Source organism: Pseudoalteromonas sp. GutCa3 (assembly GCF_002836155.1).
Lineage (GTDB): Bacteria > Pseudomonadota > Gammaproteobacteria > Enterobacterales > Alteromonadaceae > Pseudoalteromonas > Pseudoalteromonas arctica.
Genome location: NZ_PJBK01000015.1, coordinates 1 through 53,209, shown reverse-complemented (window position 1 = coordinate 53,209; position 53,209 = coordinate 1). Strand labels below are relative to the sequence as shown.

Genomic DNA, 53,209 nt, shown 5'->3' with positions numbered 1-53,209 from the left:
GGATTCATTAAAGCAGCTAATAAATTGCCGAGCACACTTAAAAATGATACTAAGAATAAAAATAAAAGGACAAAACCAATAATTTTTTCAATCATTTAATTACCATGTATAGATCCTTGGTTGTTTAATAGCTGCTTCAATAATTAAAATAGACTGTCACGTTATTTGGACTAACAAAACTGTGCTACTAAATTTACTTTTTAAACTTAGAGTTCATCTTTTTCCTTTCCATTTTCCCCTAAGAAATAAGGGGAGGTGTCAGTGTTATTTAGCATTTGAAAATAGCAGCAATTGCATTGGCAGAAAATAAAAAACTAATAAATACTCTAAATAACATTTTATTTAATATCCTTATTAAAAATAAACCTCAGCACCTAAAAACAAAAAGACCTGACTCTATTTATTTACTTTTTCTTGAAGCTGTAAATAAAATAAAAGTTATCACTTTTCTTATGTAAGCATAGGCCCTCTTTAGAAATAGGGTTACAAGTGTTTGTGAAGGTATTTTTATCTATATTATCCTTACTCTTGCTTGCTATAGCATAGGTAAACTTAAAGTCTTTAGTATCTTTTCTAATAACCTCTAAACCATAAATCCCATATGAGTTTCTTTTTCCAGATAAAACCCCAATTTCGCTTGCTATCTTAGTGATCTCATATAGCTCCACATCGATTTTTTTAAATCACTACTGACTAAAGGAAAGTTACTTCCTGCTATATATTCATTTGGGTTTTCTTTTAAATATTTCAATATTGCAATTAATTCTTTATGATTATTAGAAACTATTTTAGAAGCTATATTTTCACTTTCTAAAATTAAACTCTCTCTTATAGGTTCGTAATTTTCATCCGCTCCACACGACACTAATAGAAAAAAACTGAATAATATGTAAAGTCTAAAAATCAACATGACTTACCCCTCCCATTTTTTCATATTCTGCCCATATTGGAATAAATTAAGATGACACCCATCCTAATTCTTAGTTCGTCAAAGTGTAAATTTAGGATAGGTGATGAAATGGACGCTTGCTAAGACGCGTCAATTGCCAAACTGCTTAAGTAAATTAAGTACGATAAAGCACTTTAATTACATGCCAGCCAAATTTTGTTTTAACTAGGTGGGGCTCTAAAATTGCGCCTTTAAATGCAATTTTGTCAAACTGTGGGACCATTTGTCCGCGTCTAAATTCACCTAAGTCACCGCCTTTTTTACCCGATGGGCATGACGAATACTTTTTAGCTAAGGTCTGAAACTTTGCACCTTTACCTAATTGCTTAATAATATCTTCTGCAATTTCTTTGTGCTTTACCAAAATGTGAAGTGCATGTGCTGTGTTTGCCATGAAAAAAGCCTTTTATACCGTTAGCTAAAATTAAACGCGGCGATTTTAACACAACCTCATAAGCCTATCATCTACTTATGCTGCAGTGTATTAACCACTAATTTATAAATAATGTTTGGCATCATCTGGGTTGGGAAATCTGCAATACTGATATTTACCAAATAAGGTATAGCGGTTTAAAGCAACCCTATCGTATAACCAATCATTAAACCTATTTGGCAAAATACTAAATACGTTTGCTAGCTTGTATGGGTAACCTAGCTGCTTAACAACATTAAAAAAAGCATGACTTTGTGTATACGCTTTACTGTTTTCTAGGTAAACCATTGAGGCATATTCAATTGTTGAAAAACCAAAGTGTGTTAACAACAGTCCTCCTTTTGGAGATTGCACGCTGCATAATTTAAAAATGGTATTAGTGTCGTGAGCAATAATAAAGTTACACCACGCGCTGCAAAGCTTACATTGCGCATCAAATAATATAATTTTTTGATTTTGCATTAATATAGCTACATCATCGCTCATAACACTTTCCTCAAATTAAGTACTAAACTACTGCTGCACCGGCTTTTTTTGTAACTTGCGCTGCAAAGTACGTCTATGCATATTAAGTTGCCTTGCGGTAACCGACACATTGCCATTATTACTGTGTAATACTTGTTGAATATGCTCCCACTCTAAACGCTCTGGCGACATAACCGCATCATCAATAACACTCGATGCCGATGCCACAGGCTCGGTGTTAAGCGCTTTTAATAATGTTGCCATATCAACCGGCTTGGTAAGGTAGTCGTTTGCGCCTAAACGCATTGCCTCTACTGCGGTTGCTATACTTGCAAACCCGGTTAGTAAAACAATATGAGTTTGGGGGAGCAAACTACGCAGCGGCTTTATTAGTGTAAGTCCGTTATCGTCACCTAGTTTCATGTCTAATAAAACAAAGTCGGGCAATAGTTTACGCGCGGTAAGTAACGCATCACTTTGATTATGCGCCACCTCGCAGGTAAAGCCTTGTTTAGTTAAGCGCCTTGCTAGTGTGCAGGCTAAATTAATGTCGTCTTCAATTATAAGTAACTTCATGAGGCGTTATTCTCAGTGTTTATAATAGCGAGTTTAACTTTGGCAACAGCGCCGCCATCGGTATGGTTAAACAAGGTAAGTGAGCCATTTAAACGTTCAAAAGTAACATTTGATAAAAGCACAGCAATCCCCATCCCTTGATCGCTTGGCATAAGTTGCCCGCCCAGCTCTGCTAATTGCGATGATGAAAAGCCAGGGCCAAAATCGCGAATTAACAAGTAAACGTATTCACTATGTAAGTTATCTTGCTGCCAACTCAGCTCTAATTGAGCTTGACCTTGTTTTTGATTAGCGAGCGCGGCGTTTTGCAATAAATTTAAAATAGCAGGCAATAACATCGCATCACTCAATAGCGTTGCCGCAATAGGTGGCGTAATCCATTTAATTTGTTGATAAGGGTATTGCAGTAAAAGTGTATCTGTAATTTGTGTTTGCAGTTGCTTTACGGTGGTATGCTCTTGTGAGTTTTTAAGGCGTAATTGCTCTGAGAGTTTTCTAAAGTCGTTAAGTTGTGTACTGCACTGAGTAAGCGGCGCTTGCATGTGCTTAATAATAGGATTGTTTGGTTGCTCTTCTAATAGCTCTTCAAACAAGAACTGTAAGTTTGCAATTGGGGTCGCTAGTTGATGGGTGATTTGTGCAGCGGCCCCATCAAGGGTAACAAGCTGTTCATTACGTAATTGTTTTTCACGCACGTTTGCAATAATTCGCTCTCGCTCTTTAAGTGCCCTGCTCATTGCGCCAATCACTAATGCGATTACGCTGGCACTTAAAACAAAATTGACCCACATGCCAATAAAGTGACCACTCATATTCATTTGATGCATACTGTGATCGGGCATCTTAATCAGTAGCAAACTGTATGCGGCGATGGCTAATACCGCAATATAAGCTAATCCTTTTTCTCGCAGCGTAACAGCAGCTATCATTATCGGGAGCAATAACAGTGATACAAATGCATTAGTTGCACCACCGCTTAGCGATAGCAAAACCGTTAAAAATAGTACGTCGGCAGTTAGCTGCATCAACATACCCAAAGGTTTAGCACGGCTTACATTTCGATAAGCAAATAGGCTAATAAGCTGAAACACAGCCTCAACGGCAATAACAATAAGTAAAGGCAGTAATGCAATTTGATGTTCTAATAAAAAATAAACGCTAAGCACCGCAATTAATTGCACTGCAATTGCGCCACTTCGCAGCATTAATAGTCGACTAATGGTGGGGTCGGTACGCATTAACAAGAGGTAATTGCCCAATCAAATGTTTAATAAGGTTATTTTAACGGTTATATGGTTTTTAATCATCATCCATCGAAATTGAAAACGGAGCACAAGGCGTTCCTTGATGAAACACCATCTTCCATTGCCCATTAGTTTGGCGCCAAAGCGACATACGCAATGAATAATTAAATTCACTGCGAGCAGAGCGCCTATAAGCTGCTTGATAACTAAGTTGCACTACATCATCGCTCAGCATTCGGCCCTTAAAATGCTGATTATAAAACTGTGGCACAACCTCGGTAGGTAAGCGGGTAAGTACTTGGTATTTATTAAATGTAGTGCCATTGGCAGCAATTTCGATAAATTCATCATCGAGTAAAGCATCTAATGCGCGCTCAGATTGGCGAACTTCTGGGTCAAGTAACTGGCGCTCAGCGTCAATTAAATGATTAAATAACGACACTTTTATTTTGCTGCTCATAACCTTCCCTATTGTTTATAAACTTGCCCGGCTTTCATAACAAATTGCACGTTTTTAAGTACGTCGATATTTTTAAGCGGTGAGCCATTCACACTGATAATATCTGCTTGTTTACCAACACTCAAGTCGCCAATGAATGCGCTTTGCCCCAGCAGTTTAGCTGCATGTATGGTTGCTGATTTAATAGCTTGGGCTTCGCTCATACCATTGTTTACCATTAAACTAAATTCGTTAGCATTGAGCCCATGACGCGACACCCCAGAGTCTGTTCCAAAAGCTATATTAACCTTGTTTTTCAGTGCAAGTTTAAACGAAGCCTGCATCTTTGGAGTCACTTCACGCACTTTGTCGGCTATTGCCGGTGGCATATTTGGATTTGTAAACACCTCTTCACTTACCGTTGCACCCGCTAAAAGCGTCGGTACTAAATAAGCTCCCGTTTTTTTAAATAACTTTATTGCCTCTTTATCTAAATAAGAGCCATGCTCAATAGAATCTACACCGGCTTTTAAGGCCGCTTTTATACCTTGTGTACCGTGTGCATGCGCTGTAACTTTACGACCCAAGTGATGAGCAGTATCAACAATTGCAATCAGCTCTGCATCTGTAAGTTGTTGGTTAACTCCAGCAGCGGTATTACTTAGTACTCCACCCGTGGCAGTAATTTTAATTACATCAGCGCCACTTTTAATTACCTCGCGTACCGCACGGCTACAATCATCCGCGCCATTACATATACCAATCCCGCCTGTAACCGCATCTGTAATATCTTTTCGATAACCGTGCATATCTGCGTGTCCACCGGTAGGCGATATTGTATTACCCGCTGCAAAAATGCGAGGGCCGTTAATATCATTTCGGTCAATAGCACGTTTTAGCGGAAATATAACTTTGTGATCGCTACCTAAATCTCGCACTGATGTAAAACCCGCATCGAGCGTACGTTGTAAATATTTAATTGAACGCAAAGCATAATCGGCGTCATATTCTGTTGCCCAGCGGTGAGGGTTTGCTTTAGCATCTCGCTCAAACGTAACGTGAACATGCATATCAATAAGACCAGGCATTACAAATTGATTTTTAAGATTGATAATATCGGCATCAGGTAGGTTAAGTTCTGCTTTTGTGAGGTAGCCGTTTTTAATAGCTGTTATTGTATTATCTGTTATGACTAACGTTTGCTCTGTTTTTACTTTTTGATCTTCGGATGCAAGTAAACTGCCCGCATAAATAATTTTATGCTGTTGAGCAAAAGCCCCAGTTGTTATTAATGCCAGTGTTATTGCAGTGAATGTTGTTATTAGTGTTGTTTTCATACTTGCTCCTTTTTTATACTAGCATTACCTTAAATAACCTGTAATTGCGAATATTTACGACACAAAGCATGCTATAAACTAGTCTTGAAAGCCGTTTTTTGGTATAACTCCCCCATTAGTAATACATGTCAGACCACCTTAAGAGAATATACTATGCCTTACGCACATATCACTGGTTGGGGTAAATGCATTCCACCAGCAAGCATTAGCAACGATGAAATTAGTGAAATAGTTGATACCACCGACGAGTGGATAACCACGCGTACAGGCATTAAATCTCGCCGAGTGAGCCATGTAAGTACCGCCGAGCTGGCAACCGTTGCAGCTAAGCATGCTATTGCGTGCGCAGGCGTTGACCCTAAAGATATTGATTTAGTAATATTAGCCACTTGTACACCTTCTACTGTTGTAGCAAATACCGCCTCACAAGTGCAAAAAAATATTGGTGCAACCGGCGCTGCCGCAATGGATACAAACGCGGCATGTTCGGGCTTTTTATATGCATTGCAAGCTGCTACAGCACAAATTCAAGCCGGTATGATCAAAAAAGCAGTGGTGATCGCCGCTGAACGTATGACCTGGTACGTAAACTGGGCGCGTCGCGACAGCGCTGTTTTATTTGGCGATGGCGCAGGTGCAGTAATACTTGAAGCTGCCGATACGCCTGCTGGTTTACTTGGTACCAAAACCGGTTGTGACAGCGAAGACCGCGATATTTTACACATCACCAACTTTGGTAGCGATTTAAATAAGTATGAGCCAATTGGCCCTTCTGATTTATTATTTGAAGGTCGTGAAATATTTAAACGTGCTGTAAAAGGTATGAGTGAAGCCTGCGACGATGTACTTAAACAAGCCGATTTGAGCCTTGACGACATTAATGTACTCGTTCCACACCAAGCTAACTTACGTATTATTCAGGCTATTCAGCATCGCTTAAAAGTACCTGACGAAAAAGTAATGGTTAACATTGGTGAGTATGGTAATACCTCTGCTGCTACGATTGCTATTGCGTTATGTGAAGCGGTTGAGCAAGGGTTAATTAAACCGCATTCAAATATTATGTCTGCTGCATTTGGTGCAGGTCTTACGTGGGCTGCAAGTTACATAAAATGGGGCGAACGTGTAACGCCTATTAGTGTAAGTGATGCCGCTTTACCGCCATGTGATAAAACTGGTTTAGAGCTTGTAGCACCAGCTGTTAAAGCATGTAAAGAAGCCGAGCAAAGCTAACACAGCATATAATAAGCCACATATAAAACGCACTTATTTAAGTGCGTTTTTTGCTTTTTAAGGAATTAAACTTGAAACTTTTAGGTATTCATCACGCAGCTATAATTTGTAGTGACTATGCACTTTCTAAACACTTTTATAGCAATGTACTTAAACTTGATGTTATTAATGAGCACTTTAGAGCTGATCGTAATTCATATAAATTAGATTTAGCCATGCCCGATGGTAGTCAAATAGAGCTATTTTCGTTTGATGGAGCGCCCGCAAGACCCAGCTATCCCGAAGCACAAGGCTTAAGACATTTAGCTTTTAAGGTAGCGGATGTACAGATTGCAAAAACGTATTTAGAGTCGTGCGATGTAAACGTTGAGGATATTAGAGTGGATGAAATAACCGGCAAAAAGTTTACCTTTTTTGCCGATCCAGATAACTTGCCACTTGAGCTTTATGAGGTTTAAAACTCATAAGCTCAAGTTCTTACTATTGAATCAAAAACTTACTTATTAAAACGATTTTGCAAGTAGTTAAACACTGCACGAATACCTAACGCTTCACCACCCGTTGGGCGACCAGGTAAGGCACGTAAATTCCATGCCATTACATCAAAGTGTACCCACGGTGTTGTTGGTTCAACAAATTCTTTTAGATAAAGCGCTGCAGTAATAGCACCACCAAATGGTGTGCTTGCACAGTTTGCCATATCAGCTACATCGCTCTTTAAGAAGCTTTTGTACTGATCAAATAAAGGCAATTGCCAAACCGGATCGCTTACGTCCATTCCTGCATCAATAATACCATTTGCTACATCGCGCTCTGTTGAGAAAAAGCCCGGAAGCTCTGTGCCCAATGCAACACGACATGCGCCTGTAAGGGTAGCAAAATCAATAATTAGCTCAGGGTTATCGTTTTGTGCTTCGCTTAGTGCATCACATAATACTAAGCGGCCTTCTGCGTCGGTATTATCAATTTCGACCATAATACCTTTGCGTGTTTTAACAACATCGCCAGGGCGAAATGCATTTCGCGATACCGCATTTTCAACCGCTGGTACAAGTACACGTAGTCTAATTGGTAAGTTAGCTGCCATAATAAGCTGCGCTAGTGCAATTACATGCGCGGCACCGCCCATGTCTTTTTTCATGTTACGCATGCCAGAGCTTGGTTTTAAATCAAGTCCGCCTGAGTCAAAACAAACGCCCTTACCGACTAGTGTAATTAATGGAGCATCTGTCGCGCCCCATTTTAAATCAAGTAAACGCGGTTTATTTTCGCTTGCACGACCCACCATATGAATAGTCGGGTAGTTTTGCTCTAGTAATTCATCGCCAATCCATTGTGAAAATTCACCATTGTAAGTTGCAGCTAAATCTTCCATTACTTGTGATAAATGTTGCGGCATCATATCTACCGCTGGAGTATTAACTAAATCACGTGCAAGTGTAATGGCATCAGCTTGTTGGCTAATACGTTCATATAACGCTTTATCGCTAATGGCTAATTGCGCTTTTGCTGTTGGTTTTTCTTTATATTCACTAAATTCGTAACCACCAAGTACAAACCCTAAAGCAACTTGCTCTACAAAAGCGCTGTCGCCTTGAATTTGATAAGTACCAGTAGGCAGTGTGTTTGCTAAATTACCCGCAGCCCAAAAATCGTCGCTGCTTTGCATTAAACAAAATACCTGGCTTAACTCGCCTGTTTTAGCATCAGGAATTAAAGCAATGCCTTGCTTTTCAAAACCTGTATTAGTTAACCAATTTTGTATAAATGCAGGCTGCTGTGCGTGCCAGTCAGATAATTCGTTTTTAAAAATAAAAGATAAAGGAATACCAGAAGATGTATGACGTAGTAATGCACTCATTAAAAAGCTCATATAATATAAAAATGGTACTTAAGAGCATATCAATAAGCCCACCTAAAAGGTATCGCTAATTTGAAGGGGATTTAGCTACTTTTTTAAGCTACTTTTAGATTCTTGCTTTTGATTTTCTTGATCTATTTTAGCATCAAGTTCTTTAATAGATTTGCTTATATTAAACGAACTTGGCAGTACATCAACTCCCACCAAACTCCCTAATTTAACAACTAAAGGAATTGTAAGCGGGGCAAAAGGTAATACAGCAAACACACCAAGCCCTAACCCTTTTAAAATATCAACAAATTGCTCATTTGCGCGTTTTAACTCCTCTTTACTTGTTTGACCTTGAGTGTAGCGCCTATAAATAGAGAGCATTTCTTTGGTTTCTTGTTTTTCTTGCGCAAGTGCAATTTTAAGCGCCACCATAGCACGGCGAAAACGCAGCTGTTGGCGTTTTTTACTAATTTTAACTACCCGCCAAGGTGCACGGTGAATAACTTTATATAATCGCATAACTTTTATTTTCACACAGCAGCACGGGTTCACAAAGAATAATTTACTTACAACATCCTTTAACTTATCCTTTGCACCAAATTAGTATTAAATACATACAACAACACTGAATATGACAAACCAACTACCGCAAAAACCTGAAAAACCAAAATCTGATGAATGTTGTGGTGGTGGCAGTTGCTGCCCCTGCGTGTGGGATGAATATAAAGAAAAATTAGCAACTTGGCGATGCGCACAAAACATTGAAAACCCCACCAAAAAGAAACAAATAAATAACATTTAAATACTGATAACGCATTAATTTTCCTCTCAACAACCCTATTTGCACTTATTTAGTTCATTTTAGCTTTACTTTGCACCATTGTTGCATTTTTTCTTAAATTGAATCTTTTTGTTATCAAATGGTTAATTAGTAATTGCCCTTCCCGTTTTTTACCTATAGTCTGTAAATAGGACTTCACAAAAAGTAAGCTTAATTGATTAGGCTTTTGAGCTAAACCCTCAAACTTATGTGAAACAAAAAATTAAGTTAAAAATAAATGATGTGAAATTAGCATCAAAAATAAGAATTATTCTAACTGGGGAAAATTAGAATGAAATTAAAAAATAATGCGCTAAACCAAGCAATCAAATTTGCTTTAGCTACAACCACTGCAGGGTTGTTTTTTTCGGGTTCTGCTATTGCAGCAGACGAGCAACAGCAAACTAAAGTAAATAAAAACGTAGAGAAAATTGCCGTAGTAGGTACGCGCTCAGCTCCACGTTCAATCGGTGACTCACCAGTTCCAATCGATATTATTGGCGGCGAAGAATTAGAAAGATCAGGCAATACCGACATGCTTGAGCTTTTAAAAGGTGCCGTGCCATCTTTTAACGTACATCAAAATCCTATTAGTGATGCGGCCTCTCTTGTTCGTCCAGCTAACTTACGTGGTTTACCATCAGACAGCACATTGGTTCTTTTAAACGGCAAACGTCGTCATCGTGCTTCTGTAATTGCATTTTTAGGCGGTGGTATTAACGATGGCGCGCAAGGCGCAGATATTTCAGTTATTCCAAGCATTGCTATTAAACAAGTAGAAGTACTTCGTGATGGCGCAGCTGCACAATATGGTTCTGATGCAATCGCGGGTGTAATGAACTTCCAACTAAAAGACGCTTCTGAAGGTGGTAAATTAGAAATCCGCCATGGTCAATTTTATGAAGGTGATGGCGATACAACACAAGTGTCGGGTAACGTGGGTTTACCGTTTACCGACAATGGCTTTGCTAATTTAAGCTTTCAATATAAAACAGCTGATGCAACAAGCCGCTCAGTTCAACGTGCCGATGCCGCAGCACTTTCAGCTGCCGGTGTTCCTGATGTATCTTCTCTTGCACAAGTATGGGGCGCACCAGAAGTAAACGACGATATTACAATTTTTGGTAACGTAGGTTTAGAGCTAACAAACGATTCTGAATTTTACATGTTTGGTAATTACTCTGAACGTGATGTACGTGGTGGCTTTTACTACCGTAACCCGCAAACACGTTCTGGCGTTTACTCAAATGATGGTGGCGAAACACTACTTGTTGCAGATTTAACACCTGATATGAGCGCTAACTGTCCTACTATTGCAATAACAGATGGCAACGTATTAGATGATCCTGCTTATATAAATGGTGTAGCGAACAACCCAGATTGTTTTGCCTTTAACGAAACGCTTCCAGGTGGCTTTACACCTAACTTTGGCGGCAACATTACTGATACTTCTTTAACTATTGGTACTAAAGGGCGATTCACTGGTGGTTTCTTAAAAGATACTTACTATGACTTAAGCGGTACTGTGGGTTTAAATGAATCACGTTACTTCATCTATGACACGGTTAATGCTTCTTTAGGTGCAGATACGCCACGTGACTTCAGTCCGGGTAAATATGAACAGCTAGAAAAAAACTTTAACTTTGATTTATCAAAGGGTGTCGACTTTGGTTTAGCTTATGATGTAAACATTGCCGGTGGTTTTGAATGGCATGAAGAAACATTCACTATCATTTCTGGTGATGAAGAATCTTACACAGCAGGCCCTTTAACAGCACAAGGTTTTGGTATTGGCTCTAACGGCTTCCCTGGTTTTAAACCATCACAAGCAGGTGAGTTTTCTCGTCGTAACTATGCAGCGTATGTTGATGTTGAAGCACCATTTACTGAAGATTTCTTAATGGGCGTAGCGCTTCGCTTTGAAGACTACGACAGCTTTGGTACTACAACTAACTACAAAGTAATGGCTCAATACCATTTAACTGAAGATTTAAATATTCGAGGTTCTGTAAGTAGCGGTTTCCGTGCACCTACAGTTGGTCAAGCTAACGTAAGTAACGTACAAACAAGCTTAGACAGCGGTGTATTACAAGATTCAGCGCTTCTTCCACCAACAAACCCTATTGCAGTGCAATTAGGTGGTACAGAGCTTGAGCCGGAAGAATCACAAAGCTATACACTTGGTGCTGTATACACAATCGGCGAGTTATTTTTAACGCTTGATTACTACAACATTCAAGTAGATGACCGTATTAGCCAATCAGATAAAATCAACTTAAGCCAAGCAGATAAAGATACACTTACAGCCGCTGGAGTTCCTAATGTACAAGGTCTTGCTCAGGTAAGCTTTTTTACAAATGACTTTGATACAACAACTCAAGGTATCGATTTAGTTGCAAACTATACTGCTGAACTAATGGGCGGTAGCTCTACATTTAGTCTTGCTTATAACTGGAATGATACTGAAGTAACTCAATTTAGTGAGATTACAGGTGCGTTTAAAGTTAAACGCTTAGAAGAAGATTTACCTAACCATCGTGCAACGTTCACATTGTCTCAACAATGGGAATCAGTTTCTGCATTTGCTCGTGCAAACTACTACGGCGAATACCAAGGTGTTCACGTTGATTATGATGCAACAGCTAAAACAGCAGATGCTGCAGTCACTATTGATGCTGAAGTAACTTACTTCTTAAATGAATCAGTTAGCTTCTCTGTAGGCGCTCAAAACTTATTCGACCAAGATGCTGAAAAACTTGATTTTGCAGATGCAACGGGTATCCCTAATAACAACTGGGGTGGTCAGTTCTACGAAACATCTCCGTTTGGTATTAACGGTGGCTTTTACTACGCTAAAGCAACATATACTTTTTAAACTATTTTCATGAAGAACCAAAGGCGAAATGTTAAAGACATTTCGCCTTTTTAATTTTATAGTTAATAAAAATAATAATGAACAATACCAATTGCATTGAATAAGTGTTCTATTATAGCGCTCAGAAAATAGCGTAATAACAAGGCGAAAACTATGATATATAGTTGCTCTATATGAATAATTTTTAACGCAGTGAGTGCGCTATTTAATGCGATAGAATGATTATTTTTTTAATAAAATTGGTATAACTATGCTACTTAATAAAGCCAACCAACTACTGCAACAAAATAAACTCAAAGAAGCTGAGTTTCATTTTAAAACGCTATTAAATAGTAATCCCGAAAATGGTGAAGCTTTATTTGGCTTAGGCAGAATTGCCCTACGACTAGAGCGTTATGACGCTGCCGTATACTTACTCCAAAAAGCGTGTGAGCGCATGCCTCATATGCTTGAACCATTACATGCCCTTGCTGATGCATTTAACGGTGTTAATTCGCCAAACGATGCGTTAACGGTGCTCGAATACGCAAAAAAATTAGCAAGTCATAACCCAGAGCCTCATTATTACTTAGCGCAGCACTATTTAACACATGGCGAGTTAGATAAAGCTCATACAACCTTTGCTCATGCACTCAGTATTGGGGTATACCCTGTAACAGCTTATATTTTATTTGAACTTGTGCAGTTAGGCCGGTTTGATAATGAGCATAATTATGTAAGTAATTTGCACCACTTACTAACTCAAACGAGCAATTTACGTTTAAAAATGGTGTGTTACTACGCATTAGCAAACAGTTACGATGCACTTGAAAATACCGAGCAAGCATTTAATTATTTTATATTGGCGAATAAATTACAAAGAAAATTAAGTGAATTTAACACTAAAGATTTAATCCCTTTTTACGATGAAATAATAAAATACAACACCGAGGAATTTATTGCCTCTGCCGATAAAAAATTTACAGGTAATATTACGCCTGTCTTTATTATTGGTATGCCTCGTAGTGGCTCTACCCTCCTGGAGCAAATATTGGCAAGCCATAGTCAGTTTTCGAGCCTAGGAGAAAGTACGAGTATTAGTAATAACGCGGTTGCTTTTATCGAACAAAAAACGGGAGTTGCTTACCCGCAATGCTTAGCGCATTTAACGCCTGACTTAATCAAAAAAGCCCGCGAGCTGTATATCACAACATTAAAAACAGCATCGCCCATCAGACCTTTTATAATAAATAAACTGCCGAGTAATTATCAGTCGCTCGGACTAATATATATCCTATTTCCAAATGCCAAATTTATAAATTTAAGTCGTAATTTTAATGCTACTGCGTTTTCTATTTTCACTAATTACTTTGCCGAGAACGAGCCTTATTTTTGCTCACTACCTGAGTTTAAGCTTTACCATAGTGTGTATGAAAAACTGATGAGCCATTGGCACTCCTTTAAAGGTATGCCAATTTATGATGTCAGTTACGAAGATTTAGTGAGTAACCCAAAAGAGCAGCTAACGCAGTTACTTGGTTTTTTAAACTGTCATTTTGAAGAGCGTTGCTTAGCGTTTTATAAACAAAAAACACCGGTAACCACGTTGAGTAAACATGCTATTCGCCAACCTATTAATAACGCCGCAATCGCTAAGTGGGAGCGTTACAAAACACCTCTTTTAAAGTTACTTGATGAGAATTAATTAGGGCCTGTTTATCTTTCGAGGTTAAATTTGCAGTAGGCTGTTTGGTTTTTAGACAAGGCAGAGCCTATGAAGTGTGGTCATTCCCCATAAATAGGCGATAACGCAGCATAAAGACCAAACATGCGCTGCCTTTTGGGTTCAACCCTGAAAGGTCAACAGGTCCTACAGACGTGCTTTAAACCAATTAAGTAAATCTTTAAATTGATCATCACGCGCACTTGGGTTGGTAAGCATATTAATATGATCGTAATCAAAATTATGCCCGTGTTTACGACCGTAAATTCGCATTTGTTGAATGCCAGGCCCTGATTCGTCCATAAACTTTTGAATATCGATTGGTTGCGCTAATGCTTTATCTTTTACCGCAGCAATATGAAGCGTTGGCGGTAAATGCAGGTTGTTTAAAGCTTTTGCATAATCAAAATTATCATCAGAATCTATCCATGGCTTCTTTTTAGCCCATTGCATACTTTGATAATGCGACTTTTGAGTTTCGTTATCGCTTCCCCACTTATAACCTTTAGCATTTAAATAGCCGTGTTTTTTAGCAAGTAAAGGTGCCATAAAATACCAAATTAAATTGGCTTGTAATAATTTTTGAGGATGGTTATTAAATAAAGAACGCTTAGAGCCAAAATACACACACGCTTTTACATCATTAATATATTCTGGAAAACGTGCAAACGCGCTGTTCATCAATACCCCGCCCCAAGAGTGAGCGACCCAGTAGTCAGGCTTCTTGCCTTCAATCAACTCTATTTGCTTAATAAAGGCAGGGATGTCTTCTAGGATAGACTCAGTTTGTCCATATTCTGACTCGCTCGAAATAATTGGTTTACTATCACCTCGGCCACGTAAATCAGCCACATAGCATCGGTACCCATGCTCAGCCAAAAAAGGGGCAAGCCCTTTATTAGAATGGGTGTAAAAAATTTTACCGTTTTCTACAGCTCCATGCATAAAAAATACGACAGGCCCTTGCTGATTATCATCGCTGATTCGACGTAAATGAAGTGTTTGGTGAGCGTCTAAATTGATAATTATTGATTGCTGAGAAATCGCCACAGTTATTCCTTTTTATTATTTTCAACTCATCCTACCAGCAATATTAAATATACCAAAGGAAATGTCTGCACTTTACTCATCAGCATTTGTTACAATCACCACATCATATCTGTTGTTAAAATGAAGCCATGAAAGAAAATAAAGCACGTTCAAAATTACACCCTCGTAACCTACATAAAAATGGGTACGACTTCGATTTATTAACAACAGAGCACCCTGCTCTACTGCCTTTTGTTATAATCACACCTGCAGGTACTAAAAGTATTGATTTTAGTGATAACAAAGCCGTTAAAACACTCAATCAAGCCCTTTTGAAAGCACATTATAATATTGATTTTTGGGATATTCCCGAGCACAACTTATGTCCACCTATACCTGGGCGTGTTGACTACATTCATTACTTAGCCGACTTATTAAGTGATGATAACCAACAACAAATACCTTTAGGTAAGCAAATTAAAGTGCTTGATATTGGCACTGGCGCTAACTTAGTTTATCCGCTTACTGGTACAAGTGAATATAAGTGGCATTTTACAGGGACTGATATTGATGCAGCTTCGGTAAAAATAGCAAAGCAAATTGCTCAGTTTAATGGTTTAAAAATAACCCTAAAACAACAAAAAAACGCATCACATATTTTTAAAGGCGTTGTAAATCAAAAAGATTTATACCACTTAACGCTCTGCAACCCTCCGTTTCATGGAAGCGAAGAAGAGGCAAGTAAAGGCAGTGAACGTAAGTGGAAAAACCTAGGAAAAACACCCAGTAGCACACTTAACTTTGGTGGCCATAATAATGAATTATGGTGTGAAGGCGGTGAAGTACAGTTTATCTCTAACATGATTAAAGAAAGCGAAGACTTTGCAGAGCAAGTACTGTGGTTTACGTCGTTAGTCTCTAAAAAAGATAATATTGCAGCCCTTGAAGAGGTATTAAAAGCCCACCCAATAGCACAATATAAAATAGTTGATATGGCACAAGGTCAAAAAATTAGCCGCTTTATTGCATGGAGCTACTTTGATAAAGACACTCGTGAACAAATATGTAGCGAGCTGGCTTAGTACCAATTTTATTAAAAACAATAAAAAGGATAAGGCAATCATGATAGATTTTCGCTCTGATACAGTTACAAAACCAACAAAAGAAATGCGCGATATTATGCACAACGCACCGGTTGGTGACGATGTATATGGCGATGATGAAAGCGTTAACCAGCTAGAAGCTTATGCGTGTGAGCGTTTTAATTTTGAAGCCGCACTTTATTGTAGCTCAGGTACACAAGCCAACTTACTTGCAATAATGGCGCATTGTGAGCGAGGTGACGAATACATTTGTGGCCAAAATGCTCACAATTATAAGTTTGAGGGTGGCGGAGCAGCTGTTTTAGGGTCTGTGCAACCACAGCCTATTGAAAATGAAGCCGATGGTAGCATCCCCTTCAGTAAAATAGCTGCAGCAATAAAACCAGACGATTGCCATTTTGCAAACACGCGATTACTTAGCTTAGAAAATACCATAGGCGGAAAAGTGCTCCCGCTTGAGTACTTAGCCCAAGCTCGTGACTTTGTTAATACGCATAATTTAGCGCTGCACTTAGACGGCGCACGTGCTTTTAATGCCGCTGTTGAGCTAAATGTTGATATCACTGAAATCACAAAGCACTTTGACTCAATTTCTATTTGTTTATCTAAAGGTTTGGGGGCGCCCGTAGGCTCTTTATTATTAGGCTCACCAGCACTTATTAATAAAGCAAGACGATGGAGAAAAGTACTTGGTGGCGGTATGCGCCAAGCCGGAATGCTTGCAGCTGCCGGGCAGTTTGCACTTGAGCACAATGTAGAGCGCTTAAAAGACGATCATGCAAATGCACGTTATTTGGCTCAACAATTAAGTGAAATCAGTGGCTTTACTGTAGATATGAGTAACACCACTAATATGGTTTACGCAACATACACTAGCAGTATAAACATTGAAGAGATTGCTGAGGCACTTAAACAACAAGGTATACTATTTAGCCCAAGCAAGCAGCTTAGGCTAGTAACGCATTTAGATATTACGCGCGAAGATATTGATACATTTTTAAATGCTTTGTCGGCCCATATTTAACGCGGCTTTATAATGTTTGCGGCATACCGAAACGTATCGGTCATTGCCGCCAATTTCTACTTGGTTACCATCGGCTATTGCTTCACCATTTTCATCGGTACGCAGTACATGGTTTGCTTTACGTCCACAGTGGCATACAGTTTTAAGCTCAACTAACTTATCAGCCCACGCAAGCAAATATTGCGACCCTATAAATAGCTCGCCTCTAAAGTCGTTACGCAAGCCATAACACAATACCGGTATACCTAATTCATCAACCACATCGGTTAATTGCATTACTTGTTCTTTTGATAAAAATTGGCACTCGTCAACTAACACACAATGGCGTTTTTTTTCATTATTGAGTGATTGAATAAGATCAAAAACATCTTTGCTAGCATCAAATACATGCGCATCTGCTTGCAAGCCAATACGAGACGATACTTTACCCACGCCTTGTCTATCATCAATGGCAGCAGTAAGGATCACAGGTTCCATGCCACGTTCTTTATAATTAAATGCAGATTGTAATAACGTGGTTGATTTACCTGCATTCATTGCAGAGTAGTAAAAGTATAATTGAGCCATTGTGGTGCCATTTTATAAAAAGTGCGCTTATGCTACCTTAATATTAAATTAATACCAATTTACAAACGCGAATTTAATGAGGTTATTTAGGTGTTTGTAAGTATTTAATATACACAGGTGCACTTTCAAATTTTGATAGCCAATGCCATATTCCCCAACTTAGAGTGTTATTTTCTTCGTAGAATTTTTTTGAAAAAACAAGGTAACCATGGCTGGTTTCGTAAGGGGGATAAATAGGTTTGACATTATTACCCTCATACGGATAACTCGACACTTTTAAGCCATCAACTTGGCATAGATCAACGCTCGCCTGCACCACGCCCTTATCTAGCAACTCAAAAGCTTTGCTTTTAGAAAACGTATTATGAATAAAAAATGGCTCTTCTTTTAACGCGCTATTTAGTCCATAGCCATTAGGAATAGCTATCGTAAATGCTTTATTTTGAAATACTTCGCGAGTCTCCCATTCTTTATGAAATTTATAACGCCCTATAAGGCAGCTACTAAATTCACTTACTGCATAGTCATCTTGTAACTTACCTTGCTGATCAACAGGGTAAACAGCAACGTTTTCTCGTCCTTTGCGGTAACTGGCAATAACAGCATTAACTCGATTAAATTCTAAATCGCTTAAGCATCTACGCCATGGTTTTCTAACAAACTTAATCTCAACACCATCAATCGCTTTATCTAATAAACTTAAAACCTCAACTGAGGCATCAGGTTGATCAATAGGTATAGCCTTATCAACACCTAAAAATAGTGGTGCTGCGTTTTTATCTTCATAACAAAAAAGTAATTCTTTGGCCGTAACGCCATCGCAAAAAACAATACACTTCAAAACAAAAATATAAAGCAACGTTCTAATTTTCATAGTGATTTTTATTTATAAACTAAATCTACAGTGTAGTATGTAGAACTAAACATACAAAATATTCGTTAAATTAATTTACATTAATCCTTCGTGTTTCAGCAACCAAAGTTTCCTATCAAGCCCACCAGCATAGCCCGTTAACTTTGCATTTGCGCCAATAATTCGGTGGCAAGGCACTATAATACTAATCGGATTTTTACCATTCGCAGCACCTACTGCCCTCACTGCTTTTGGATTATTGAGTTGGTTTGCAATATAGCCGTATGTTTGCGACTTTCCAAAAGGTACCGTTAATAGTGCTTGCCATACGCTTTGTTGAAATACTGTACCGTTTGTATCAAGTGGTACATCAAAAGTAGTGCGTTTTTTTTCAAAGTACTCATTTAACTGCGCAGCACAAATAAGCACCGCCTTGTTAGCGACTTGCTCAAATGGCGTATGAGGGTGCTCAACTGGAGGATAAAACCCAACGTAACTCACGCCTTTATCAGTCGCTTGAATAATTATGTCGTCTATAGGGCTCGAAATTGATGTTTGAATGATCATTATAATTGCTGCCAAAGTTGAAACGTTAAGTAAGAGCGAAAAGGAGCGCTGTTAGCAGATACGAAAGGGTTTGCCGCCGCTTGAGCTTTTTTAACACCTAAGTCGCCATCAAGTAATATATCGGGCTGGCTTTGCCCTCGCAACTTTGCATAATTTACCGTCCAAGGACCAATTCCCTTTAAATTAAGCCATTCGTCTAAATCGTCATTTTCAGGATTTAGTGCACAAAACTGGGCTAAGTTGTGTAGTGCATTTTTGCGTGCTTGTGGCATTTTAAAAAATGCAAAATCACTATTAGCAACAATTTTAGCTGTAGGAAAATAAACGGCATCGCCCTCTTTTTCGCCTAATTCGTCAACTAACTTTGTTACTAAATTATGCGCCGCAGTAACACTCACTTGTTGTCCGAGTACCGCCCTTATACCGGCTTCAAAACTTGACCAAATCCCTGGAAGTCTGAGCCCTTCACACACTGTAAACGCATTGTTTATATTGGCGCTTAAATGCGTTTGAATTAAATTAATATCGGCATCTAAATCAAGCACACGGCGTATATTATTTATAACAGGTTGTAAGTACACCGTATTGTCTATATTGATAGATACACTAAAGTGGTTTTTACTCGCTATAAATTCAGCGGTAAAGCTTCCTTTATATTCCTCACTTGCAAAAGTACGTCCGTAGCTCGTTTGTGTTATCCACTCCATTGGTTTTATCAAGCGCCTTTGTAAAAAACCCTGCAAAGCAGGCCAATTATAAGGCGGCCTAAATGGCAGGGTTAAAGTGAGTGTTGACGTTGGTTTTTTATCGCCACTGCGCAGCTTCGAGGGAGCTATATTTAACTGCTGTAAAAATGCATCATTAAAGCGCCTAATGCTTTTAAAGCCTGCGGAAAACGCTATTTCAGTAAGGGGTAAATGTGTTTCTTGAATCAGCTTTTTAGCAAAGTGACATTGGTTAAATAATCGATATTGCGTAATCGACACGCCAAAATACTGCTTAAACAACTGTCTTAAATAACGACTACTTACACCTAAACGAGCTGCTAATTTTTCGCAGTCGTGCTCGTCATTTTGATCTATTAACTGTTTTGCTCTAAGTGCAGTCGTTTTTGTACCCTGCCATGCTGCGCTGCCAGGGGCACTATCGGGCCTGCAACGAATGCAGGGTCTAAAACCATCTTGCGCCGCGTTATGGGCAAACTGATAATAAGCAACGTTTTTTTCGTGAGCCGTTCGTGCAGGGCAAATAGGTCTGCAATAAATACCGGTACTTTTTACCGCTACGTAAAAAAGCCCGTCAAAACGAGGATCGCGACTCTGACGTGCTTTTTGCCAATGTGAAGTGTCCATAAACGGCTCTATAAATTAAACCTTATAGAGCCTAGCTTATACAAAAAAACTCACATTACTAGCCATATTCGGCACTCAACCAATAGCCAATAAATAACGCCTTTGTACTTCTTGCCAATTAATTACATTATAAAATGCAGCAATATATTCAGGGCGTTTGTTTTGATACTTCAAGTAATAAGCATGTTCCCATACATCGAGCCCCAAAATAGGTGTATTTCCCTGCATTAATGGGCAATCTTGATTAGCACTATTTTCTACAATCAACTTTTCATCTGGCGTTACACATAACCACGCCCAACCACTACCAAATTGGCTAATTGCCGCAGCTGTAAATTGGTCTTTAAATTTATCAAAACTGCCTAGTTGCTCATTTATAACCTGAGCCACAATACCTTCAGGTTGACCTCCTCCTTGTGGGCTCATTATTTGCCAAAATAAGCTGTGATTAAAATGCCCTCCTACATGCTCTTGTACTGCTTTTTGCAAATTACTAGGCAGGCTGTTTATTCCCTTAAGTAATTTTTCAGCATTTGCGGTTGCATATACAGTATTTGCTAAAGCAGCATTGGCTTTATTGATATACGTTTGATGATGCAATGTGTGGTGAATATGCATCGTTTTACTGTCTAAATGAGGCTCAAGCGCATCATATTCATAATCAAGTGCTGGCAATGTAAACGCCATAAATTACTCCTTTATTTTAATGTAGCAGGCTGTTTGTTGAGTCTTTAGAGCATAAGCAAAAATTCACTTGCTCTATTAGCTCAGGTAAAAAATGATAACGTCTTGCAAATGATACAAGTTCAGAGGAAGTTTTAATGTAATGATGCTTACTCACTTTTTGTATATCGTAATGAGTATGCTTAATTAATGAAGAGAGTGTTAAGTGTACTTCGCATAGCCATTTGCATGCATTTTCAGGCTGTTGCATAGCTATATAGGTATCAGCTAAATTATGTGACGCAACAACAAGTGCGGGTATACAGTGCTCAATAGCATGAATGACAGTGTTATTAATCTGAGCATATAAAAATTGCTGAAGAAGATGATCTGCAAGTGTTTTAGCTAATAAGTATTTATCGCGGGCTTCGAGAAGTGCACCTTGTTCAAATGCATAATTACCTTGCATTATATTCGACTGCCAAGGGCTTAATGCTTGATCAAGATAAAGTAAATCTGAGTGGGGTTGTTTTTGACTTGAGATCATATAATCATCTGCACGTTTATTTATGAGTGTGTATTTAACTTACACACCCACAAAACTAAATGCAAATGATTTTCATTAACTATTTAGCGAAGTCTAATAATTCCTGCCCTGTTAAGCGATATATAATCCATTCGTTTTGAGGCTTTGCACCAATGCTATTGTAAAAATCGATAGCGGGTTTATTCCAATCAAGCACTACCCATTCAAAACGACCACAGTCATTACTAATGGCCTTATTAGCTAAGTGTTTCATAATGGCTTTACCTGCACCATTGCCACGGCTATCTGGGCTTACGTATAAATCTTCAAGGTATAGGCCATTTTTACCTAACCAGGTAGAGTAATTATAAAAATATACCGCAAAACCAATTGGCTCATCACCTTCTAAACAAATTATGCTGTGCGCAGTTGCACCTTCACTAAACAGAGTATCTAAAATTGCCTGCTCGTCTGTTTTTACTGCATCAGGTTCTTTTTCATATATGGCAAGTTCGGTAATAAAGTGCAAAATTGTTTTTGCGTCACTTGGTTTTGCATCACGTATTATAACGGGTTGGCTCATTGTATTTTTACCTTAAATATACTGCTCTAATTTATCTTTTAAAATATCTAATTGAATAGGTTTACTCAAGTAGTCATCCATTCCAGCTGTTATACAACGCTCTTTATCTGAGTTCATTGCATTTGCGGTGATAGCGATTATTTTAATGTTTTTATGCTGTATGCCCGCCACGCCTTTACGAATAGCAGCGGTTGCTGCAAAACCATCCATAACAGGCATTTGGCAATCCATAAGTACGAGCTTAAAGTATCCTGAATCATGCGCTTCTAATATATCAATCGCTAATTGGCCATTCCCAGCAATAGTAACGTCACAATTAAGCTTTTTGAGCATTAATTTAGCCACCTGTTGGTTAATTGGATTATCTTCCACCAGTAGTATTTGGGAAGACTCCTGCATTTTTTCTTTTTTAAGTGACGAAATATAGCCTGACGTAACAAGTGGGAGCGCCTCGCCTGCATCATTACTCGTTATAACCGACAGTGCAGAAATTAAATCGGCAGTGGTTACTGGTTTAGGAAAATATGCCTGAAAGCCAGCATCAGAATAACGCTGCGCGCCTTCCATACCTGCAATACTAGTCATCATTACAAGTGGCATTGATTTATAATGTTCATGTGCTTTTAGTGCTTTACACAGCTCTATGCCATCCATTCCTGGCATTTGCATATCAAGCACTGCAATATCATACATGCAATTTTTATCTTTATAGTGCTGCGCGCACATATCAAGTGCTTCATGTGCATCACATGCGAGTGCAACCTTAGCGCCCCAATGTTCAAGCTGTTGTGAAATTACAATTCGATTTGTCTCGTTATCGTCAACAACTAAAACTGTTAGCTCTTCCATATTAATATTAGGAATATAACGCTCTTTTTGATCTCCCGGAGTTAGCATTATAGTGGCGGTAAAGGTACTCCCTTTACCTGCTTCACTTGTAAGAGAAATTGCTCCTCCCATTAACTCACAAAGCTGCTTACAAATAGCCAGCCCTAAGCCACTGCCCCCGTATTCACGCGTTGTTGATGCATCTACCTGAGAAAAAGGGGTAAATAACTGCTGTTGCTTTTCTTCACTTATTCCTATGCCTGAATCTTTTATACTTGCAACAAATTCTAAACCTTGAACCACTTTATTAATTTTAGCGCTTACCACAACCTCGCCCTTACTCGTAAACTTAACGGCGTTACTCAGCAAATTAGTAAGTACTTGTCGAATCCGCCCAGGATCTCCGCATAACTGCGAAGGCTCTAGCGCTACCAAATCTAAAATTATTTCTATACCTTTTTCTTGAGCAGTCAATGCTTGTGCGGCAGCAACTTCGCCAATTAAATCACGTCCATTAAAGTTAATCTCTTCAAGTTCAATTTTACCCGCTTCGGCTTTAGAGAAATCTAAAATATCGTTAATTACACCCAATAAAGAGTGCGCACTTGTTTTGGCTATACCTACTTTTGTTTCTATTGGTTTAGGGAGTGACTCTAATTGAACAAGTTCTAGCATACCGAGTACACCATTCATTGGCGTTCTTATTTCATGGCTCATGGTTGCTAAAAATTGGCTCTTCGCAATGGCTGCATCTTCTGCTTTTACAAGGGCTACTTTTAACTCCTCACTGATTACTTTTCGTTGCTGAGAAATTAAAGTACTTCCCACTAAAGTAGCCAATGATCGAAGATACGTTTCTTCACTTTGCGTCCAATTGTGATGTTCGCCTACCGTTTCAGCGCACAAAATACCTAAATTACCATCACCAGTTGCTATTACTGCATCAAGCATCGATTTAATATTTAATGGCTTTGTATACGCTTCTATAAAATCAACAGTTGCTGGGTGCGTATAAACATCATCAATGGCTACTAAGTTTTGCTTATAAATGGCGCTATAATATGCAGGGTAGTCTTTAGCAGTTAAAACAGCATCTGTATCTACAAACCCTTGTCCATCTATGTATAAACTATGACATGTCATTACATCTCGTTGATCGTTAAAAATCCATACCGACGCACGTGCAACATTTAGCACTTCGCACATAGATTTAACGGCTAGCTTTTTAACTTGCTCTACATCACTATTTTGCACTTCAGGTGCGACTGTAAGCGCGGCTAAATTTTTGTTATAGCGGTTTGCTTTTTCGCTTTCGAGTTCAAGGCGCTTATGTGCATCAATACTTTGAAATGAGCCAAAAACACGTACGCATTTACCATCTTTAAGCTCTGCTTGGCCCATCGATTTAACCCAACGCTCTTGCCCCGAATAGGTCAAAATAATAAGCTCTACACTCCAGCTTTCACCTAAAGTCACAGCGCATTCAAATAAGGTACTTATAGTGTCTCGGTGTATTCCTGGTTTATAAAAATCAATAGCAGTATCTATCCTCGGCTCAAATCCCTCTGGTACTTCGTGGATAACTTTAACTTCATCAGACCAATAAAGAGTATGCGCATCTAGGTCCATCTCCCATGCACCAATCTGTCCTTGCTTACTCATTGATTCAAGCAGGCTTTGCTGACGGCTTATTTTTAATTGTGTATTGTAACGTTCTGTAATATCTAAAATAAATCCATCTAAATACAATATATTGCCATCATCTGCGTAAATCGCTTGGCCTTTTTCGTTTACCCAATGCAAAGAGCCATCGCGGGCTTTAATTCTATACTCAACAGACCATGACTGCTTAGCGCTAACACAACGGATAATTTCATCTTTTATTTTTTGAGAATCGTCTTCACATATTAAATCAAAGAAGCAAAGGTCTTCATTGTGTATCAACTCATCGGGTGAATAACCGGTAATTTCACTCGCTTGCTCGCTCATGTAAAGCATGCTTAATTTGTCATCAAACTTACATCTATAAATAATGCCAGGGATATTTGATACCAAAGATGCAAATCTGTCTCGGCTTCCTTGTAGCTCAAGCTCTGTAGATTTTCGATCTGATATATCTAAATGCGTACCGATCATGCGTTTTGGAGAGCCATCGGTATTCCACTCAACTATTTTTGCAGTATCGAGAACCCAAATCCAATGCCCATTTTTATGCTTCATGCGGGCTTCACTAACATAATAGTCAGTCTCGCCGGAAAAATACACTTGAAGTTTTTTCTCCGACATAGCTAAATCATCAGGGTGAGCGTAGGTATACCAAGTATCTATAGTACAAGGTTCAATATCACTGAGCTTGTAACCTATAATCTCGGCCCAGCGGTTATTAAATGTCACATTTTTAGTATCAATGTACCAATCCCAAATACCCACTGCTGTTGAGTCAATCACTAGTTGTAGCTGTGTTTTGTGCTGTTCAAGCTCTAGCTCTTGTAACTTAAGCGCTGTAATGTCGGTACGAATAGCAATATAGTTTTGTGGTATACCGTTTTCATCTAAAAATGGTGCAATGGTGGTATCTACCCAATAAAAACCACCATTTTTAGCTTTATTACAGATTTGCCCGTTCCATACATCACCGCGTTTAAGCGTTTTGTACATATTTTTAAAGAATTTTTTTTCGTGTTTACCTGAATTTAATAAGCGATGATTTTCGCCTATTAATTCATGTTCGTCGAAACCACTGATCTCACAAAACTTCTTATTTACAAAAGTAATAGTGCCATGTAAGTCAGTTACCGCAACAATGGCATGTTCATCTAATGCACTTTTTTGTTCTGCTAATTGTTTTAATGCAATTTGAAGTGCCGAACGTTGTTTTTGTAATATACTTTGTTGTTCTTCTTTTACGGCTACTAACTTACGTAAGCCCAATGAAAGCTGATTAAATTCAATGCTATCGTTTATTATTGGAACTTTAACTAAATCGCCTTTTGTAATATTTTCGACAATTTTAGCTAAGTTAATTAAAGGCTGAGACAGCCGGCGACCAAACCACCACGACAACGTTAATATCAGCAGTAAGGCACCTGAATTAGTTAATACAGCGAGCTGCTTATAATAATTAGCACCTTGTAGTGCAACTTCTTTTGGTTTTGATACAAGTAGCTGCCAGCCAGACTCATTTAAAAACTCTAATGAATTAATATACCCATATAAAGTGACTTCATTTTTATCAATATAAGAAAAAACACGTTGTGTTGGTGAGCCATTTGGAGAGAAAAATGATGGTTGGGTATCGTCTGAAATATTACTTTTTTGAATTTTATTATTGTGCATAACATAAAATGTTATGTCTTTATTAGCAGCGTGTATTTTACTTAGATTATTTAATAAGCCATTTAAATTTATATCTGCAAGCAATATTGCTTGTAGCTTATTTTCATCATTTAATATCGGTAAGCCAATAATATGATATTCACGCCCTGAGGCAGTCATTGACTGGAATTGGATTTTACCTGTATTTATAATCCCAGAACGTATGTTATTAAAGCGCGGCTCTTTAATAACATTTAAAAAAGGTGATGAAGGTAGTGAATTAACGAGGTTTACATCAATAAGCTCTACATGATTAACAAAATCATACTGCTCAATAAATTGATTAATTAATTTTTGCTTTTTATTGGGGCTGATATCAAATTGTGATCTAAGCAAATATAAATCTTTAACATGGTCTGTAAACCAAATATCAGCAAATTGCTTACCTATATTATTAAGCTCGTTAAGTTCAGTGTCTGCATTTTGTTTAAGCGTGCTATTTACATGTTCAAGACTAAACCACGTAAGTATACAAAGTGGCCCTAAGGCTATAATTATAAAGGTTATAATTAACTTACTTCGAACAGACTGTCCTTTACCTGTTAATTCACCAAAGTTTAAACCTTTGTCCATGCTTAATATCCAGCAACTTATAATCATTTAATATTACTTACATTAATGCACTAAATATATAAAGACGCAAGTTTTGAGCGGTAAACTCCTTAAAAACTGGGTATTTAGCGTTACAATCTTAAATTCACATTTTTTAAAAAATACGCCTTTATTACTAACTTATAATTACACTTGCTTACGCTACAACTTCTGTAGCTGTTTTAAACTCCTCGTGATATAAGCAGTATTTAATCAATGCGTTTGAGGGCATTATGGCGCACGATCACTCACATAGTCATGTAGACGAAAACCAAAGCAATAAACAGCTCACCGTCGCTGTGGTTATTAATGTATTGCTAACCGTAGCCCAAGTTATTGGCGGGATATTTTCGGGCAGCTTGTCACTTATAGCCGATGCCCTTCATAATTTAAGTGATGCTGCCGCTATATTTATAGCCTTGGTTGCACGTAAAGTTGGTAATAAGCCTGCTGACGGCACTCATCATTTTGGCTATAAACGCGCTGAAATACTTGCCACACTTTTTAATAGCAGTACATTAATATTAATTGGCGTGTATTTAATTTTTGAAGCCATTTCGAGCTATTTAAACCCTCAACCAATTAATGGCTGGATAGTTGTGTGGGTGGCAGCAATAGCGTTGGTAATTGATTTAGCAACAGCGTATTTAACCTACCGAGCTGGAGCAAATCACAGTATAAATATAAAAGCGGCCTTTATTCATAACGTATCAGATGCAATGGCATCTATTGTTGTTATTATTGCAGGCACCTTAATTATTTTATACCAATGGTATATTGTTGATTTAATTGCCACTGTGCTTATTTCTGTGTATGTAATTTATCATGGCATTTTACTATTAAAGCAAAGCTGCAAAATTTTAATGCAAGCAGCGCCTAGCAACATTGATACACACGCAATATCACATGCTATTAGCAATGAATTTAATATCGAATCGGTAGTTAGCATTAAGCTTTGGCAACTAGATGATAAAGAAAATTATTGTGAGCTTGTTATTAGCACTCAGCACTTAATTAATTTGCCAACAATAAAAAGCTTTTTACACGACAATTTTAATATCGAAAATTGCATAATAGAAATCCGACCAATCGCAAATTAAAGCCCAATTTAATGTTCTTAATAACAAGCTAAACCAAATACATAACTATTTAATTGAAAACAGCTCGTATTATCATTTACAATATTGCCATTAACTCATAATGAGATACCGTTTTTGAAACTTTGGTTACGTAGAATTCATTTAGGCCTTGCCCTTATTAGCGGACTATTTTTATTAATAGTGAGCTTAACCGGTGCTGTTATGATTTATGCAAAAGATATACAGCACTTAATAGAGCCTGCAAAATGGCAAGTAACACCACAAGAAAATTTAATGCCTTACGATGAACTTATACAAAATGTACGAGCTCAAACTAAGCAAAAAATCACTTTTTTTATGCCCGAACAAGCGCCAAACGCCGCATGGCAATTTAGGTTAGCCAATAAATATTACGCCAGTGTTAATCCCTACTCTGGGAGTGTACTAAACGTCTATGAATCAACAGATACTATTTATGGGTTTGCGATGGGATTGCATCGCTGGCTGTTGTTTGAAAACAGTAAGGGTGAAAAAACCTTTCGAAATTGGATGTCGGTGTGTGCATTGCTACTTTTAATAAATGTATTACTCGGCTTTTATTTATGGGTAAAGCCCAAAAACAGAGTTAAACGTTTAGCTATAAAACCAAAAGCCAAATTTAGAGTGCTCATGTATCAATTACATACAGTGCTTGGTGTTTACTTTTTTATACCCCTTATGCTTATTGCCTTTACTGGTATGGCATTTAACTGGAAAACACAAACTCAATCTGTATTAGAATTTGTAACGTTTAATAAAGTAGAACAAAGACCTGAAGCGCCAAAAATAATAGCCGCTTCTCAAGCTGCGTTAAACTACAATGAAGCAATTAAAAATGCAGAGAACGTATTTCCGGATGGTAAAGTATATAGAATTTACTTACCTAAAAATGATGACGAAGTAATTGCACTGAGAATGCAAAACCCTGGCGAAAGCCACGCTTACAGCTGGGTTTGGACTAACCCATTTACTGGTAAAGTATTAAACTCATTTGACGCCAGTAAAACCAACTTCACAACACAAGCATGGAACTTTAAGTATAAGTTTCACATTGGTGATTTTGCAGGTCCTATTGTGCAGTTTTTATGGTTATTAATAGCCCTTTCACTCGCATTTTTTATTGTAAGCGGTGTATATTTTTGGTTAAAACGCCATAAATGGAAATAAATCTCATTAACACTTGCGTCATTAGTTGATAATAATTACCATTACGTAAATTGTTATCAACTAAGACACCCCATGTTAAAAACTTCGCTTTGCCTTATTGCTGTTGCAATAAGTACTAACACGTTAGCAAATGAAAATAATAAAAATGAATACACTTCTGATCAGTTAGAGCATGTCATTGTATCTGGCAGCCGCATATCAGAGAACATTGACGAAGTACCTGCCTCGATTACCGTTATAAATCAGCAACAAATACAACAGCATTTAAAAGTAAGCTCAGAATTGGGGAGCTTACTCGCGCAAATGGTTCCAGGGCTTGCCCCAGATACAGGCAGTTCAAGTAATTCAGGACAAACACTACGCGGTCGTGCGCCATTAATAATGATTGATGGTGTACCGCAATCAACCCCTCTTCGTAATGGTTCTTTAGGCGTAAAAACGTTAGACGCCAGCGCAATAGCGCGCATTGAAGTCATAAAAGGCGCAACGTCTATTTATGGTAATGGTGCCTCAGGTGGCATTATTAACTACATAACAAAACAGGCTCGCAGTGATGGTAAACCTGAAGGTGAAATAAGTATTTCAAGCCGCTTTAGCGCTGTTAAATTAGCAGAAAGTGGCGGCGGTAGAATAGCGGCTGCAGTAAACGGAAAGCTCGATAAACTAAGCTACCTGTTAACGGCAAGCTATGAAGAAAACGGCGTACAACGCGATGCAGAGGGCGATATTTTAGGCTTGCAATATGGTTTATCAGACTCTGAAACTCAAAACTATTTTACCAAACTAACTTATGATTTTGACGACGAAAAGCAACTGCAGTTTAGCTATAACTTTTACAGCTCACAGCAAAAAACTGATTTAGGCGATGTTACTGGCGATGGCAATATAGGGGAAAAAACATACGCTATACACGTCCCCTTAGAGCTTCAAAAACAAGGTAAACCGCAAGGCCCAGAAGGCAACGAAAATATAACCCTAAAATATGTTGATTACGCGTTGTTTGAAAACACACAAATGACCCTCGATCTGTATAAACAAAATATAGAAAACGTATTCTTTTTCTCAACCGCTTTAGCCAATCTTGATGAAGGTTATAGCGGTGGTCAATCGGTTATTAAATCAGACAAGCAAGGTGCCAGAGCTACATTTAATAGTCAGTTTGATTTTGAAAACGTAACAGCCACCCTAATCTACGGTATTGATGCCTTAAACGATAAAACATCGCAACCTTTAGTAGATGGCCGTGTGTGGGTGCCAGAAATGGACATGGAAAGTGTGGCAGGCTTTTTACAAACAAAATGGGTAATAAACGACGACATTATTGTAAAAGCGGGTGTAAGAAACGAAAGCATTGATTTGAGCGTAAGTGACTACCAAACGCTAAAACTTTGCAAAACCGCATCGCAATGTTCAGTACCATTAAATGTGCGTGGCGACACCATTAATTACGATGCAACAACCTATAATGCCGGTATTAAATATAACTTAACCGATGTCTTTAGCCCGTTTTTTAGTTACTCACAGGGCTCTGATATTTCTGATATAGGTCGCTTACTTCGCGCTGCAACCGTTGACGACATTGCACTTATTCAAACACAAGCCTCAATAATCGACAATTACGAAGTTGGTTTTACCTCACAGTTTGAAAACGTACGTTTTGAATTTGCTCTTTACAGAAGTACCTCAGAGCTTGGTACAAGTAATGAGTATAATGAAGTAACAGGAGTTTACGAACCTGTGCGTGCGCCACAAGAAATATGGGGTTACGAAGGGTTAGTTAATTACACTATTACCCAAGATCTTAAATTAAGCGCAACGTACAGCTATGTTGAAGGTAAAAATACCGAGGCCGATGACTATTTAGGGGCAAGCCAAATTAGCCCACCTAAAGCAACAGCGAATGTAACGTGGCAAACAAATGACGAGCTATCGCTTGCAATGAGCTTTTTATATGTAGGCGACAGAAAGCGCTTTGATAAAAATGCACAGGGCCAATACTCCGGCGATCAGGGCCCTGTTAGTAGCTACAACACATTTAACTTAAGTGGCCAATACAATGTTAACGCCAAGTGGAGTGGGTATTTTGGAATAGAAAACCTATTCAATAGTGATTACTACCCTGCCCGCGCACAGGCTTACACCTACGGTGGATATAACATTAAAGGATTAGGAACAACGGCTACCCTAGGTGCTAAATACCAGTTTTAATTAGTGATAGACTCAATAAATAGGCATCAGCATGCCTATTTATTTAAAAAGATAATATGAAAAGCAGTATCTCTACTTATTATTTATAAATACCTCTAGTAATCATTCTCAGATACTAATACAAATAAAAAACTGTCCATAAACCAAGCAGTAACGCAAACTTAAATAAGAATCAAAACCAATAGTAACGCAATGATTTTTATAGAGAAAACTTGCAATATAGGCTATTTGTACTACACTGCATACAATTGAAATAGTTAAGGCGATTTATCATGAAAGGTAATCAAAAAGTAATCGATGCGTTTAATACATTGTTAGCTAACGAGTTAGCAGCAATCGATCAGTATTTTATACACTCGCGCATGTATGACGACTGGGGTTTAAATAAGCTATACGAGCGCCTTAACCACGAGATGGAAGAAGAAAAAGATCACGCAGACTGGCTTATTAAGCGCATCTTGTTTTTAGAAGGTGTACCAAATATGACTAAGCGCCGTGATTTACTTATCGGTAACGATGTAAAAAGCATGATGCAAAACGATTTAACACTAGAGCTTGAAGTAGTTGCGTGTGTTAAAGACGTCATCGCAATATGTGAAGAACAACAAGATTATCAATCTCGTAGCATTTTAGAAAAACTGTTATTTGATACCGAAGAAGACCATGTTTACTGGTTAGAGCAGCAACTTGGCTTAATTGATAAGATTGGTTCTGAAAATTATCATCAAGCACAAATGGCTTAGTAGGAGCATATTATGAAAGGCGATAAAGACGTTATTGCAGCGCTTAATAAAGTACTCGCTAATGAGCTTGTTGGTATTAACCAATACTTTTTACATGCACGCATGTTTAAAGATTTTGGTTTCACTCAACTAGACAAAGCAGATTACAAAGTATCAATTCAAAAGATGAAAAACGCCGATCGTTTAATCGAACGTATTTTGTTTTTAGAAGGCTTACCAAATCTTCAAGACCTAGGCCGATTACGTATTGGTGAAAACAGCGAAGAAATGATTGCAGCTAACATGAGTTTTGAACTTGATACTATTGGCGAGTTGCAAAGCGCAGTAAAACTGGCTGAAAGCAAAAAAGATTACATTACCCGTGAAGCCCTTGACCACATTTTAAATGAGCAAGAAGAGCAAATTGATTGGTTAGAAACCCAACAATTGCTTATTAAAAATACGGGTATTAAAAACTACTTGCAGTCTCAACTGTAAATAGTAACAAGCATAAAAAAAGCAGCTAAAAAGCTGCTTTTTTTATATCTAAGTTTTTATATGTAATTAAGCAACTTGATCCGTTACATCCGCAATTTGAATAAGTCTGCGATTAAGGATCTTTTTAGTACAACCACAACACTTACCGCATTGGCTGCCTACTTTAAGCTCTTTAGTTAATTCACGCATGGTCGTTGCACCATCGTCAATTGTTTGCTCAATTTTTTTATCAGTCACACCGTGACAAAGACAAATATACATGAATACAAACCACTCTCAATTTCATTTAGTGCGTACATACTAATCTAAACGAAAATGGTTATCAATTGTTATTTAACTAATATGTATTATTTTAAACTTTTTTTGGCCAGTGCCACTTAAATTGAGAATTCGCGACAGCTTTAAAAAACTAAACTAAATTCAGCTAAAGTATAGTGCATAAATTGAGCATTGTTAATTAGAGCCTACCTTAAATGTAAGTAAAATTAGGTTTAGCTAAATATTTGAATGGTTGAAAATTAATTACATTAAGGCTTAAAAACCTTAATGTATAAATACGGAATTTATGGAGGGGTGATTTCCGGTTTGTGCCATGAGCGGATATTGGTAACGCTTTGAATATGGGGATTTTACAAGCGCTTTGGCCGAAGGCCAGCGAGTAAAATTCCCTCCATAATGTTTTTGTTAGCCTTCATTTTTAGAATTTCTGAGTTCTTTTAATATTGGTAAAGCTGTCTGCTCAGTGTGTTTGATAATGGAGGCTTTTGTCTTCCCACCAGTTACAACTAGAGCGCCAGCAGGAATTACATAAAAATCCTCTAGTTCATGGGTCCATTCATAATAGTAAATTTCACCAGACTTAAAATCTTGCTCAACTGAAGTTTCATTCGCCCAATCTGTTTCAGTTACTTTTGGTAATTTAATAACTCGCTTACCTGGAGGAGTTTCCACTCTCAAAAAGCCCGCATTCTTGATACACCCAATATCAGAATTGTTTACTAATACAGTTCGACATCCAGCAGCACCAAGAAATTTATCCTGCCTCATAAAATATATAGTGGCAGTCTTTTTGTTGATCAGAGTCGGTTCAACAAATTTTACGCCGGTAGCTGAACAGCCACTTATTAAAATAGCTAATATAATTCCATATAGTTTCAAAGTTTTCTCATCCCTATCCTATGAAGGCTAACGAGCCTGTAGATTAACTCGTTTTTAAATTTGTTTTTATTGATAAACAAACCATAGCTGAGTTCCTATTTTGGTTCAATTGATTACTGTATTTTTACGCAGAATATAGAAGTGTTTGATATTGTTTTAATTGGCGTTTTGGAAGGGATTACGGGTGTTTGAGTGGCTTTTATTTAGAGTAAGAGGGCTTACCCTTCTTAATGCATCGTGTTTTGCAGCTTTTCTGTATTATGAACAAGGTAATACATTTGCCATTGCGCATTCACTTTCGTTTGTCCTCGCAAGGTCAGTTTATTCATGCCTTTGTTCACTGTAATGTTCCGCTTTTTTATTTAAAGGACAGCCGGTTCGATACAGCCGAGTCGTTTGCTATATTGTCGTCGACCTATCGGACTGTCTATTTTTACTTTCATCTTATCAACATAGCTCAGTTTTTTGCGTAACTAATTATTTATAAAAATGCACTCTTCATACTGTTTTTGTTGGCTTTTTTCATAATAATTAGGATGGGTGTCATCCTAATTACTAATTAATTTATTAAGCGGACGGGCGTAACCTTAGATTCTTGTAATATTTACGTTTAAACAGCACTGTTTTTTAAAAGTAAATGTGACAAAAGTAGTGACAGTAAACTATTAATTAATTGAGAATTGCTTTCGCTAGTTTTATTGAGTGAAACCCAGCCATCAGTTCCCATAACTTCGATTGATTTAATTTTGATATTTTCAACTTCAGGTTTTTCTGAACACCAATCACCTGATACACGAGAAATCCCAAAGTCTGTATTTAAACGGCCAATGTTGAAAAACTGTATTTCATCATTTTTTAACAGCTTGTTATGCATATTTGAACACCACATGTTTAGCTAGTGTTGGTATTTTAAGATACTCATATGCAGCATTAACTTTTTTAATAAAATGCTCATCATTGGATAAAAGGAAATTACAAAATGATGCTATAGATGCGTGACTATTATCACTTGCTGCTGCAATAAATCGTCTTTCTTTGTGTACTTTTGAATCTGGATAATACCCCAGAGTGTTTAACATATTATAAATCCCCGTCACTTTTTGGTGTTTAAAATATGGCTGTTCTGGGTAAATAGGATTCTTCTTTAGTTGAAACAAGTCATCAATATCCATGTTTGCTTGGCTATAGGTTGGGAGACTTTTTAGTTTATCCCAAATTTTGACAAGTACATTTGGTGGTTCAATATTATTGAGTTGCTTGGGGCCAATTCCGACCTGTGAACGGAAATCTTTAATTCCATCCCAATTTTTATCATCTTCAATATTCTCAATCATCATGTTTTCAGTTCTTTCTAATGTTGCTTTGTACTGAGAAATCATTTCCTGAGTGTAGCTTTGCAATTGTCTTTGAGTCTCTACGGGAAACTCGTCAGAGTTATCCATTACTGATTCCATTAGCTCGGAGAATGCAGAGATTTGTTCATTATGAATATCATTTATGCTATCGCCTTTTCTGCCACCAGAGAATTTGAACAACCATTGTTGCATTGCATTTTCTATGTCGACACCATCGTCAATATTTTCACAGTATTCTTTATAGACAACAAAAGGATCACGTTCACTTATTGTGGCGTTGTCAGTGATGGTAAAGCTAGGTGGCTCAACAATTAATTTTAAATAGTTAGCTTTAAGATCTTTAAGCACGTTAAGGAAAATCTCTTCAAAACCTTTAGAACGCCGAATTTCCTTAAGCGTTTCATCTGAATAAACTACTTGATAATCTTTTATAAGCATTTGGCCGAATTCACCTAATCCTTGTGTCGTGAAAAAATCTAAAACATTCTGATCAAGGTAAACCGTTGGCTTTCCTTCGTATGGTGGAATTGACTCCATTACTTAATCCTTTATGCATAACTGCTTATTGAACAGCATTTTAGTGGTTTATAGCATATCAAAACGGGGGATTACATACCCTGATAATTTCACCAACAATTACTTTTGTAAACAAGTAATTAAACAGCTAGGAATTAAGGATCTTATTTTGCCCCAAAGCGGCGTTTAATAATGTTATTGGACAAAATTAGATTTCTACTCGAAACACAGGAATAAATTTAACTTTTTCAGTGTCCGGTTATCGCTCCAAGCCGAACTTCCTCAAAGTGCCATGAGCAGACATTGAAGATTCTTAATGTGTGAAGTCAAGATTTGACCCCATTCGTTCTTCATTCGTTTCATTCGTTTTATCACGCAATTTAAAATGTTATTAAAGGGCATTGAAAAGCTCGATAAAGCAATAACATCGGCTTATAAAGCCCTGCAGGATAAAAGATATTTGATAGCTTACCCGGTGCAGGTCCACAACTCGCCCCACGTTTACTTTTTGCTTTTGGGAGTAATCGTGCGCGTTATAATTATGCTGCAGAGCTTCAAAAGTAAGCTGGTATAGCGCCTGTTATTGAGCGCAGTGGTCAAAAGATGTGGGCTCATTGGCGTTATAGTTGCCCCACTTTTTTAAGGCAAACATTTGTGGAATGGGCAGACTTTTCTATTCGTTATTCATTTTGGGCTAAAGCGTATTATGAGCAACAAAAAGCCAAGGGTAAGCCGCATAACAGCATAATTAGCTCACTGGCATTCAAATGGATAAGGATTGTATCTAAATGTTGGAAAACGAATACACCCTACGATGAATCGACGTATTTAGCGGCCTTAAAACGCAGAGACTCACCACTTTTTTAATAGCTGAATTTTGCTAGTCGTCCACCTCAGGGCGTGTTGTTAGCTTTTCTTAAACAAATTAGGTACAGCTTTAATTAACGTCTGAGTCATTTGCGTGTCTGATTTCGCTTTCTCTAACTCGACAGTTGTTTGATTTTTCTCTAATACGAAATTTCGCTCTGTTACGGATAATGATTCAATAACTTTATTCATTGCACCTTCATTGCCTGTTACATATGAAAACTCTAATGCAACAAGCTTTGATTCAACATTAGTCAATTCGTTTTGAAAGTACTTAATTTCACTTAAACCTTCTTTATATAATCGAAGAAAGAAATAAGCGAACACTTCTACAAAAATAACCAACATAACTCTAGGCACTAGAGGTAAAAGAAGGTTTTTCAGGAACTTACCGTTAGACTCAGTACCTTCTGATGCAAGTTCTTTCAAAAGTTTTGAGGTATCAACCATAGACACAGTTGTCCATAGCAAATAAAGCCCTCCTGCCGTAATCACCATACCTAATAGTAAGTTTATATTAGCTCGTAGCCGTAGATCTGTTATTTCTCTTTGAAGTCGGTATTTTATCTCTTGAACAGATTCTTTTAGTTTGTCATAACCAAGTTTCTTTTCTAGTACCTCTTTGTAGTTTGAAGCTTCAGATTTAAATATGTTCTTAATTGACTCTTCACTAATATTATTAATGGTTTCATTAATTACATTTTTCCTATCATCTTCTGATAATCCTTTATCTGTTTGTAGCAATTCAATTTGTCTTTTTAATTTTTCAATTTCTACAAAATGATTTTCAAGACCTTTACGTTGGTTTATAAACTCACGATCAAGTTTGAATTTAAGGTTTTCATCATAATCTTTATTTCCTTTTACTCCTCCTGATTGAAGGTAGAGTAGGGCAAATGAAAACAAAGCGATTAATAAAGCAACTAATGAAAAACCACTTTCTCTCAATTCAATATTTAGCAATTTACTTAAGTCATATAGAAATGCACTAGAGAAAAAAGACAGTATTGCTACAGTGCCACTAAAAAACCCTATAACAACAAACAAACGTTTATTTTGAAGTGCTTGGCTAGTGCTTTTAATATACCAGTTTAAAAAATTGTCCATTTTATATTATTATGTTCCAGGTTAATGCTCAATTACGATGAAAAGCTAACGCCGTTTTAATCGGCAAATTGCAGTTGGCTAAAATAAGTGAGAAACGAACAAAAAGCCAACTGTAATTTGTCCGACTTGAAAACCCTTGTTAGGTTTTTACCGCCAAAGCTGTCTAGTACTTTTGTAACCAATATTTTAGGTCATTAAAATCTCTCAGATCTAAATGGTTCTCAGCCATTTTGGCCTCTTTAACAGCATCTTTTGAGAAAAAACCTGTTGTAATTATGATGCTTTTTGTCGCTTGCCTCAATTGATGGACTCCCATAACCTCACGGATAATTCCCACGCCAACTTTATTTTCCGGGGCATACCTTTTACATTCAATGTGAGTCAGGTAACTACATACAGAATTTTTAATGTATGCAATGATATCTCGGCCTCCATCCCTAGTTGCTTTTGTTAATTCAACATCGAATCCCATATCCTTTAAAATAGCAGCCACCAATTCTTCAAATTTTCTTGGGGATAGATCATACATTTTTTCAGGGTGCTTCTTAAGGTAGGTCTTTATTTGGTTATCAATTGTGGTTATAACAACCTTTTCTTCCTTATCTGGGACCTCTGTTAACTCAGAATATAGTTCTTCTTTAAAGGTACCTTGTTCGTTTAACCCCATCATAGTTGAAACAATCTTGCTTTCTGCTTCATCTTGAGAAGTAAGGCTTACTTCACCTTTGATATATCGATAAATATCATCTTCATCTTTTGCAAGAACAACATAAGACCAATCTTTATCTATAGGGTCTTTAATTACAGTTCCAGCGATATCCATATCTGTTGATTCAAACCAAGCTCGTTCTGGAAAGAAGCCCATTTTTTCAATGTTTAGAGAATCGAATTTATCTCTTGAAATTTGTTGAATACTCATAGCTTCCTTTAAAACCTAACAACTTTATCAGAGAACACTTTCCCCATTCTAGCGCGAAAACATCCTTATTTTGTGAACTTATATTAATAGCAAATACTATAAGTTATTGCCAGCTATAAATATTATGCTTTCTGTAGCTTATATAAACATGTAAAAAAGAGGAAAGTTTCCTCTTATTTTTACTAAGTTAATGACGACTCCCCTGAATGGCCGCTTATCGCTCAAAGCTGGCTTCAGCAAAGTGCCAATTGCAGACATTGGTAACTTTGATGTCCCAGGGAGCCTGCGAGCGCCTTGATGCGTTTGTTATATGCCAAGCTCTCTCAATTTTCTATCTAGAACCAGTCCAATATCAGCTAAAATGCCACCATGCTCGTAGTCAAGAAAAATTCTCACATCGTCGCGATCACCATTGGCATCAACTCTTGGTATGCAAAAGCCACGTGAGCACTCATTAGGGTTTACTACATCTCTCTCTTCACTGCCATAGTATGGGAGAACATAGTGAATATTTGGCATTGATATATCCATCATGACTAAATGATCGTTTCCCCTTGGAGCATCAACACTCCTATGAGCAGAATATTTCATTCTCAAAGGAATAATTTTAAGAATATTAGGCATTTCTGAGTCAACCTCTTTTATGAAATCAGATTTAAAAAAGTAATAAATTTGACCTAATCTGTTCAGATACGCAACTACCTCATGAAACCAAAAAGGTTGCTCCCTCACTTTTGTCTGCGCCATATAGTTATCAAAGTGGTATTCCAGTCCCTGAACCATAGTTTTAACACCAGAAACCTGCTTGTAGTGCACTTCATAATCTTTTAATTGATCGAGTTTGTGAAGAATGCTGTTGATCATGAACCACTCCCTGAGTTTCCCTTGGCATATAACACTTTATAAGAGGACATTTTCCCTATTTTAGCGCGAAAACGTCCTTATTTTATGAACTTATATTAATAGCAAATAGTGAAAACTATTGGTAGCTATAAATATTATGCTTACTGTAGCTTATTTAAAAATGTAGAAAAGGGGAAAAGTCTCCTCTTATTCTTACTAAATTAATGACCGCTCACCTGAATGACCGCTAATCGCTCTTTCCTGACTATCAACTAATTGCCAAAAGCTAACTTTATTACTCCCGAATAAATTAACTATATTCGATTCTTAATATTTACCGCACAAAAGTTTTGTGGAATAATGCCCGCCTCTTAGGGGAGTAGCCCGCTCAGTAATGAGTAAACTTATCAACATAATTGCACCTCAAGTGCATGGTAAGTTTGTAATGTTGTAGCAAGCGTTATCGGCGAGACCTAGGTAGACACTATCCTCATGGCGGGAGATAGTTGTTTGCCTTGGTTTAGTATTCCCGCCTGTAAGAATCAATAATGGAAGTTTTTTTAACCTCAACCGTCACTGTCACACTTGCCGAAATTGGCGATAAAACCCAACTTTTATCGCTCCTGTTAGCCGCCCGTTTTCGTAATAAAGGCGCGCTTATTCTTGGTATTTTAGCCGCAACCTTACTCAATCATGGTTTATCAGCGTGGTTTGGGCAGTGGTTAAGTAATAGTTTTTCTTCTGAATATTTACCTTGGCTTGTAAACATCAGCTTTATTGTTGTTGGCCTTTGGCTATTAGTTCCAGACAAAGACGAAGCTGTAAGTAGTAAATACGATAGCTACGGGGCTTTTTTAGTCGCTTTTGTATTATTTTTTATTGCAGAAATTGGTGATAAAACACAAATAGCGACGGTGTTGTTAGGCGCACAATATCAGTCTGTGTTTTGGGTTACGGTAGGAACCACGTTAGGTATGCTAATTGCTAACGTGCCTGTTATATATGCTGGTAATGCATTACTAAAAAGAATATCTCTAAACACCGTACGTGCTATTGCTGCTTGTGTGTTTGTGTCATTAGGTATTTATGGCTTAGTTACAATTTAATCAATGTTAAAGCTCGCAACTGTTGATTTAAGTGCGAGCTTTAGTTTATCGATACGTTATTTATGCATTATTTACACAGTAACATCCCTTGGTTTGCGTAATTAAAAGGTTGGAATTAAAACCTGCAGCTAAATTAGTGACCGCAGTTTCAACAAAACCACTTCCTTGCGCACAAGCTAATCCTTCAGAGAGCGGCCCAGCATAAACAAACTCACCGTTTTTATTAATAATAACGGCGGCAGGCGTTGCCGGAATAACGTGTTTAAGCTTTGGTGTTAATTCAACTTGTACAACCTTCATAGCTTTATTGGCAGCAAAAGAGGTTAACGATGAAATATGCGGCTTAGCTTGTATAGTACACCCGCATTTTTTTTCTGTTATAAGCACTAAAGACGGCTCACCAGTATCAACCCAATCCAATTGCTTTTTAAAGTTATTAAACCAGTGTTTTTGCAATAAAACTTTTGAGCTATCAAACGGTTTAAGCTGCTCTAATTGAAAATAAACTAACCCTGCAACAACGCAAATAAGCCATGTAGCTATAAGCGAAAATACGAAAGTGTTAGATTTATTTAAACTTGGCAATGCTTTGCTCTAACACATCAATACTTACATCGATTAACTGCACCTTAGCGGTTAACTGCTGCACTATTTGCGTATCTTGGTACTGATTTTGGCGCATAGTATCAGTACTGCTTGCTATTAACTCAGTATTACCTGCCTGCTCAGCTACAACTTGTGCAACTGAATCAGAGCTTGAAGATACTGCGGCTATTTGCTCGCTCATTGCTGAAATATTCTCTTTCATTGCAGCACTAATACTTGTTAAATCGACTACAAAATTCACACACTGACTCATTGATTGTGTTGACGTTTTACTATTATTAACAAGATCTTTTAATGTTAGACTAATTTTATCTGTTGTTGCTTTACTATGGTTAGCTAAAGATCTTACCTCATCAGCAACGACAGCAAAACCTCGACCATGTTCGCCTGCACGGGCTGCTTCAATAGCGGCATTTAAAGCAAGTAAGTTTGTTTGCTCAGCAATACCTGATATCTCATTAAGAAGACCTGAAATAACATCGCCCGCTGCCACTAAGTGGTTTATTTTTTCTTCAGTATGGTTAAGTAGTGTTAACAGCTCTCTACTTTTAGCATCTGTTTGAAGTACTTCTTTTAATGCGTCGCTCGCAGCTTGTGTAATATGGTCTACTTGACGCTTAAGCACCTCACTTTCTTCTTCTACAAGTTTAAAACCATTAGCAACTTGAGCGCCAGAATTAGCAATATCATCAGTTTGTTGTGTACGCTGCACTGCACCACCGGCCAGCTGATCATGAACATGTATAAGCTCTTGTGAGTTTTTTTGCAGTGATTCTGATTGAGTTTGTACCTGCTTAATAACATCAGATAAGTAATCTAGTAACGTGTTAAACCCTGCTACAGCCTCACTTTTAGTGTCATCAGCGCGAAGAGAGAGTTTAATATTTTCAGGGTCTTGCATGATTTGCTCTGTCGCATAACTTAAAGATAAGCCAGCACGACGTTCGCGTTGCAACATTACGGCAATGTAGCCTGCAACTAACACTTCAACTATTGCGTATCCAGCATGAATAAGCACCGTAGTAAAAGCAAGCCTATCAGGGTCAAATACATAAAATCCTGTATTTTGAGTTTGTAAATAATAAAAAGATAAATGATGAACAGCTACAAATACAATTGTAGTAATAAACACTCGCCACTGTACAAAAACAATTAACATGGGCATTAAAATAAATATTTCAAAATGGACTTCAATCAACCCAAAAGTTTGTTGAATGTGCAAAAAAGAAAACATCATTATGGCGGCAGCTACCACATGCGGGGTAACAGGACTATCCCCTTGTGTGTTTAAAAGCCATATAGGTAATAAACACAATGGCAAACCTATCATAAAGGCCTGCGCTAATGTGTCGAAATACAAGCCAATAGCGATAGATTCGACAAACAAAAGACTAAAAATAATTGTAAATAACCGGCCAATACTAGACATAAGAACCTTAAAATTGTTGTTTGCATTGTTGTTTTATAAAGCAGTCTGCAATATACGTATCAAAACGAGTTTCAGTTTACTGAACACAATAATAAACTACCGACACATCAAAAAATAATACATTTAATTTACATTACATACATGCGGTCTACTTAATTATAGGCAGTATTTTTTTAAACGTAGGCGTTGCTGCTTTTTTTGTCCATTGAAAAATAACTATTTCAGCGCATGAAATTACCGAACCAGCTTGGCGTAGCTGTTCAATCGCCAAATTTTTATGTTGCGGATTTCTCGAGCCAACTCCGTCGTGTACGATAATAACTTCAAAACCATTTTCTATTAAATCTAAGCATGTTTGTAAAACACACACATGCGCTTCAGTGCCAACAACAACAACTTGCTTTTTACCATAGCTTTTTAACTTATCAACAAAGCCAGGCTCTGCACACGCACTAAAGTACGTTTTATGAAAATACGTAGCATTAGGTAACGTATTTTTAATTTGCTGATTAGTCTCGCCCAACCCCTTGACATATTGCTCGGTTATTAAGACTGGGACGCCGTGAATAATACCCGCCTGCGTTAACTGCAATGTACTTTTTAAAATATTCGGAAAGTCTTTAATTGCAGGAGCAAGCAACTCTTGTAAGTCTATTATTAATAACACGCTATTTTTTGCATCAATATTATATAAAACCACTATACTCTCCTTATGAACATTAACTGTTATCTATATAGATTAGCTCACTATTTGAAAATAGAGCTTTTAACTTTACGTATATTATTTGCAATTAAAAAATAAAAACTTATGCTATATTTACTATCTAGCTAAGTATCATCCTATCCTCCACTGAGAGTGTTTATAAGTGCGTTTGAGCAAACTTTTTTTTCATATCACCATTGTTTTTTTACTATGCATCCAAAGCACTTTTGCATCACAAAACTATGCTCAACAATTACAACGAATTTCTACTGACGAAGGTCTCTCGCAAAGTTACGTTTTGCAGTCGCAAGAAGATGACATTGGCTTCATATGGATAGCAACCCAACAGGGTTTAAACCGTTTTGATGGTTATAAAGTAAAAACTTTTAATGGTGGCTTTGGCTTAGATAAACACTATATTTATGCATTATTTAAAGCCGAAGACGGAAAAATCATTGTCTCAACTGATCTTTCTGGTGCGTATATAATAGATCCCCTCACTTTAAAAACCGAAAAAATCTATTCTGGTCAAATAGATAAAGAAAAAAAGATGTTTTCTCCAATCTCCGCAATGACTCAGCAACAAGATACTTTTTACTTCGCCATAGATGGTCAAATATATACATTTGATGAGACGAGTAAACACTTTACACTTAAGCTAGCACTCCCAAATAAAAGGGACTACATTAGGTCATTAACGATATATAAAAACACTTTATATATTGGTACAAATGATGGTTTATACACTGCAAATATAGATAATTCAGAACTTGTAAAAATCCCTCTTCATCCCCCTGAAAAAAATACGATAGATAATATAAACGTCAAATTTTTAAGTGTTGATAATGAATTAGGATTACTTGTTGGTACTGTCGAAGGTATGTATCAATTAGCATTTGATAATAACAAAAATATATCTGCAGCAAATGTTACAACATTAATTCCTGATTATAATATATGGGATTATGCCAATACTGTTTACGGCGAGTTTGTAGCAACCGAAAGTGGATTATTTAGTTATCACCGCGAAACCAAAGAGTTAGAGTTCATATTAAATTATGAAAAAAGTAAGTTTAATATTAATGAAAACTCAATCAACGATCTAATGATTGATAAGTCCGGCGTGCTTTGGCTCGCATCTAGAACCCAAGGCGTGTTTACCTGGCCAATTAAAACCCGACGGTTTAAACACATTTTTTTACCCGGTAACAATACTGTTCATGCCACCTACCAAGATAAAAATAATATTATATGGCTAGGAACAGAAGATGGAATTGCGCGCTATGACAAAGCAACAAATAAAAGTGAAGTATATTTAAGCTCGACCGACTCAAAAGCAATATACGGAGCATCTGCGGTATTTGATATTTTTGCGTCTTCAATTGGAAACGATCAATTTCTTTGGCTTGTTACTTATGATGGTTTTAAACTTTTTGATAAGCAAACGGGTAAAGTTATTGAAAATAAAGACACAGACAATAATGTAATTAACCAGCTCAACTTATTTGGTTTTGCCCAAGTTGATGCAAATAAATATGCATTTATGTCTGATGATAATTTTTATATTTTTAATGAAACAACCGGAAAAACAAGAATTATTAAAGGACTCAAAGAGCAAGTTGACCCTTTATTTTCTTATGCTTTTTATAAACCCCTCGACACACATCCTGAAGAGTTTGTACTTGGCACATCAAAAAGTTTTTTTAGGTACAACGAAAAAACGAAAACCTTAACTACTATATTTCAGTCATTTAATCCTAAAGAAGATATTTTTTACACTGTAGAAAATTTTTACTTAGACTCAAAACGAAATATTTTATGGTTGGCAACCACCCAGGAAGGCTTGCTTGGTGTTGACCCAGTTACTTATGAGAGAAAACACTACATAGGATTAAAAAATTTATTTAATACTGACTCTATCTATTCGTTACTTCCTGATGAAAATGGTTTTTTATGGGCAAGTACCGACAATGGTTTATATCAAATAAACCTAGATACACTCAATGTGGTGAGTTATTCAGTAAAAGACGGGTTGAATATAAACCAATTTACTCCTATAGCAGCAACAACATTAAATGATGACCGGTTAATTTTTGGTAGCAATGCCGGAGCTCTACTGTTTAACCCTTTAGACTTTGATGAAAAAGAATTATTTAAAAAAAATAATGTAGCGATTACCGATATAAACCTTTTTACCAAAGAGCTCAATTATTACCCTCATAAATACCTTAGCCAACCACTTGATCTCAGTTATGAAGACATGGGCCTTACAGTTAGTTTTTCTAACTTTTCTTACCCCAATATAGACAAAGCGTATTATAAGGTAATTCTTTCAGGGCCAACGTCCCTTACATATGAAGACTTGCAATCTAACCAAGTGTTTTTCACAAAGCTTCAACCCGGTAGTTATTCGCTAAAAATATCAGCACATAATCGCGATGGTATTGTTACAAGCGAACCTGCAACACTTAATATCAACGTAGCCTACGCACCATGGAAGTCGCCCTTTGCTATTGTCGCCTATGTAGTTTTAATAATTGCCATGTTGTTTTTCATTTTTTGGCAATACCGCAGCCGCCAAGTTGCAATTGAACAAGCCCATAGAGCGACTATTCATTCGCAAAAGCAAACAGAACTCGCGCTTAAAAATAACAAAAGTGGCGTGTGGGATTATAATTTTAAAGATGCTTCCGTAAGTACGCTCAGAGGAAGTGAATTAGGCTATACAGGCTTGCCTGTACGCGTACACATAGAACAATTTTTAGCGCTAATACACCCAGATGACCGACGTCGTTTTGAAAACCAATGGGAAAACTACTTCAAGTACAAAAAACAACAAAACTGGCAAGCAACTTATCGTCTACAGCATAAAAATGGGCATTGGTTATGGTATCAAGATACAGGACAAGTTATATACGATCCTCAAACAAATGAGCCGCTATATGTTTCTGGCATATATACTAATATCACAGCGCAACGTGCTAACGAGCAACAAGCAAAAATTTTAGGTGAAGCGTTCAGCCAAATAAATGACTGGTTACTTATACTCGATAAACATTTAATGCCATTTTCTGCGAACAACAGTTTTATTGAAACATTTTCAAATGAAAAAGTAGCCACTAAAATTAGTCCTAAATTATTCATAAAAGCGATTGGTAAAGATAAGTGTAAAGAGTTTGCTGGTATCTTAAAAAAATTAAAACCGACAGAAAACTGGCAAAGTGATGCTTATATAAAAACAGCAAAGAGTAACGAACATCCAATTCATATAAGTGCCACAGCAGTTACAAAAGATACTGCAAGTTACTATGTGGTGGTTATTACAGATTTAACCGAGCAAAAACGTGCTGAAAACGAATTGCGCTATTTGGCTAATTTTGATCCTCTAACGCATCTCCCAAATCGTAGTTTAATGTATCAAAACATTGAGAAAGCGATTAAGTATGCCGATGCAAGTAATACACAATGCGCATTATTATTTATTGATTTAGATAAGTTTAAACCTGTTAATGACTCTTTTGGCCACGCAGTTGGCGATAAGCTCTTGTGTAATATTACCCAAAGAGTGAACGGTATGCTCGGCGCAAACGCAAAACTTGGCCGACAAAGTGGTGATGAATTTTTAGTGCTGATTCAAAATATAAAATCGCTTCAGTCTCTTCGCGATACAGTAAGAAAAATTAGTAATGAGTTAGCTAATAAAGTAATTATTGAAGACTTCTCTATTAATATTTCAGCCAGTATTGGCGTAGCTCTATACCCATTTGATGCTGTAACCACCGATATACTTATCCGTAATGCCGATGTTGCGATGATGCACGCTAAACAAGGCGGGAGAAACGACTTTAAGTTTTTTAGCGATGAAATGAATGAGCTGATAAAACAAAAGTTACTGCTCGAAAATGATTTAAAAGATGCAGTAAAAGACAACCGATTTTTTAATCACTATCAGCCCATTATCGACATAGAAGAAAAAACAATAAATGGCGTGGAGTTACTCATGCGCTGGAAAAATCAAGGCCAGTTAGTATCCCCAGCACTTTTTATACCGGTAGCAGAAGAAACTGGTTTAATAGAACTCCTTACTGAGCAAGCATTGCAACGAGCTCTTATTGAAATTGCACCTATACTCAGCGCAAACCCATTGTTTTATATATCTTTAAACTTATCGCCTAAACACATTTTAAAAACAAACATAACCCAGCGGTTAATGTCCATATTAGCGGACTCTCAAGTTCATCCAAGACAATTAAGACTTGAAATAACAGAGAGTATTTTACTAGAAGATAAACTCAAAGCAGCCAAGCAGCTACAAAACTTAAAAGCTGCTGGGTTTAAATTACTACTTGATGATTTTGGTACTGGTTACTCGTCACTCACCTATTTGAGCCAATTTCCTATTAATGTTATTAAAATAGATCAAAGCTTTGTAAACAGTATTGGTATAGATAAAGGGGATGAGTCAATTATTAAGACCATTCTTTTATTGGCCGAAAACCTAGATCTTTACTGTATTGCAGAAGGAGTAGAAACGCGCGAACAGATGATCTTTTTAGCCGAGGTTGGGTGTACTGTACTGCAAGGTTATTACTTTGCAAGGCCAATGGATGCTAAAGACTTACGTAAAAGCGATTGTTTTAGCAATATCATTGATTTGATTTGATTTGATTTGATTTGATTTGATTTGATTTGATTTGATTTGATTTGATTTGATTTAAAACATTAAAAGCGTGCTAATCATTATTACACGCTTTTATATTAATTAAATGCTACTAATGGATGTGATGGCATTCGTGGCTTTCTATTTGTAATACACTATTGCGTACATTAAATTTTTCAGCTAACAGTTGTTCTACCTTCATACGACATGCTTCATCGTGTTTTTCAATAGTACAATGCTCTTTAAGTACAACGTGCGCCCCGACTACTACACCCTTATATTTACGCGTTACAGTGACGTTATGGACATTGTGAACATGCTCCATATCTGTAATCTCACTTTCAATATCTGCAACTTTAGGAAGTTTGGCCTTATTTAAGCGTAAACCTTTTATACAACTAATAATGACCTTAACACCGGTAAACAACACGAAAGAGGCGATTAACATGCTCGATAAAATATCGATAACAACCCAGCCCGTAAAATATATAAGAATACCAGCCACAAATGTCGATACGGTAGAAATCAAATCAAAGAATGAATGTAAAAATACCGCGTAAACATTAATACTCGCTTTGCGGCCTTTATATAAAACCCATGCAGCAGCACCATGAAACAAAAAACCAATAGCAGCAATAACCGACATTAAATAACTATTAATAGCCAGCTCATTTCCTTCATGCTGGTGTATATAGCGCTCACCACCTTCATACAAAATAATTAAACTGATTGCTAGGTATAAAAATCCGTTCACCAGACCACCCAAAAGCTCGGCTCTTTGATGACCATCGTTATAGGTTTTAGCAAAATGAATAGCGAGACTTGATGCAATCAGTGCGATGAATAACGAGCTATTGTGAACAAACAAATGCCCCGCATCGGCAAGTACAGCAAGCGAATTAGAATAATAAGCACCTATAACCTGAATTACCATAAACGAACACGTAATTGCTAGTGCAATAAGTAACCGACGACGAGAAGCTTGGTGTGTAGTGATTTCTGTCATGAAATGCTTGAATAACCTATACTTAAAGTGCAAATAAACCAAAGATGGCTTAGAGTAGAAAAGGGTAATGATATACAGTATCAATTATAATACGTACTGCCCTCAAACGCACTAAAAACTTAGTAAATCAAAAAAAATGTGCTAATAATTAGTAGGGCTTGTTGAACTTCGGTGGTTGAATTTACACCAGTATTTTTGTTTTTTAGGCAAGGCAGAGCCTATGTAGTGTGGCTATTCCCCATAAATAGGCGATAACGCAGCATAAATACCAAACATGCGCTGCCTTTTGAGCTCGATCTAAGGACGATTAACACGCCCAAGTAAAAACAATAAAAATACAATAGATAACAATTTAATTGTGGCTTAAACACATGGAGAGTTGAGTGAGTAATAACCTATCAAATGAAATATGGCGAAACTTGGAATTACTGCCGTTTTGTGTATTACTTTATGATGCCAATGAAAATATATTTAAAGTTAACAGCCAAGCACAGGACTTGTTTGGCTTAAGAAATAAATCACATTTTAATAAAATTGATTTTTCACACATCACTTTAACCAATCATCACAGTAAAAAAAAACTATTAGTCGAGGAGCTATTCTTTGATTATTTCACTGCAAATAACCAATGCCAGTTTGTTTTATCAAAACAGGTATCTAAATTGCTACTCAATGTAAAATTTGCAAAATTACCTAACTCAAGCTCCATTATTATAATCGATGTATTGAATAATAATGTAGATGAACAATATGATTTTGATAATATTATTTCGAACATATCAACTGACTTAATTGATATTCAAAACGACGACGTTGATAAGCATATCAACTACGCATTAAAAGCTATTGGTACCGTTTGCCACGCAGATAGAAGTTATCTTTTTAAGTTTGCCGAGGATGGTAAAACCATAAATAACACCCACGAATGGGTCAATAATGATATACAAGCATTTAAAGAGGACTTACAAAACCTTCCGAAAAGCGATCTCCCATATTTTTTTAGTTTGATGGCACGTACTCACTTATTTAGAGTTAACGATGTAACGTCGTTACCCATTCAAGCAATGAGCGAAAAAACAATTTTCCAGCGACAAAAAATAAAATCAGTACTTTGCATTGGTCTACGTTATGACAAAGAGCTCGTTGGCTTTATAGGCTGTGATTGCGTTGTTCAAAAGCGAAACTGGACTGATTTAGACCTTATTCGCTTAAGGTTAGTAGGTGAAATGCTTGCTAATGCTTTCAAAAATTTAAATTACAAGCAAGAGCTACAACAAGCTCAGCAGCAACTCATTAATGCCAATCATAAACTTAACAAACAAGTTAATACTGATGGCCTTACAAACATTGCTAACCGACGCTGTTTTGATCAAACTTTAAAATGCGAAATTAAGCGCGGCGCACGTAATAAAGAACCCATTAGTTTAATAATGTGTGATATTGATTTTTTTAAGCGTTATAACGATAACTATGGGCATCAGCTAGGTGACGAAGTGTTAAAAAAAGTTGCCAAGTCGCTGCATGATCTTTGTAAACGTGAAGGTGATTTAGCCGCTCGTTTCGGTGGTGAAGAATTTTCGATAATTTTACCTGCAGTCGACACAGATCATTGTCAAAGGTTTGCTGTTCTTATTCAGGAAAAAATCGCAGAACTCGCAATTGAACATAATTTTTCAAGTGCTAGTAATTACCTCACTTTGAGTATCGGATTTTATAGCCTTATACCCAATCAAAAAACAACACCTAAAGAAGTTATAACTAACGCCGACATAGCCCTTTATAACGCAAAAGAAGCAGGCAGAAATAAAATAGCCAGTTTTAAAAAAACCGACTAAGTCGGCGCGTTACAGTGAGTTTTAGTGGTTAAAAGTTCGCTGTAGTGATAATCTATACACGCTGAAATTATAAACAATACAACCACTCAGCGTTTAATTATTAACACAAAACTGCGCCTTCTTCATAGAGTACTTTGGAGTAATAATCAGATATCACTAAATATAACACCTCACTAATTGTTGATGGAGTTAATTTACTTATCAGTGATTGTCGCTTACAAAGCTAAGTATGGCGTTGAAATGAGGCCCCAGGTACAGAACAAGATTTAACTACACATCAATATTCAGGTCTTAGCTGGAAACTCAAAAGTGAGCAACCAATTAGCGCCGGTACTGAGGTTTTAGTAACCAAAAAAGAAGTGGGTGTTATGTGGGTTAAGCCTAAAAGCTAACCATCACTTTAAAACAAGCACTGTGTATAATAAATTACAGTAAAACGGGCGGCTCAAACTGCCCGTTTTTTATGCCTGAGATTTTAAATACAGCGCCTTGTTCAGTAACAGTATTATTAATCGATTCATCAAATGCCGATGTCACAAGTAACAATTCAGCATTTTCACCACCAAATGCAGTGCATGTCGGTTTTATTGCACAAAGCTTTATTGTTTTAATTAGCTCACCGTCTGGGGATAAACATATAACACACCCCATTCCCCACACAGCTAGCCACAAATTACCTAATTGGTCGGTTACGCAGCCATCTGGGTCAACATCAGTATTATTAAATTGATAAAAAACACGTGGCTCAGAGCAAGGTTCGCCAGTTTGCTCATCCAAATCTAATACATAAATACAACTCGTTAAAGAGTCGCAGTAATAACCGCGTAAACGTGGCTTATCAAAGCACAATCCATTTGGGATACTCAAACCACTTACAACGGCTTTAAGCTGGTGTTTATAATAACGGTATATTTTACCGTCACCTTTTTTAGCATTTACGTCCATTGTACTTAACCAAAAACCACCCCATGGATCAGCGCGGCCGTCGTTTGAACGCCGATTTAGTTGTGTATTTTCAATATTAAAAATAAGGTGGCGAGTGCTCGAATTAATATGGTATTTGTATAAACCAGTACTTGTACCTAGCAACAAGTGCTGCTCATCAATCCACGCTATTGCACTGAGTGTATCGGGCATATTAACTGTTTTTAGTTGGCTTTCGCTGTGTATTTTTTTGCTTAAAAGTAATTTTTTATTTATGTCGACCCAATAAAAAGTATTCAGCATAGGGTGCCAAAGAGGACTTTCTGCAAGCTGATTCTGTGTGCTTTCAAAAATGGTTACGCTAGGGTCAAACATAAATACTTATTCTTTATTATTAACAAAGCCTTGTAACCCAAACCTTACCAGAAAACAGTTGATTTCGCGATGTGTACCTGGCTTTAATTTATCAACCCATTTAGTAATCTCTATCGCATTTCTTAGACTGAGTTGATAACATCAAATTTCATAAAAAGGATTGACCATGAACAACAATAATAAAAACACACTCGTCGTTGAAGGCGGTGCAATGCGCGGTATATTTGCCGCAGGTGTGCTTGATGAGTTTTTAAAACAGCAATATCAGCCGTTTGAACGCTATTTTGGTGTTTCAGCCGGGGCAACTAATATAGCCGCATTTTTATGCAAACAACCAATGCGAAATTATAAAGTGATTACTGACTATTCATGCCGTCCTGAATTTATTAATTTAGCGCGTTTTATACCAATTCGCTTAATTAAGTGATCTTTTTTGAGGATGGAAAAACGTGTTGATAGCTAGGCAAAAAATTCGCTATTCAGTTGTTCTAAATGAGAATTTTTTAACGCAGTTAGCGACACGTTTAGCCCCTCAAAATGATTAAGTATTATTGCGGATTGGTATTATTAAAGGTGGTCATTTATTTGATTTAGATTGGTTATGGCAAGAAACGATTCGCGAAATACGTCTTCATACGGAGGTCTTTGAGCAAACTCCACACGAGTTTTATATTGTATCTACGGCAATCGAATCAGGCAAAGCACACTATTTAAAAGCCACCAGCGCCGATATGGTGCATCAATTAAAAGCATCATGCGCTATACCCATTGCATATCGTGACTACCCTATTATTAATGACATAGCGATGACCGATGGCGGTGTTGCTGATTCAATTCCGGTAATAAAAGCTTACGAAATGGGTGCACGCGAAATCACCGTTATTTTGTCTCAATGTTTAGGCTATCGTAAAAAACCAAGTAAGGCACCTTGGCTTACTAAAAAAATGTATAAAAACTATCCCGCATTAATTCAAACGACCTTAAACAGGGCTGATTTTTATAATAAGTCTATCGATTTTATTATGAATCCACCTAGGGCGTGTTGATCTTTGTGGATTGAAATTTGTTCAATCTAGGGGCGATTAAATCGCGGCGCGAGGT

The 53,209-nt window shown here is 37.2% G+C and carries 45 protein-coding genes and 5 pseudogenes; 19 read left to right on the top strand and 31 right to left on the bottom strand.

All coding sequences use genetic code 11. The features are described 5' to 3' along the window. Positions 1–640: 640 nt before the first annotated feature. The 7 genes from CXF64_RS01685 to CXF64_RS01655 all read right to left on the bottom strand — a co-directional run bounded on the left by CXF64_RS01685 (position 641) and on the right by CXF64_RS01655 (position 5,443). A complete protein-coding gene (locus CXF64_RS01685; RefSeq protein WP_101216131.1) occupies positions 641–910 on the bottom strand; it encodes a hypothetical protein in 270 nt (89 codons plus the stop codon). Positions 911–1,064: 154 nt separating this feature from the next. Next, positions 1,065–1,343, bottom strand: coding sequence for a peptidylprolyl isomerase (locus CXF64_RS01680; RefSeq protein ID WP_002959014.1), 279 nt, complete (start codon positions 1,341–1,343; stop codon positions 1,065–1,067). A gap of 102 nt (positions 1,344–1,445) precedes the next feature. Next, positions 1,446–1,868 carry a thiol-disulfide oxidoreductase DCC family protein gene (locus tag CXF64_RS01675; RefSeq protein WP_101216130.1) on the bottom strand — a complete coding sequence of 141 codons (423 nt, stop codon included), beginning with the start codon at positions 1,866–1,868 and terminating at the stop codon, positions 1,446–1,448. Positions 1,869–1,895: 27 nt separating this feature from the next. After that, complete coding sequence (locus CXF64_RS01670) at positions 1,896–2,423, bottom strand: response regulator transcription factor (protein WP_101164274.1); 528 nt, start codon at positions 2,421–2,423, stop codon at positions 1,896–1,898. After that, positions 2,420–3,661: a sensor histidine kinase gene (locus CXF64_RS01665; RefSeq protein WP_198551125.1), complete on the bottom strand. Its 1,242-nt coding sequence runs from the start codon at positions 3,659–3,661 to the stop codon at positions 2,420–2,422. Before CXF64_RS01665 ends, CXF64_RS01670 begins: the two co-directional genes overlap by 4 nt. A gap of 61 nt (positions 3,662–3,722) precedes the next feature. Further along, on the bottom strand, positions 3,723–4,127 hold the full coding sequence (locus CXF64_RS01660; RefSeq protein ID WP_101216128.1) for a nuclear transport factor 2 family protein: 405 nt from the start codon (positions 4,125–4,127) through the stop codon (positions 3,723–3,725). A gap of 8 nt (positions 4,128–4,135) precedes the next feature. Continuing rightward, positions 4,136–5,443, bottom strand: coding sequence for a metal-dependent hydrolase family protein (locus CXF64_RS01655; protein ID WP_101216127.1), 1,308 nt, complete (start codon positions 5,441–5,443; stop codon positions 4,136–4,138). Between the two features lie 153 nt (positions 5,444–5,596). On the opposite strand from CXF64_RS01655, the gene CXF64_RS01650 reads away from it, so the two are divergent. Beyond that, a complete protein-coding gene (locus CXF64_RS01650; RefSeq protein WP_101216126.1) occupies positions 5,597–6,676 on the top strand; it encodes a ketoacyl-ACP synthase III in 1,080 nt (359 codons plus the stop codon). A gap of 71 nt (positions 6,677–6,747) precedes the next feature. Then, complete coding sequence (gene gloA2 / locus CXF64_RS01645; RefSeq protein WP_101216125.1) at positions 6,748–7,134, top strand: SMU1112c/YaeR family gloxylase I-like metalloprotein; 387 nt, start codon at positions 6,748–6,750, stop codon at positions 7,132–7,134. A gap of 38 nt (positions 7,135–7,172) precedes the next feature. Here the strand turns inward: gloA2 and CXF64_RS01640 are convergent, their stop codons facing one another. Continuing rightward, on the bottom strand, positions 7,173–8,537 hold the full coding sequence (locus CXF64_RS01640) for a leucyl aminopeptidase family protein (protein WP_101216124.1): 1,365 nt from the start codon (positions 8,535–8,537) through the stop codon (positions 7,173–7,175). An 87-nt stretch (positions 8,538–8,624) separates the two neighbouring features. Beyond that, positions 8,625–9,047, bottom strand: a complete 423-nt coding sequence (locus tag CXF64_RS01635; RefSeq protein WP_101216135.1) for a hypothetical protein — start codon at positions 9,045–9,047, stop codon at positions 8,625–8,627. Positions 9,048–9,159: 112 nt separating this feature from the next. On the opposite strand from CXF64_RS01635, the gene CXF64_RS01630 reads away from it, so the two are divergent. The 3 genes from CXF64_RS01630 (at position 9,160) to CXF64_RS01620 (ending at position 13,907) form a co-directional block, all read left to right on the top strand. Further along, positions 9,160–9,330, top strand: coding sequence for an oxidoreductase-like domain-containing protein (locus CXF64_RS01630; protein ID WP_010553991.1), 171 nt, complete (start codon positions 9,160–9,162; stop codon positions 9,328–9,330). Positions 9,331–9,640: 310 nt separating this feature from the next. Beyond that, entirely contained in the window at positions 9,641–12,223 is a 2,583-nt protein-coding gene (locus CXF64_RS01625; protein WP_010553992.1) for a TonB-dependent receptor plug domain-containing protein, read from the top strand. A 250-nt stretch (positions 12,224–12,473) separates the two neighbouring features. Next, on the top strand, positions 12,474–13,907 hold the full coding sequence (locus tag CXF64_RS01620; protein ID WP_101216123.1) for a tetratricopeptide repeat-containing sulfotransferase family protein: 1,434 nt from the start codon (positions 12,474–12,476) through the stop codon (positions 13,905–13,907). 165 nt (positions 13,908–14,072) lie between these two features. Here the strand turns inward: CXF64_RS01620 and CXF64_RS01615 are convergent, their stop codons facing one another. Further along, entirely contained in the window at positions 14,073–14,975 is a 903-nt protein-coding gene (locus CXF64_RS01615) for an alpha/beta fold hydrolase (RefSeq protein ID WP_101216122.1), read from the bottom strand. Between the two features lie 128 nt (positions 14,976–15,103). On the opposite strand from CXF64_RS01615, the gene rlmF reads away from it, so the two are divergent. Next, positions 15,104–16,036 carry a 23S rRNA (adenine(1618)-N(6))-methyltransferase RlmF gene (gene rlmF, locus CXF64_RS01610; RefSeq protein ID WP_101216121.1) on the top strand — a complete coding sequence of 311 codons (933 nt, stop codon included), beginning with the start codon at positions 15,104–15,106 and terminating at the stop codon, positions 16,034–16,036. A 40-nt stretch (positions 16,037–16,076) separates the two neighbouring features. Continuing rightward, positions 16,077–17,081 carry a low-specificity L-threonine aldolase gene (gene ltaE / locus CXF64_RS01605; RefSeq protein WP_101216120.1) on the top strand — a complete coding sequence of 335 codons (1,005 nt, stop codon included), beginning with the start codon at positions 16,077–16,079 and terminating at the stop codon, positions 17,079–17,081. Here ltaE and CXF64_RS01600 read toward each other — a convergent pair. The 8 genes from CXF64_RS01600 to CXF64_RS01565 all read right to left on the bottom strand — a co-directional run bounded on the left by CXF64_RS01600 (position 17,055) and on the right by CXF64_RS01565 (position 26,968). Continuing rightward, entirely contained in the window at positions 17,055–17,648 is a 594-nt protein-coding gene (locus CXF64_RS01600) for a thymidine kinase (protein ID WP_010553997.1), read from the bottom strand. The two genes, ltaE and CXF64_RS01600, sit on opposite strands and share 27 nt — an antisense overlap. 82 nt (positions 17,649–17,730) lie before the next feature. Next, a complete protein-coding gene (locus tag CXF64_RS01595; protein ID WP_101216119.1) occupies positions 17,731–18,522 on the bottom strand; it encodes an amino acid ABC transporter substrate-binding protein in 792 nt (263 codons plus the stop codon). Between the two features lie 75 nt (positions 18,523–18,597). After that, complete coding sequence (locus CXF64_RS01590) at positions 18,598–19,068, bottom strand: methylated-DNA--[protein]-cysteine S-methyltransferase (RefSeq protein ID WP_101216118.1); 471 nt, start codon at positions 19,066–19,068, stop codon at positions 18,598–18,600. Then, a complete protein-coding gene (locus tag CXF64_RS01585) occupies positions 19,068–20,420 on the bottom strand; it encodes a DNA-3-methyladenine glycosylase 2 family protein (RefSeq protein WP_101216117.1) in 1,353 nt (450 codons plus the stop codon). The genes CXF64_RS01590 and CXF64_RS01585 overlap by 1 nt, the downstream gene beginning before the upstream one ends. Before the next feature lie 75 nt (positions 20,421–20,495). Further along, positions 20,496–21,107, bottom strand: coding sequence for a superoxide dismutase (locus CXF64_RS01580; protein WP_101216116.1), 612 nt, complete (start codon positions 21,105–21,107; stop codon positions 20,496–20,498). 16 nt (positions 21,108–21,123) lie between these two features. Further along, the gene (locus CXF64_RS01575) at positions 21,124–21,630 is read right to left on the bottom strand and encodes a hypothetical protein (RefSeq protein WP_007582333.1); all 507 of its coding nucleotides are present in this window, start codon (positions 21,628–21,630) and stop codon (positions 21,124–21,126) included. 79 nt (positions 21,631–21,709) lie between these two features. Further along, a complete protein-coding gene (locus CXF64_RS01570) occupies positions 21,710–22,192 on the bottom strand; it encodes a GNAT family N-acetyltransferase (RefSeq protein WP_024608844.1) in 483 nt (160 codons plus the stop codon). 12 nt (positions 22,193–22,204) lie between these two features. Beyond that, positions 22,205–26,968: a PAS domain-containing protein gene (locus tag CXF64_RS01565; protein WP_101216115.1), complete on the bottom strand. Its 4,764-nt coding sequence runs from the start codon at positions 26,966–26,968 to the stop codon at positions 22,205–22,207. 251 nt (positions 26,969–27,219) lie between these two features. Here CXF64_RS01565 and CXF64_RS01560 point away from each other — a divergent pair, with 251 nt between their 5' ends. From CXF64_RS01560 to bfr (CXF64_RS01540), 5 genes are all read left to right on the top strand, one after another. After that, entirely contained in the window at positions 27,220–28,086 is an 867-nt protein-coding gene (locus CXF64_RS01560; RefSeq protein ID WP_024591861.1) for a cation diffusion facilitator family transporter, read from the top strand. Positions 28,087–28,200: 114 nt separating this feature from the next. Beyond that, on the top strand, positions 28,201–29,271 hold the full coding sequence (locus CXF64_RS01555) for a PepSY-associated TM helix domain-containing protein (RefSeq protein ID WP_007582328.1): 1,071 nt from the start codon (positions 28,201–28,203) through the stop codon (positions 29,269–29,271). A gap of 72 nt (positions 29,272–29,343) precedes the next feature. Continuing rightward, positions 29,344–31,479 (top strand): TonB-dependent receptor, encoded by a 2,136-nt coding sequence (locus tag CXF64_RS01550; protein ID WP_101216114.1) that lies wholly within the window; start codon positions 29,344–29,346, stop codon positions 31,477–31,479. A 272-nt stretch (positions 31,480–31,751) separates the two neighbouring features. Continuing rightward, a complete protein-coding gene (gene bfr / locus CXF64_RS01545) occupies positions 31,752–32,222 on the top strand; it encodes a bacterioferritin (protein ID WP_002958985.1) in 471 nt (156 codons plus the stop codon). A gap of 12 nt (positions 32,223–32,234) precedes the next feature. Next, positions 32,235–32,699 carry a bacterioferritin gene (gene bfr / locus CXF64_RS01540; RefSeq protein WP_024593101.1) on the top strand — a complete coding sequence of 155 codons (465 nt, stop codon included), beginning with the start codon at positions 32,235–32,237 and terminating at the stop codon, positions 32,697–32,699. A 66-nt stretch (positions 32,700–32,765) separates the two neighbouring features. Here bfr (CXF64_RS01540) and CXF64_RS01535 read toward each other — a convergent pair whose 3' ends face one another. The 5 genes and pseudogenes from CXF64_RS01535 to CXF64_RS01515 form a co-directional block, all read right to left on the bottom strand. Next, entirely contained in the window at positions 32,766–32,960 is a 195-nt protein-coding gene (locus CXF64_RS01535) for a (2Fe-2S)-binding protein (protein ID WP_002960627.1), read from the bottom strand. Between the two features lie 423 nt (positions 32,961–33,383). Further along, the gene (locus tag CXF64_RS01530; protein ID WP_101216113.1) at positions 33,384–33,857 is read right to left on the bottom strand and encodes a DUF2846 domain-containing protein; all 474 of its coding nucleotides are present in this window, start codon (positions 33,855–33,857) and stop codon (positions 33,384–33,386) included. Positions 33,858–34,084: 227 nt separating this feature from the next. Next, positions 34,085–34,327 (bottom strand): annotated as a pseudogene (locus CXF64_RS21080) (transposase); the annotation flags it as partial. A gap of 140 nt (positions 34,328–34,467) precedes the next feature. Beyond that, the gene (locus tag CXF64_RS01520) at positions 34,468–34,731 is read right to left on the bottom strand and encodes a hypothetical protein (RefSeq protein WP_206006128.1); all 264 of its coding nucleotides are present in this window, start codon (positions 34,729–34,731) and stop codon (positions 34,468–34,470) included. Beyond that, positions 34,724–35,749 carry a hypothetical protein gene (locus CXF64_RS01515; RefSeq protein ID WP_101216112.1) on the bottom strand — a complete coding sequence of 342 codons (1,026 nt, stop codon included), beginning with the start codon at positions 35,747–35,749 and terminating at the stop codon, positions 34,724–34,726. The genes CXF64_RS01520 and CXF64_RS01515 overlap by 8 nt, the downstream gene beginning before the upstream one ends. A 441-nt stretch (positions 35,750–36,190) precedes the next feature. Between CXF64_RS01515 and CXF64_RS21075 the strand changes: the two are divergent. Beyond that, positions 36,191–36,595, top strand: a pseudogene (locus CXF64_RS21075) (transposase); the annotation flags it as partial. A gap of 39 nt (positions 36,596–36,634) precedes the next feature. Here the strand turns inward: CXF64_RS21075 and CXF64_RS01505 are convergent. The 3 genes from CXF64_RS01505 to CXF64_RS01495 form a co-directional block, all read right to left on the bottom strand. Next, positions 36,635–37,702 (bottom strand): hypothetical protein, encoded by a 1,068-nt coding sequence (locus tag CXF64_RS01505; RefSeq protein ID WP_198551123.1) that lies wholly within the window; start codon positions 37,700–37,702, stop codon positions 36,635–36,637. 163 nt (positions 37,703–37,865) lie between these two features. Next, entirely contained in the window at positions 37,866–38,621 is a 756-nt protein-coding gene (locus CXF64_RS01500) for a restriction endonuclease (RefSeq protein WP_101216111.1), read from the bottom strand. Positions 38,622–38,927: 306 nt separating this feature from the next. Beyond that, positions 38,928–39,485, bottom strand: a complete 558-nt coding sequence (locus tag CXF64_RS01495; protein WP_101216110.1) for a hypothetical protein — start codon at positions 39,483–39,485, stop codon at positions 38,928–38,930. Positions 39,486–40,012: 527 nt separating this feature from the next. On the opposite strand from CXF64_RS01495, the gene CXF64_RS01490 reads away from it, so the two are divergent. Further along, positions 40,013–40,570, top strand: coding sequence for a TMEM165/GDT1 family protein (locus CXF64_RS01490; protein WP_076924201.1), 558 nt, complete (start codon positions 40,013–40,015; stop codon positions 40,568–40,570). 60 nt (positions 40,571–40,630) lie between these two features. Here CXF64_RS01490 and CXF64_RS01485 read toward each other — a convergent pair whose 3' ends face one another. The 3 genes from CXF64_RS01485 to CXF64_RS01475 form a co-directional block, all read right to left on the bottom strand. After that, complete coding sequence (locus CXF64_RS01485) at positions 40,631–41,155, bottom strand: DUF6436 domain-containing protein (RefSeq protein ID WP_007581838.1); 525 nt, start codon at positions 41,153–41,155, stop codon at positions 40,631–40,633. Next, positions 41,139–42,605, bottom strand: a complete 1,467-nt coding sequence (locus CXF64_RS01480) for a methyl-accepting chemotaxis protein (protein WP_007581837.1) — start codon at positions 42,603–42,605, stop codon at positions 41,139–41,141. Before CXF64_RS01480 ends, CXF64_RS01485 begins: the two co-directional genes overlap by 17 nt. 148 nt (positions 42,606–42,753) lie before the next feature. Then, entirely contained in the window at positions 42,754–43,305 is a 552-nt protein-coding gene (locus CXF64_RS01475; RefSeq protein WP_101216109.1) for a hydrolase, read from the bottom strand. Between the two features lie 166 nt (positions 43,306–43,471). Between CXF64_RS01475 and CXF64_RS01470 the strand changes: the two genes are divergently transcribed. Then, entirely contained in the window at positions 43,472–47,971 is a 4,500-nt protein-coding gene (locus CXF64_RS01470; RefSeq protein ID WP_101216108.1) for an EAL domain-containing protein, read from the top strand. A 109-nt stretch (positions 47,972–48,080) separates the two neighbouring features. On the opposite strand, the gene CXF64_RS01465 is transcribed toward CXF64_RS01470, so the two are convergent. After that, positions 48,081–48,974 (bottom strand): cation diffusion facilitator family transporter, encoded by an 894-nt coding sequence (locus CXF64_RS01465; protein WP_007581834.1) that lies wholly within the window; start codon positions 48,972–48,974, stop codon positions 48,081–48,083. Positions 48,975–49,357: 383 nt separating this feature from the next. Between CXF64_RS01465 and CXF64_RS01460 the strand changes: the two genes are divergently transcribed. Together CXF64_RS01460 and CXF64_RS20885 are read left to right on the top strand one after the other, a co-directional pair. Beyond that, complete coding sequence (locus CXF64_RS01460; protein WP_101216107.1) at positions 49,358–50,809, top strand: diguanylate cyclase domain-containing protein; 1,452 nt, start codon at positions 49,358–49,360, stop codon at positions 50,807–50,809. A 254-nt stretch (positions 50,810–51,063) separates the two neighbouring features. Continuing rightward, a pseudogene (locus CXF64_RS20885) lies at positions 51,064–51,201 on the top strand (NfeD family protein); the annotation flags it as partial. Positions 51,202–51,235: 34 nt separating this feature from the next. On the opposite strand, the gene CXF64_RS01450 reads toward CXF64_RS20885, so the two are convergent. Continuing rightward, positions 51,236–52,108 carry an SMP-30/gluconolactonase/LRE family protein gene (locus tag CXF64_RS01450; RefSeq protein ID WP_101216106.1) on the bottom strand — a complete coding sequence of 291 codons (873 nt, stop codon included), beginning with the start codon at positions 52,106–52,108 and terminating at the stop codon, positions 51,236–51,238. 166 nt (positions 52,109–52,274) lie between these two features. Between CXF64_RS01450 and CXF64_RS01445 the strand changes: the two are divergent. Together CXF64_RS01445 and CXF64_RS01440 are read left to right on the top strand one after the other, a co-directional pair. After that, positions 52,275–52,511: pseudogene (locus CXF64_RS01445) on the top strand (patatin-like phospholipase family protein); the annotation flags it as partial. 163 nt (positions 52,512–52,674) lie between these two features. Then, positions 52,675–53,151, top strand: a pseudogene (locus tag CXF64_RS01440) (patatin-like phospholipase family protein); the annotation flags it as partial. Between the last annotated feature and the right edge of the window lie 58 nt (positions 53,152–53,209).

Bases quoted from the DNA above. Each gene is read 5' to 3' on its own strand.
- CXF64_RS01495 (WP_101216110.1), bottom strand. From the start codon at position 39,485: ATGATCAACAGCATTCTTCACAAACTCGATCAATTAAAAGATTATGAA.
- CXF64_RS01630 (WP_010553991.1), top strand. From the start codon at position 9,160: ATGACAAACCAACTACCGCAAAAACCTGAAAAACCAAAATCTGATGAA.
- CXF64_RS01675 (WP_101216130.1), bottom strand. From the start codon at position 1,868: ATGAGCGATGATGTAGCTATATTAATGCAAAATCAAAAAATTATATTA.
- CXF64_RS01685 (WP_101216131.1), bottom strand. From the start codon at position 910: ATGTTGATTTTTAGACTTTACATATTATTCAGTTTTTTTCTATTAGTG.
- ltaE (WP_101216120.1), top strand. From the start codon at position 16,077: ATGATAGATTTTCGCTCTGATACAGTTACAAAACCAACAAAAGAAATG.
- CXF64_RS01590 (WP_101216118.1), bottom strand. From the start codon at position 19,068: ATGATCATTCAAACATCAATTTCGAGCCCTATAGACGACATAATTATT.
- CXF64_RS01535 (WP_002960627.1), bottom strand. From the start codon at position 32,960: ATGTATATTTGTCTTTGTCACGGTGTGACTGATAAAAAAATTGAGCAA.
- bfr (WP_002958985.1), top strand. From the start codon at position 31,752: ATGAAAGGTAATCAAAAAGTAATCGATGCGTTTAATACATTGTTAGCT.
- CXF64_RS01515 (WP_101216112.1), bottom strand. From the start codon at position 35,749: ATGGAGTCAATTCCACCATACGAAGGAAAGCCAACGGTTTACCTTGAT.
- bfr (WP_024593101.1), top strand. From the start codon at position 32,235: ATGAAAGGCGATAAAGACGTTATTGCAGCGCTTAATAAAGTACTCGCT.
- CXF64_RS01520 (WP_206006128.1), bottom strand. From the start codon at position 34,731: ATGCATAACAAGCTGTTAAAAAATGATGAAATACAGTTTTTCAACATT.
- CXF64_RS01600 (WP_010553997.1), bottom strand. From the start codon at position 17,648: ATGGCTCAATTATACTTTTACTACTCTGCAATGAATGCAGGTAAATCA.
- CXF64_RS01490 (WP_076924201.1), top strand. From the start codon at position 40,013: ATGGAAGTTTTTTTAACCTCAACCGTCACTGTCACACTTGCCGAAATT.
- CXF64_RS01660 (WP_101216128.1), bottom strand. From the start codon at position 4,127: ATGAGCAGCAAAATAAAAGTGTCGTTATTTAATCATTTAATTGACGCT.
- CXF64_RS01500 (WP_101216111.1), bottom strand. From the start codon at position 38,621: ATGAGTATTCAACAAATTTCAAGAGATAAATTCGATTCTCTAAACATT.
- CXF64_RS01655 (WP_101216127.1), bottom strand. From the start codon at position 5,443: ATGAAAACAACACTAATAACAACATTCACTGCAATAACACTGGCATTA.
- CXF64_RS01450 (WP_101216106.1), bottom strand. From the start codon at position 52,108: ATGTTTGACCCTAGCGTAACCATTTTTGAAAGCACACAGAATCAGCTT.
- CXF64_RS01620 (WP_101216123.1), top strand. From the start codon at position 12,474: ATGCTACTTAATAAAGCCAACCAACTACTGCAACAAAATAAACTCAAA.
- CXF64_RS01570 (WP_024608844.1), bottom strand. From the start codon at position 22,192: ATGAGCCAACCCGTTATAATACGTGATGCAAAACCAAGTGACGCAAAA.
- CXF64_RS01595 (WP_101216119.1), bottom strand. From the start codon at position 18,522: ATGAAAATTAGAACGTTGCTTTATATTTTTGTTTTGAAGTGTATTGTT.
- CXF64_RS01670 (WP_101164274.1), bottom strand. From the start codon at position 2,423: ATGAAGTTACTTATAATTGAAGACGACATTAATTTAGCCTGCACACTA.
- rlmF (WP_101216121.1), top strand. From the start codon at position 15,104: ATGAAAGAAAATAAAGCACGTTCAAAATTACACCCTCGTAACCTACAT.
- CXF64_RS01635 (WP_101216135.1), bottom strand. From the start codon at position 9,047: ATGCGATTATATAAAGTTATTCACCGTGCACCTTGGCGGGTAGTTAAA.
- CXF64_RS01465 (WP_007581834.1), bottom strand. From the start codon at position 48,974: ATGACAGAAATCACTACACACCAAGCTTCTCGTCGTCGGTTACTTATT.
- CXF64_RS01650 (WP_101216126.1), top strand. From the start codon at position 5,597: ATGCCTTACGCACATATCACTGGTTGGGGTAAATGCATTCCACCAGCA.
- CXF64_RS01550 (WP_101216114.1), top strand. From the start codon at position 29,344: ATGTTAAAAACTTCGCTTTGCCTTATTGCTGTTGCAATAAGTACTAAC.
- CXF64_RS01560 (WP_024591861.1), top strand. From the start codon at position 27,220: ATGGCGCACGATCACTCACATAGTCATGTAGACGAAAACCAAAGCAAT.
- CXF64_RS01665 (WP_198551125.1), bottom strand. From the start codon at position 3,661: ATGCGTACCGACCCCACCATTAGTCGACTATTAATGCTGCGAAGTGGC.
- CXF64_RS01585 (WP_101216117.1), bottom strand. From the start codon at position 20,420: ATGGACACTTCACATTGGCAAAAAGCACGTCAGAGTCGCGATCCTCGT.
- CXF64_RS01505 (WP_198551123.1), bottom strand. From the start codon at position 37,702: ATGGACAATTTTTTAAACTGGTATATTAAAAGCACTAGCCAAGCACTT.
- CXF64_RS01480 (WP_007581837.1), bottom strand. From the start codon at position 42,605: ATGTCTAGTATTGGCCGGTTATTTACAATTATTTTTAGTCTTTTGTTT.
- CXF64_RS01625 (WP_010553992.1), top strand. From the start codon at position 9,641: ATGAAATTAAAAAATAATGCGCTAAACCAAGCAATCAAATTTGCTTTA.
- CXF64_RS01640 (WP_101216124.1), bottom strand. From the start codon at position 8,537: ATGAGTGCATTACTACGTCATACATCTTCTGGTATTCCTTTATCTTTT.
- CXF64_RS01580 (WP_101216116.1), bottom strand. From the start codon at position 21,107: ATGGCGTTTACATTGCCAGCACTTGATTATGAATATGATGCGCTTGAG.
- CXF64_RS01575 (WP_007582333.1), bottom strand. From the start codon at position 21,630: ATGATCTCAAGTCAAAAACAACCCCACTCAGATTTACTTTATCTTGAT.
- CXF64_RS01680 (WP_002959014.1), bottom strand. From the start codon at position 1,343: ATGGCAAACACAGCACATGCACTTCACATTTTGGTAAAGCACAAAGAA.
- CXF64_RS01565 (WP_101216115.1), bottom strand. From the start codon at position 26,968: ATGGACAAAGGTTTAAACTTTGGTGAATTAACAGGTAAAGGACAGTCT.